The organism is Paenibacillus sp. 2KB_22 (assembly GCF_052115745.1).
Taxonomy (GTDB): domain Bacteria; phylum Bacillota; class Bacilli; order Paenibacillales; family Paenibacillaceae; genus Paenibacillus.
In genome coordinates, this window is the sequence record NZ_JBFRHG010000001.1 from 1 (window position 1) to 57,671 (window position 57,671).

Annotated in this window: 46 protein-coding genes and 3 pseudogenes (1 of these 49 running past the window's edge); 16 read left to right on the forward strand and 33 right to left on the reverse strand. The window is 42.4% G+C overall.

Annotated elements, in window-relative coordinates:
* Window positions 1-5: 5 nt before the first annotated feature.
* A complete protein-coding gene (locus AB4111_RS00005; RefSeq protein WP_442031539.1) occupies window positions 6-113 on the forward strand; it encodes an IS3 family transposase in 108 nt (35 codons plus the stop codon).
* Window positions 114-452: 339 nt separating this feature from the next.
* On the opposite strand, the gene AB4111_RS00010 is transcribed toward AB4111_RS00005, so the two are convergent.
* The gene (locus AB4111_RS00010) at window positions 453-1,448 is read right to left on the reverse strand and encodes a glycoside hydrolase family 43 protein (RefSeq protein ID WP_442029350.1); all 996 of its coding nucleotides are present in this window, start codon (window positions 1,446-1,448) and stop codon (window positions 453-455) included.
* A gap of 329 nt (window positions 1,449-1,777) precedes the next feature.
* Window positions 1,778-2,008 carry a GNAT family N-acetyltransferase gene (locus AB4111_RS00015; protein ID WP_442029352.1) on the reverse strand — a complete coding sequence of 77 codons (231 nt, stop codon included), beginning with the start codon at window positions 2,006-2,008 and terminating at the stop codon, window positions 1,778-1,780.
* Window positions 2,009-3,012: 1,004 nt separating this feature from the next.
* On the opposite strand from AB4111_RS00015, the pseudogene AB4111_RS00020 reads away from it, so the two are divergent.
* Window positions 3,013-3,141 (forward strand): annotated as a pseudogene (locus AB4111_RS00020) (MBL fold metallo-hydrolase); the annotation flags it as partial.
* A 128-nt stretch (window positions 3,142-3,269) separates the two neighbouring features.
* Here AB4111_RS00020 and ilvD read toward each other — a convergent pair.
* The 5 genes from ilvD to AB4111_RS00045 all read right to left on the reverse strand — a co-directional run bounded on the left by ilvD (window position 3,270) and on the right by AB4111_RS00045 (window position 8,116).
* On the reverse strand, window positions 3,270-4,961 hold the full coding sequence (gene ilvD, locus AB4111_RS00025; protein WP_091020096.1) for a dihydroxy-acid dehydratase: 1,692 nt from the start codon (window positions 4,959-4,961) through the stop codon (window positions 3,270-3,272).
* A gap of 17 nt (window positions 4,962-4,978) precedes the next feature.
* Window positions 4,979-5,644: a GntR family transcriptional regulator gene (locus AB4111_RS00030; protein WP_442029355.1), complete on the reverse strand. Its 666-nt coding sequence runs from the start codon at window positions 5,642-5,644 to the stop codon at window positions 4,979-4,981.
* Between the two features lie 439 nt (window positions 5,645-6,083).
* Window positions 6,084-6,716 (reverse strand): DsbA family oxidoreductase, encoded by a 633-nt coding sequence (locus AB4111_RS00035; protein WP_442029357.1) that lies wholly within the window; start codon window positions 6,714-6,716, stop codon window positions 6,084-6,086.
* A gap of 56 nt (window positions 6,717-6,772) precedes the next feature.
* Entirely contained in the window at window positions 6,773-7,417 is a 645-nt protein-coding gene (locus AB4111_RS00040; protein ID WP_442029359.1) for an NAD(P)H-binding protein, read from the reverse strand.
* Between the two features lie 39 nt (window positions 7,418-7,456).
* Complete coding sequence (locus AB4111_RS00045) at window positions 7,457-8,116, reverse strand: SDR family NAD(P)-dependent oxidoreductase (RefSeq protein WP_442029361.1); 660 nt, start codon at window positions 8,114-8,116, stop codon at window positions 7,457-7,459.
* A 198-nt stretch (window positions 8,117-8,314) separates the two neighbouring features.
* On the opposite strand from AB4111_RS00045, the gene AB4111_RS00050 reads away from it, so the two are divergent.
* Complete coding sequence (locus AB4111_RS00050) at window positions 8,315-8,908, forward strand: TetR/AcrR family transcriptional regulator (protein WP_442029363.1); 594 nt, start codon at window positions 8,315-8,317, stop codon at window positions 8,906-8,908.
* Between the two features lie 263 nt (window positions 8,909-9,171).
* Here AB4111_RS00050 and AB4111_RS00055 read toward each other — a convergent pair whose 3' ends face one another.
* The gene (locus AB4111_RS00055) at window positions 9,172-10,131 is read right to left on the reverse strand and encodes an L-threonine 3-dehydrogenase (RefSeq protein WP_442029365.1); all 960 of its coding nucleotides are present in this window, start codon (window positions 10,129-10,131) and stop codon (window positions 9,172-9,174) included.
* A gap of 37 nt (window positions 10,132-10,168) precedes the next feature.
* Entirely contained in the window at window positions 10,169-11,359 is a 1,191-nt protein-coding gene (locus AB4111_RS00060; RefSeq protein WP_442029367.1) for a glycine C-acetyltransferase, read from the reverse strand.
* A gap of 796 nt (window positions 11,360-12,155) precedes the next feature.
* Between AB4111_RS00060 and AB4111_RS00065 the strand changes: the two genes are divergently transcribed.
* Window positions 12,156-12,371: an MFS transporter gene (locus AB4111_RS00065; protein ID WP_442031540.1), complete on the forward strand. Its 216-nt coding sequence runs from the start codon at window positions 12,156-12,158 to the stop codon at window positions 12,369-12,371.
* 363 nt (window positions 12,372-12,734) lie between these two features.
* On the opposite strand, the gene AB4111_RS00070 is transcribed toward AB4111_RS00065, so the two are convergent.
* The 4 genes from AB4111_RS00070 to AB4111_RS00085 all read right to left on the reverse strand — a co-directional run bounded on the left by AB4111_RS00070 (window position 12,735) and on the right by AB4111_RS00085 (window position 18,616).
* Window positions 12,735-14,315: an extracellular solute-binding protein gene (locus AB4111_RS00070; protein ID WP_442029369.1), complete on the reverse strand. Its 1,581-nt coding sequence runs from the start codon at window positions 14,313-14,315 to the stop codon at window positions 12,735-12,737.
* Window positions 14,316-14,348: 33 nt separating this feature from the next.
* Window positions 14,349-15,227 (reverse strand): carbohydrate ABC transporter permease, encoded by an 879-nt coding sequence (locus tag AB4111_RS00075; protein ID WP_442029371.1) that lies wholly within the window; start codon window positions 15,225-15,227, stop codon window positions 14,349-14,351.
* A gap of 15 nt (window positions 15,228-15,242) precedes the next feature.
* On the reverse strand, window positions 15,243-16,190 hold the full coding sequence (locus AB4111_RS00080; protein WP_442031541.1) for an ABC transporter permease: 948 nt from the start codon (window positions 16,188-16,190) through the stop codon (window positions 15,243-15,245).
* Window positions 16,191-16,297: 107 nt separating this feature from the next.
* Window positions 16,298-18,616 (reverse strand): glycoside hydrolase family 95 protein, encoded by a 2,319-nt coding sequence (locus AB4111_RS00085; protein WP_442029373.1) that lies wholly within the window; start codon window positions 18,614-18,616, stop codon window positions 16,298-16,300.
* Between the two features lie 434 nt (window positions 18,617-19,050).
* Between AB4111_RS00085 and AB4111_RS00090 the strand changes: the two genes are divergently transcribed.
* Window positions 19,051-21,354, forward strand: coding sequence for a helix-turn-helix domain-containing protein (locus AB4111_RS00090; RefSeq protein WP_442029375.1), 2,304 nt, complete (start codon window positions 19,051-19,053; stop codon window positions 21,352-21,354).
* A 150-nt stretch (window positions 21,355-21,504) separates the two neighbouring features.
* Here AB4111_RS00090 and AB4111_RS00095 read toward each other — a convergent pair whose 3' ends face one another.
* Together AB4111_RS00095 and AB4111_RS00100 are read right to left on the reverse strand one after the other, a co-directional pair.
* Window positions 21,505-22,635 (reverse strand): glycoside hydrolase family 88/105 protein, encoded by a 1,131-nt coding sequence (locus tag AB4111_RS00095; protein WP_442029377.1) that lies wholly within the window; start codon window positions 22,633-22,635, stop codon window positions 21,505-21,507.
* Between the two features lie 39 nt (window positions 22,636-22,674).
* A complete protein-coding gene (locus tag AB4111_RS00100) occupies window positions 22,675-23,565 on the reverse strand; it encodes a pectinesterase family protein (protein WP_442029379.1) in 891 nt (296 codons plus the stop codon).
* A gap of 71 nt (window positions 23,566-23,636) precedes the next feature.
* Here AB4111_RS00100 and AB4111_RS00105 point away from each other — a divergent pair, with 71 nt between their 5' ends.
* Window positions 23,637-24,491: an AraC family transcriptional regulator gene (locus AB4111_RS00105; protein WP_442029381.1), complete on the forward strand. Its 855-nt coding sequence runs from the start codon at window positions 23,637-23,639 to the stop codon at window positions 24,489-24,491.
* A 26-nt stretch (window positions 24,492-24,517) separates the two neighbouring features.
* On the opposite strand, the gene AB4111_RS00110 is transcribed toward AB4111_RS00105, so the two are convergent.
* Window positions 24,518-26,080 (reverse strand): glycoside hydrolase family 43 protein, encoded by a 1,563-nt coding sequence (locus AB4111_RS00110; RefSeq protein ID WP_442029383.1) that lies wholly within the window; start codon window positions 26,078-26,080, stop codon window positions 24,518-24,520.
* 1,178 nt (window positions 26,081-27,258) lie between these two features.
* Between AB4111_RS00110 and AB4111_RS00115 the strand changes: the two genes are divergently transcribed.
* The gene (locus AB4111_RS00115) at window positions 27,259-28,905 is read left to right on the forward strand and encodes an S-layer homology domain-containing protein (protein WP_442029385.1); all 1,647 of its coding nucleotides are present in this window, start codon (window positions 27,259-27,261) and stop codon (window positions 28,903-28,905) included.
* A 447-nt stretch (window positions 28,906-29,352) separates the two neighbouring features.
* Here AB4111_RS00115 and AB4111_RS00120 read toward each other — a convergent pair.
* From AB4111_RS00120 to AB4111_RS00140, 5 genes and pseudogenes are all read right to left on the reverse strand, one after another.
* Window positions 29,353-29,481, reverse strand: a pseudogene (locus AB4111_RS00120) (aldo/keto reductase); the annotation flags it as partial.
* Window positions 29,482-29,728: 247 nt separating this feature from the next.
* Window positions 29,729-31,141 carry a 6-phospho-beta-glucosidase gene (gene ascB, locus AB4111_RS00125; protein ID WP_442029387.1) on the reverse strand — a complete coding sequence of 471 codons (1,413 nt, stop codon included), beginning with the start codon at window positions 31,139-31,141 and terminating at the stop codon, window positions 29,729-29,731.
* Window positions 31,142-31,170: 29 nt separating this feature from the next.
* Complete coding sequence (locus tag AB4111_RS00130) at window positions 31,171-33,063, reverse strand: beta-glucoside-specific PTS transporter subunit IIABC (RefSeq protein ID WP_442029389.1); 1,893 nt, start codon at window positions 33,061-33,063, stop codon at window positions 31,171-31,173.
* Window positions 33,064-33,210: 147 nt separating this feature from the next.
* Complete coding sequence (gene licT, locus AB4111_RS00135; RefSeq protein WP_442029391.1) at window positions 33,211-34,047, reverse strand: BglG family transcription antiterminator LicT; 837 nt, start codon at window positions 34,045-34,047, stop codon at window positions 33,211-33,213.
* Between the two features lie 3,045 nt (window positions 34,048-37,092).
* Entirely contained in the window at window positions 37,093-37,854 is a 762-nt protein-coding gene (locus AB4111_RS00140) for a YheC/YheD family protein (RefSeq protein WP_442029393.1), read from the reverse strand.
* A 197-nt stretch (window positions 37,855-38,051) separates the two neighbouring features.
* On the opposite strand from AB4111_RS00140, the gene AB4111_RS00145 reads away from it, so the two are divergent.
* From AB4111_RS00145 to AB4111_RS00155, 3 genes and pseudogenes are all read left to right on the forward strand, one after another.
* Window positions 38,052-38,867, forward strand: coding sequence for a DUF6492 family protein (locus AB4111_RS00145; RefSeq protein ID WP_442029395.1), 816 nt, complete (start codon window positions 38,052-38,054; stop codon window positions 38,865-38,867).
* 11 nt (window positions 38,868-38,878) lie between these two features.
* Window positions 38,879-40,258 carry a sugar phosphate nucleotidyltransferase gene (locus tag AB4111_RS00150; protein WP_442029397.1) on the forward strand — a complete coding sequence of 460 codons (1,380 nt, stop codon included), beginning with the start codon at window positions 38,879-38,881 and terminating at the stop codon, window positions 40,256-40,258.
* A gap of 61 nt (window positions 40,259-40,319) precedes the next feature.
* Window positions 40,320-40,976 (forward strand): annotated as a pseudogene (locus AB4111_RS00155) (transposase); the annotation flags it as partial.
* Window positions 40,977-41,059: 83 nt separating this feature from the next.
* Here AB4111_RS00155 and AB4111_RS00160 read toward each other — a convergent pair.
* Window positions 41,060-41,503 (reverse strand): 2-oxoglutarate dehydrogenase E1, encoded by a 444-nt coding sequence (locus AB4111_RS00160; RefSeq protein WP_442029399.1) that lies wholly within the window; start codon window positions 41,501-41,503, stop codon window positions 41,060-41,062.
* 234 nt (window positions 41,504-41,737) lie between these two features.
* Between AB4111_RS00160 and AB4111_RS00165 the strand changes: the two genes are divergently transcribed.
* From AB4111_RS00165 to AB4111_RS00180, 4 genes are all read left to right on the forward strand, one after another.
* A complete protein-coding gene (locus AB4111_RS00165; protein ID WP_442029401.1) occupies window positions 41,738-42,574 on the forward strand; it encodes an alpha/beta fold hydrolase in 837 nt (278 codons plus the stop codon).
* Window positions 42,575-42,872: 298 nt separating this feature from the next.
* Window positions 42,873-43,334, forward strand: a complete 462-nt coding sequence (locus tag AB4111_RS00170) for a nuclear transport factor 2 family protein (protein WP_442029403.1) — start codon at window positions 42,873-42,875, stop codon at window positions 43,332-43,334.
* Window positions 43,331-43,912, forward strand: coding sequence for a TetR/AcrR family transcriptional regulator (locus AB4111_RS00175; protein WP_442029405.1), 582 nt, complete (start codon window positions 43,331-43,333; stop codon window positions 43,910-43,912). Before AB4111_RS00170 ends, AB4111_RS00175 begins: the two co-directional genes overlap by 4 nt.
* A 47-nt stretch (window positions 43,913-43,959) precedes the next feature.
* Entirely contained in the window at window positions 43,960-44,430 is a 471-nt protein-coding gene (locus AB4111_RS00180) for a DinB family protein (RefSeq protein WP_442029407.1), read from the forward strand.
* Window positions 44,431-44,677: 247 nt separating this feature from the next.
* Here the strand turns inward: AB4111_RS00180 and AB4111_RS00185 are convergent, their stop codons facing one another.
* The 5 genes from AB4111_RS00185 to AB4111_RS00205 form a co-directional block, all read right to left on the reverse strand.
* Window positions 44,678-45,214, reverse strand: coding sequence for a GNAT family N-acetyltransferase (locus AB4111_RS00185; protein WP_442029409.1), 537 nt, complete (start codon window positions 45,212-45,214; stop codon window positions 44,678-44,680).
* A 208-nt stretch (window positions 45,215-45,422) separates the two neighbouring features.
* Window positions 45,423-45,848 carry a MarR family winged helix-turn-helix transcriptional regulator gene (locus tag AB4111_RS00190; RefSeq protein ID WP_253436519.1) on the reverse strand — a complete coding sequence of 142 codons (426 nt, stop codon included), beginning with the start codon at window positions 45,846-45,848 and terminating at the stop codon, window positions 45,423-45,425.
* 236 nt (window positions 45,849-46,084) lie between these two features.
* Entirely contained in the window at window positions 46,085-46,816 is a 732-nt protein-coding gene (locus AB4111_RS00195) for an NADPH-dependent F420 reductase (protein WP_442029411.1), read from the reverse strand.
* Window positions 46,817-46,906: 90 nt separating this feature from the next.
* Window positions 46,907-47,647: an oxygen-insensitive NADPH nitroreductase gene (nfsA, locus tag AB4111_RS00200; protein ID WP_442029413.1), complete on the reverse strand. Its 741-nt coding sequence runs from the start codon at window positions 47,645-47,647 to the stop codon at window positions 46,907-46,909.
* 20 nt (window positions 47,648-47,667) lie between these two features.
* Window positions 47,668-49,005 carry an NtaA/DmoA family FMN-dependent monooxygenase gene (locus AB4111_RS00205; protein ID WP_442029415.1) on the reverse strand — a complete coding sequence of 446 codons (1,338 nt, stop codon included), beginning with the start codon at window positions 49,003-49,005 and terminating at the stop codon, window positions 47,668-47,670.
* Between the two features lie 270 nt (window positions 49,006-49,275).
* Between AB4111_RS00205 and AB4111_RS00210 the strand changes: the two genes are divergently transcribed.
* Window positions 49,276-49,620, forward strand: a complete 345-nt coding sequence (locus AB4111_RS00210) for a winged helix-turn-helix transcriptional regulator (RefSeq protein ID WP_339233920.1) — start codon at window positions 49,276-49,278, stop codon at window positions 49,618-49,620.
* Window positions 49,621-49,964: 344 nt separating this feature from the next.
* On the opposite strand, the gene AB4111_RS00215 is transcribed toward AB4111_RS00210, so the two are convergent.
* From AB4111_RS00215 to AB4111_RS00235, 5 genes are all read right to left on the reverse strand, one after another.
* Window positions 49,965-50,429, reverse strand: a complete 465-nt coding sequence (locus AB4111_RS00215) for an isochorismatase family protein (RefSeq protein WP_442029418.1) — start codon at window positions 50,427-50,429, stop codon at window positions 49,965-49,967.
* Between the two features lie 10 nt (window positions 50,430-50,439).
* Window positions 50,440-51,156, reverse strand: coding sequence for a class I SAM-dependent methyltransferase (locus AB4111_RS00220; RefSeq protein ID WP_442029420.1), 717 nt, complete (start codon window positions 51,154-51,156; stop codon window positions 50,440-50,442).
* Between the two features lie 200 nt (window positions 51,157-51,356).
* Window positions 51,357-52,961, reverse strand: coding sequence for an extracellular solute-binding protein (locus tag AB4111_RS00225; RefSeq protein ID WP_442029422.1), 1,605 nt, complete (start codon window positions 52,959-52,961; stop codon window positions 51,357-51,359).
* Window positions 52,962-53,094: 133 nt separating this feature from the next.
* Window positions 53,095-53,985, reverse strand: a complete 891-nt coding sequence (locus AB4111_RS00230; protein ID WP_442029424.1) for a carbohydrate ABC transporter permease — start codon at window positions 53,983-53,985, stop codon at window positions 53,095-53,097.
* A gap of 28 nt (window positions 53,986-54,013) precedes the next feature.
* Window positions 54,014-54,970: an ABC transporter permease gene (locus AB4111_RS00235; RefSeq protein WP_076289390.1), complete on the reverse strand. Its 957-nt coding sequence runs from the start codon at window positions 54,968-54,970 to the stop codon at window positions 54,014-54,016.
* Between the two features lie 222 nt (window positions 54,971-55,192).
* Between AB4111_RS00235 and AB4111_RS00240 the strand changes: the two genes are divergently transcribed.
* Complete coding sequence (locus AB4111_RS00240) at window positions 55,193-56,950, forward strand: cache domain-containing sensor histidine kinase (protein WP_442029426.1); 1,758 nt, start codon at window positions 55,193-55,195, stop codon at window positions 56,948-56,950.
* 65 nt (window positions 56,951-57,015) lie between these two features.
* Here AB4111_RS00240 and AB4111_RS00245 read toward each other — a convergent pair whose 3' ends face one another.
* Window positions 57,016-57,671: the final stretch of an alpha-galactosidase gene (locus AB4111_RS00245; protein ID WP_442029428.1), read on the reverse strand. Its footprint extends 1,465 nt past the window's final position; only the last 656 of its 2,121 coding nucleotides appear in the window; its start codon lies off the right edge, out of view; its stop codon occupies window positions 57,016-57,018.

Genomic DNA, 57,671 nt, shown 5'->3' on the forward strand with positions numbered 1-57,671 from the left:
TAGAGATTCGACAAGCTGTGGAAGATTATATGTACAATTACAATTACCGACGTTTTCAAGCCAAACTCAAACAGCGCGCACCGATTGAATATCGATGCGCACTGGCAGCATAGCTTTTTTCATCTGTCTGCTTGACAGGGGTAAGACCACTTCAATGGGAATATGTTCTTGTCCCTCGACAGGTACTTTACATCTAACACGTTACTTAGAATCTCATCGTTCTTGTAGTCCCATTACGTATATGAACTGAATGTACTAGTTGCCGAATCATATCCCCTAATAACACCATACGAATCAGTTTTAAATGGATAGCTACTTCTATTATTATAAAAATGGTCCTTCTATAGAAAGAATCATTTTTTACTGTTCTACTCAAAAAAGCAGCCCCGTCAGGAGCTGCCTCATGTTATGCCTTATTTTGTAATCTTATCTGTTTCCGCTAACCTTCCAGCTTACTCGGCATCCGGATAAGGATTGATCTTCTGGATCGTTCCGTCCTCGTTGTATTTCAGCTCGGAATATTTAACGCAGCGCTTGTGGTTGACGCCTTCCGACAGGGAGCTGTCGTGATAGAACAGATACCACTTGTCTTCAACTTGCACAATGGAGTGGTGGGTTGTCCATCCGATAACCGGAGATAGAATCTCGCCCTTGAACGTGAATGGTCCCATCGGATTCTTGCCGATCGCATATACGAGCTTATGCGTGGTGCCTGTAGAGTAGGACAGGTAGTAATACCCGTTATATTTATGCATCCATGGGCCTTCAAAATATCTCCGGTCTTCATCCCCGGCCAGAATCGGATTCCCGTCTTCGTCGACAATCGATATCTCGGCAGGCTTGCCCTGGAAGGACAGCATGTCGTCGCTAAGCCGTGCAACTTGCGGTCCAAGCGCCGGTTGGTCAGGAGCCGGTCCTTCTGCATCTGGCACGAAGCTGCCCGTCTGCCATTTCTCCAGCTGGCCACCCCAGAGTCCGCCGAAATAGATGTATGACTGATTGTCGTCATCCACCAGTACGGCCGGATCGATACTGAAGCTGCCTTCCATATAATTCTGCTGCGGCGTGAACGGGCCTGCCGGAGACTCTGATGTTGCCACACCCAGACGGAAGATGCCGTCATGGTCCCGTGCCGGGAAGAACAGGTAATAAGTATTGTTCTTATAAGCGGCATCCGGTGCCCAGAGCTGCTTTGAGGCCCACGGAATATCTCTCAGATGCAACGCTTCTCCGTGATCGACCACCGGGGAATCGAAGTTGTTCATCGAGAGGACATGATAGTCTTCCATTTTATACTGGTCGCCGTTATCGTTGCTCGGCTCGTCATGATCGAGGTCATGGGAAGGATAGATGTAGATTTTGCCCTCGTAGACATGGGCGGACGGGTCAGCAGTGAAGATGTGGGTTACGAGCGGCTGGTGGGGCTTAGGTGGTTGTTGTTGATTCATAAGGCATCTCCTTTGGTATTGGAATAATAGATGTAGGCATTTCCGTGTTCGATCCAGGAATAGCGCTCCAATATCCGTCGATTACGGGATTAAGGTAATTCAGTGATTGCAGCGTACCCTCCCTTTGAATTGAAAGTAAGCGTTTACAATCTCTATTGTATAAACCCCTCTTGTTTTTTCCTATACACATACTAAAGATCTTTCCCCGGAAAAATGTACAATTTCCGCCCATTTCATTATACTGGAAATATAAACCGATTGCTCACATTTAGTTTACCCTGCTTCCTTGGTTTATTGAACTAACGTTTCCCGTTAGTTCAATGACCTCTTCAAATCAACCCTTGTATAAGTTTTATCATTTTCGGATTCCCAATTGGGTCAACACTAACGAATATTTCAGAATAGTCGAGTTTCTTTGCAAGTTTTTCACGATGTCTAATTAAACTCGAACCAATACCATTGCCACGATAATTTTCATTTACATATAAGTCACTCAATTTGGGAGATAAGTAACTACTAAGTTTTAGAAGACCGAACCCCAAGCGTATGCTGTATTCCATACCCCATCTCCCTCCCCAATACTTCAGACTCTCACCGATAGTATAACTTCTACATAATACCATAATTGAACTAACCTGCCTGTTGGCTTAATGATATACGGTAAATACCGATTAGATATGCGTCTAATAAGTAATGGGACCGTGTTCTTGTCCCTCGACACTATTATTTGTGCTTCTTCGACTAAGAACAACGGCCCCCACAGTTGCGATATGCACAAAACTTTGTGTGAATGATTAAACCAAGCAATTTTTGAAAATTATCAAAGTACATCTAAATTAAAAAGGAGCTTTTTCTAACAAAAGCTCCTTTACTTTAGGTTGAAAAACTACATATTTGCCAGCATTAATAAATCCTCAAGGTTCAGCCTTCCAATAACCTCTACCGGATGGAAAAGAGTGAGCTATTATAACTCTATTCGAATTATTAGGTGGTACCTGTTCAACCTCATTTGTAAAGTCCTTAACTATTTGTTCTGAATCTTCAGCACCTATATTTTTGCTAAGTTCATATATTCTCAACCAAAATTCTTTAACAGTTACATTTTGTGTACCAAATGCCGCTTCGGCAGTTTGCACAGTTCTACATAATGGACCTGATTCGACCGGAAGAGTAACTGGTATGTTAAGTTTTCGTAAGGCTTCACCATATTTTTTTTGCTTGCTCTTTACCTATAACGCTCAGGTTCCTTTGGGTGGAGCAATCCATCAGACTAAATCCTGGTTGATCCTCTCCTACATTCGCCTCCCCATGACGAACATAAAGAATATACCCTCCTTGACGGAGTTCATTTATAAGAGAACCTGCATCTTCAGAGGAAGGGGAAGCATACGATGGTGAAATCAACATCAATAGACAGAGTAACAATATATACAAACGATACATTTCTTAACCACCTTTTTCTTCATACCGTCTCCATTCCTAGATGACTGTATACAATGTCTAAAGTGGATAAGAGTCATCTTTGTTAACTACACCTAAGTCGACCCAACTGTCGTCTCCGTGGGTAGGAAGCGAGGAATGTTACCTGCATAATCGTCCGGAGCAGCTTAGGGTTAGACCTGAGGATATCAATTATGTCGTTGCCTCCCACTTGCATCTGGACCATGCAGGATGGCAGCATATCGTCGCTAAGCAGTGCAACTTGCGGCCCAAGCGCCTCAATATCTATATCGTTCATGTGATAGATAGCAACAAAAAGACGCCCCGCATAGCGGAGCGACTTGAAGAAGTACTCATTAAAATCTATCGATTGTATTTGGTTTATTCCATCAAATCAGTTACTGCCCCTTTGGAAGCGGAGGAAACTAATTTAGCATATTTGGCAAGTACACCGGATTTCACTTTCAGTGGCGGTTGTACCCAAGCTTGTGCTCTAGCAGCTAACTCTTCTTCTGATAACTCAACCTTCATCTCCTGAATGTCGCTATCAATGGTAATAATATCCCCATTTCTAAGCAACGAGATCGGTCCACCTACTTGTGCTTCAGGTGATACATGGCCGACTACAAATCCATGCGATCCCCCAGAGAATCTACCATCTGTGATGAGAGCTACTTTCCCGCCGAGTCCCTTTCCTACGATGAGTGCTGTAACGGAAAGCATCTCAGGCATACCCGGTCCACCCTTCGGACCACAATAGCGTATGACCACGACGTCTCCTTCTTTAATTTCATCATTCATAATCGCTACTGTCGCCTCATCTTCGCTATCATACACCTTAGTCGGGCCAGAGAACTGTTGGATCTTCATGCCTGACATTTTCGCAACAGCGCCTTCAGGGGCGAGATTTCCTCGAAGTACAACCAGTGGTCCATTTGGCTTAAGTGGATTATTGAGCGGTCGTATAATCTCTTGATCATTTTCAAGTGGAGCAGATTCCGCTAAATTCTCCGCTAACGTTTTACCTGTTACGGTGAGGCAATCCCCGTGAAGTAAACCCTCAGCAAGCAATAGCTTCATTACCCCGGAAACACCACCAATATCATTCAAGTCCTGCATGACATATTGACCACTTGGCTTCAGATCCGCCAAATGAGGAACACGCAAACGAATACGCTCGAAATCATCCAGGGTTAGATCTACTTCAACCGAGTGCGCAATAGCTAGCAGATGAAGAAACGCATTGGTTGACCCGCCTAGAGCCATAACAACCGTGATCGCATTCTCAAAAGCTTTCTTGGTCATAATGTCTCTTGGGTAGATTTCCTGTTCAAGAAGTGAGATGACCTGCTTACCGGCTGCTTCGCATTCCAATGCTTTATCGGCTGAAATGGCTGATGTAGAAGAAGAACCAGGTAAACACATGCCCATTGCTTCTGCAGCTGCCGCCATCGTATTAGCGGTATACATGCCGCCACAAGCCCCTGGACCTGGACATACGCTACATTCGACCTTATGCAACTGTTCATCTGTTATTTTCCCATCTTGATATTGACCCACGGCTTCAAAAGCCGAAACGATATCTACATTTTTACCATCGAGATTACCCGGTTGAATGGTTCCTCCATATACATAAACGGAAGGAATGTTCATCCGTCCAATAGCCATCAGACATGCAGGCGTATTCTTGTCACACCCACCGATCGCAACCACGCCGTCAAAACGCTCCGCTCCGGTTACAATTTCAATCGAATCAGCTATAGCTTCTCGACTTGGCAGTGAGAACAACATCCCGCCGTGCCCCATGGAGATCCCATCCGAAACGGTAATCGTATTGAAAATTAGTGGAGCACCGCCGTTATTACGTGCACCCTGCTTAGCTTGCACCGCTAAATCATTGATGTGCATATTACACGGTGTTACTTCACTCCACGTACTCGCTATTCCTATCATTGGCTTTTTAAAATCCTCATCTTGAAAACCAACTGCACGCAGCATCGCTCTGTTCGGTACCCGGTTAGCTCCTTCACTGATTACCTTGCTTCGAATACGAAGATCTTTTTTGTTTTCCATGTCCCTTACCCCTCATTTCAAAGTATTTCGTTCAGTTCCTGCATTGGTCGAATAAAATTTTGTTTCATTATTACGTGAGCATCCTCACTATTTTTGCCTTCAAAAGCTTTAATAAGCAAATCATGCTCTTCGACTGAAGCAAGTGTAGCTGTAATAGGTTGTTTTAAAAACACATATTTAAATCGCCTAATGTGAATCTGGAGAGAGGTATTAAATGTGGCCACATAAGGATTGTCTGAGAGCTCCACAATATAATTATGAAATTGCTCATCCACCTCCATAGCCTGATAAACTTGTCCATTTTTAATGGAACTCGCGAATTCCAAATTTATGGATCTTAATTTCTCAATCTGTTCTGGAACAATAATTTGGGCGGTGATTTCAGCAGCTAAAGCCTGAAGAGCGGCCATTGTTGAATACATCTTAAAAATATCGTTTTTCTCAATATTCGTTACTTTTGTTTCTTTTCCTGGATGCATAGATACGAGGCCTTGAACTTCGAGTAACTGAAATGCCTCCCGAATCGGTGTCCGGCTGACTCCAAGCGATTCAGCCATTTCCGCATCAATAAGCTTTTCACCTGGTTGCAGTGTTCCATCAATGATCCATCGCTGAATCTGAGAAAACGCTCTTTCTTTTGCGGACATACGGACGGGTAAGGAAAAATCTTTAGGAATGGGCATGGTTTTCATCCTCATTACAATTATTCTTATATGCAATATATCGCATACACGATTGAGAAGCAATTAATATTTCATTTTATTACTCACTCCATTAAGTTGTCCGGATAGCAAATTTTTAGCATGATGAATGATCTGATAATGGATCTGTTCTTGTGTGTTTTTTCCTAAGTTCGTCGAGTATATATCTATATTCTGGTTGAACTCCTCTATGAGGATATGCACTATTTTGGTTACGATATCCTTCTCTTCATTCAATTACTTCAACTCACATTGACTCAATTATTCTCTTAAGAGTAGGATACTATTGATCAACAGCTTGGTACATATACGCATCCACTGTGGATTTATCTGAAACTCTCATCAAAGGGCTTATACAATAAAAAAAGGGTCCCGACAAAAAGCAGTCGACCCCTTTTTTTACAATGCTTATTGGTATTATTTATTGAGATGCTTGGTTAAGAGCTTTTAAAAATACCTCTGTTGGTTGTGCACCGGATATCGCGTATTTTCTATCAATGACAAAGAAAGGTGCTCCTGTAATCCCTAATTGTTTTGCTGTAGCTTCATCCGAACGCACTTCGCTAGCATATTTGGAGGGATCATATAGAACTGCCATTGACTCGTCCCTATTCATTCCAACTGATTCTGCAATATCTGCTAAAGTATCATGATCGCTGATTAGCTTGGCGTCCGTATAATAAGAATAGAACAGCTTCTCTGCTAATTCCTGATCTTTACCAACAGATTTGGCATATTGGGTTAAACGATGCGCATCAAACGTATTGGTGGGCTTCATTTGGTCGAAATTATACACGAGACCCATCATAGCCGCTTGTTGTCCAAGTTCAGCATTTGCCTTTTTCGCTTGCTCGATACTCATACCATGTTTTTCAGAAAGTATTTGATGCATATTTTTGCCTGAGTACATGGATACTTGGGGATTAAGTTCAAAGCTTCTATACTCAATGACCACTTCATTCGGATGAGCGAATTGCTCCAGTGCAGACTCTAATCGTCGTTTCCCAATATAACAAAATGGACAAACATAATCCGACCATATCTCGATTTTCATTTTGAATTCTCCCTCACTAACCACCTTAATCGGTGAATACTACATTTTTATTGAGCTTATTTGTTATAAATAATAGGCATTTTTCTAATCAATTGGTTGTCACGAGCAGCAGAGTACATGAATTTGGCAACATTTTCTCTGGAAACAGACATTTTAGCCGATTGATCTCCGAATGAATAGTCATAAGACTGCCCTGTGTATTTAACATTGGGGTTAATAATTCGAACGACTGTCCAATCCAGATTCGATTCCTTAATCATGCCTTCCATTTTCTTCATTTCTGCATAACCGTTTGGAAGGAGAACTTTGGCTAATACACCTGGAAGTATCGTGGACATGTTTTTCTTATCGTCATCTGATTGCAAAGCTGGCGTCGCAAGTGTAATGAACCTTTTTTTGTTAAGTTTGTTCATAACCCTAATCATCAGTTCGTGCCCGTCAGCAATCGGCGTGCCTTTAAGCTTTCGTGACATATCGGATGCTGGCCCCAATGTGCTGATTACGACATCGGATTCGGCAATGGCCTTCTCGATGGTTGAAGTATTCGAAAGCTCCCCTTGTACAAGGCTCAAATTTGGATGTTTGAGGCTGATTTTTTGGGGGTTTCTAACGTATGCCGTAACGAAATCTCCGTGATCTAAAGCTAATTGTGTTACAAGCTGTCCAATTGCTCCACTTGCACCAAAAACAGTGATATTCATATTCTTTACTTGTATCTCCTTCAAAATAAATTATTCAACTCACACTTTATCTTCAGTTATAAACTCTTCTACTCTGTCTCTTTTGGTGTACATGTCGTACCAAATATCAGCGATTTTATCTTGAACTCCTGAATTCGGCTGCATCCAAATTCCGATCGAAAGGTGACCTGCATAAACTCCTTTGTCAGCTAGTTCGCTGTTCAAATTAAAGATATAATTACGAAGTCCTGAAATTGCAATTCCGACATTGCCCATCATCGGCACCGGGTGAACTGCAGCGCCTCCAGTCGTAAATAACAGGGCACCGTTTTGCTTATCCAACATATCCGGTAACACTTGTCGAACGCTTGATAAAGCACCTAAAACATTATATTGAAATTGGTATAACGCATTTTCTTCAGTTACATCTAGTGTTGGCGCTACTGTATCAAAGCTCGGCGTTGGACTGTATTCAAGAACATCAATAAATCCGTATTTCTCTTTAATAGCGGCAAATGCCTTCTCAATTTGTTCTTTATTCAATATGTCTGCTTGAAAAGAAGCAGCTTCGATTCCCAATTGTTCTAATTCAATAACCAGTTGGTTCAACTTTTCTTCATTTCGTGCAATAAGCGCTACGCGAAAGCCATTTTGTCCAAATTTCTTTGCAATGGACATTCCTAAACCTGCTCCTGCTCCAACAATCACTATCGTTTTCATTTAAAAATCTCCCCTTTAATTAGAGTTAATTATCAACAAGATAAATAATGGTCAACGTGTTGTATATTTATCTTTTGTTTATTATGATTAATAAAAGGTCAGCATTCAATGTTTAATAATTTTGATTTTGAGAGATAAAATGCAGTTTCAACTTAAATGTCGTATATCTAACAAAAAAAGTTAAGGGAATGAGCCATAATGAACAAAAAAACCGATTTGCGTATCCTTCGCTCCAAACATTCGATAAAAAAGGCGTTTATAGAACTTCTTAATGAAAAGGGGTACGAAGGAATTACGATCCAAGATATAGCCGATAAAGCGATGATTAACCGAAATACCTTTTACCTTCATTATCAGAACAAACCCGATTTGTTGAACGTATCTATGGACGAATTAATAGAAGAACTAAAGAGTACACTCAAGCAATGCTCAAGCAGCAAAACTCCTGTAAGCCGCTCTATGCTTGAACAACTAATGCAAACTATACTGGAGAAAATTAAGGACAATATTCCCTTTTACAGAGCATTGTTACTTGATGAGAATAGAATCTATGGTTTTCAATCAAAGATGGAGGAAATTATAAAAAATACAGTGGAAGATGGCTTGGATGATATTCCCCTGAAGATTTCAAAGGAATTATTACTTCAATATATCGCATCTACTTTTATGGGCATTGTAATATGGTGGGTTAAAAATGATTTTTCTTATACTCCAAATGAACTCGCTTCTCAATTCGGAAAAATTTTAACTCATGGATACTTAAAAGCCGCGGGTATTTCGATCGATGATTAAAGTTGACGAACAGTAGCTGGGTAGATAGAAAAAAGGAGCCCCTCAAATGACTCGAATGAGGGCTCCTTTTCTGTTATTACACTTTCAAAAAATATTATTGTACGCTTGAAGATAAACTACTACCTCCGCTCTTCTCCGCTCTTCGCTTTACGACTATTCTGCCCGTTAGCTTAATGGAAATGATAAATTTCGTAATCAACATGTCCTGTTCCTTCAACCCAGCCTTATTTCTTCTCGCTTGGCACAGTGAATTTATAACAACTTTAAGCTTTGCGAAGCATTTGTCTCTCGCCTAGCTGTGATAGCATATCCTTCGTCATGGCCTTCAAGTCGTAGCGAGCTTGAAATCCCCATTCTGTTTTTGCTGCCGTCGCATCAATGGAATGCGGCCAGCTATCGGCTATCGCCTGTCTCTTCGGATCAACGTCATAATCTAGGATAAAGCCGGGAAACTCCTCCCGAATTGCTGCAGCGATCGCCTCTGGATCCACGCTCATTGCAGTGACATTAAATGAGTTTCGGTGCTTCAACCGGGATGAATCCGCTTCCATTAAATCGATGATTGCGTTTAGGGCATCCGGCATATACATCATGTCCATGTTTGAGTCTTTGGCGATATAAGATGTATACCGGCCAGCCGTCACGGCTGCGTAATAAATTTCCACCGCATAATCCGTCGTTCCTCCGCCAGGAGGCGTCATATAAGATATCAATCCTGGGAATCGCAGCCCCCTTGTATCCAGGCCGTACTTGTGAAAATAATAATCACAAAGCAGTTCGCCGGACACTTTGTTCACGCCGTACATCGTATTGGGCCGCTGGATTGTATCCTGCGGGGTATTGTATTTCGGAGTCGTAGGGCCAAAAGATCCAATGGAGCTTGGAGTGAACAGTTGGCAGCCGAGCTCTCTGGATACTTCAAGTGCATTCATCAATCCGCCCATATTCAAATTCCAGGCAAGCAGGGGTTTCTCCTCTGCAGTAGCCGACAGCAGCGCAGCCAAATGCATGATGGTATCCACTTCGTACCGCTTGGCGATTTCGAACATTGCCTTATCATTCGTCACGTCCAGGAGCTCGAATGGTCCTGATCGGGTAATTTCGTGGGCTGATGACCTGAGATCCGTAGCAACGACATGATCCGCACCATAAATCTCACGTAATTTAACAACTAACTCAGAACCGATTTGGCCCAGTGCTCCGGTCACCAAAATCTTGTTCATAAGACATTCCTCCCGAAATATACTCCCGCGAATGCAGCTAAATCAGCTTCATTTCCTTGCCAACTTTCTCATAAACAGAGATCACCTGGCCCAGCATCTCATTGGTATGAGCAGCTGTCGGCATGTTGCGTATTCTTCCAGTTCCTTTTGGGACCGTAGGAAATACGATTGCCTTAGCATAAACGCCTTCTTCATAGAGCCGTTTGCTGAACTGTTGGGTGGTTACTTCATCGCCAATGATACAAGGTGTGATTGGAGTTTCACTTTGGCCTACATCATATCCAAGCCGGCTCAAGCGTTCTTTCAAATGATTGCTATTCTCCCACAGCTTATCGATCAACTCTTTGTCATTCATCAAAATGTCGATAGAAGCGCTACAAGAAGCGATTGCAGCCGGAGGTAGCGATGTCGAGAACAGAAACGGACGGCTTCTCAGCTTCAGCCATTCGATCAATTGTTTTTTACCCGCCACATAACCGCCGACAACGCCGATCGCCTTGGAAAGAGTACCAATTTGAAAGTCAATGCGGTCGGACAATTCAAAATGTTTCACGGTTCCTGCACCTGCTCCGAGAACGCCCGAACCGTGAGCATCATCCACATAAGTAATCAGATCGAATTCTTCTGCTATTTTCACGATTTCGGGTAGCTTTGCTATATCACCATCCATGGAGAAAACCCCGTCGGTGATGACCATAATTTTATGGTACTGACCGGATTCCTTGGCCTCTTTCGCTAGCCGTCTTAAATCATTCATATCCGAATGCTTAAAGCGAATCACCTTGGCTCTCGACAGGCGGCAGCCATCAATAATTGAAGCGTGGTTCAGCTCATCGGATAAAATCGCATCATGCTGGTCCATTACCGCGGATATAGCAGCCATATTGCAGTTAAATCCCGATTGATACACAATAACGGCTTCCGTTTTTTTGAAACGGGCCAGTTTTTCTTCAAGCTCAATATGAAGATCCATCGTACCATTAATTGTTCTCACAGCCCCTGCGCCTGCCCCGTATGTCTGCGACGCCTTAACTGAAGCATCAATCAGGCGGTAATCTGTTGCCAGTCCCAAATAGTTATTGGAAGACAAATTGATTAGGGACTTTCCGTCAATACGAATAACAGGACCATTTGCACCTTGCAGTGTATCGATGAAGTTATATAGACCTTTATTCTTTAGATCTTCGATGTTCGAACTTAAAAATTGGTCCAATACTTGACTTGACATTCGATTCCCTCCTTGATATACGTTTGTCCTCATAGGGGAGACATGTTATTCTGCGAAAAACCTTGTTATACAGGGGGTTATACTGATTTCAATGTAGCATCTTTTTTATTCTTTGTACACATGTGGAGGACAAAAAGTAAAAATATCCGCAAAAAAACATAGCGATTGCTTCCCTCATTCCCGGAAGCAATCGCTACTAAATCTTTGCTTATATCTTTTGCTGCTCGGTAACTTCTTGTGCAGCCATTATTTCTTTTGCTTATTCCTTTAAATCAATCGATTTACCCCGGTTCAAACGGGATTCTTCCGCGGCAAACGCAATGAGATGACTCCGTACGGAAGCGCTTGCCGAGGTTAGGCTCTCCTGACCACTATAGTTCCATAGCTACAAACTCCTTAAGGTGATAGCATTACCCATGCCAACAGCACTGTTCGGATCATCATGTTCGCCTGTAGCAAAAGCTGCCACTTCAATATAATAGACACTCGTTTCTTCCGAAAAATGTAAACTCCATCATGCGAGAAACGGGTGGCCGCGGAGTCGATGTCGTGTTCAACACCATCGGCGGCAACACATTGTCGCGCAGCCCCGACACGCAAGCACTCCTTGAACGAAGCTATTTTTCAAGCCCTTGCGCAAAGGGATACTGCCTTAGCAAAAAAATCATGCAGCAGTCCCATATGGAATATCAATGAAGATGTCGTCAGCATCGCGAAGGGCTGACAACGAAGAAGCACTTCTATACTACCTTACAACAAGAAAGGATGTCTTGCATTGAATGTGAACCGTTCTTCCATGCTCCATAACGGCTCATTCCTACGATTCCTACGATTATGGATCGCGCGCATTTTCTCGGCTCGCGCTTTTCAAGTACTGTCCGTCGTCATCGGCTGGCAGATGTACGCACTGACCGATAGCGCCTTCCAACTCGGCCTCGTCGGCCTGGCCCAGTTCTTACCCATGCTAGTGCTAACGCTGCCGGCCGGACAGACTGCTGACTGCTTCGATTGACGCACCATTGTCTATCTTTGCCAACTGATGGAAAGCACTATAGTCGTCCTACTCGTCATCAGCAGTACACAGGGCGATCGGCTCTTTCCATCTGTTGATCGCCGCCACCATTCTCGGTGCTTGCCGCACTCGCTCAAAAAAACCATATGATGGATCACAATTTTATCTGCTGGAGCATATCCCCAGTGTTGTTGCTTGGTCTTTTATTGTCGCAGTAATTTTGTTTATTATATGTTACCGATAGTTGTCTGTTGATCTCCCAGTCGTATTATTTCATTTACAGCTACTCTGATTGAAATTTCACTTCATAATCCCTGGACACACCGGGAATCCGTACTCTGTTTCCGGCACTGCTTTCTGATTTTATCTTTCCTGATAACGATCATAGGCTATTTGATAGATTTCGATCGCTTTTTCGATATTCATTTTCTGTAGCGTATCCCTGTATGTGCCGAAGTTCTCTAGCGGTTCGTTACCCATAACAAACTTCAGGAGCATCTCTTTCATATAAGTATCCACTTCACTCATAATTCGGCTGATCTCCTGACTTTCACTTCCACTGAATAAGAGCGGTGGCAGCAACAGTGTGCGATCCGCATTGAACCATCTTTCATTGGCTTCCTTAGCTTCGGGATGCTCCAACTCAAAGGAAGCCCAGGCGTCATAACTCATCACCTTTACCATCCCTGAAGTCGGATAGGCATAACGCGAAACTGCCACTCGTGCTTCATAATTTGGGTCATTCCATATGGCATCCGTGAATTTCTTCTTTCCATTCTCTATAACATAGCTTTCTCCTTCCAGGCCCCAGTTCTGTAGGTCGCTTCCTTCCTCGCCAATCATGAAATCGAGCAACTTCATTACCTTCTCTGGATCTTTGGCCTGAGAGCTGACAACAGCTCCCTCAAGAGGTACATATTGCGCCAGTTGTTCTGCTGCACTGAACGATTGGCCTGCTGGTCCAACCGGAGGCGAGACGCCTACCAGTTTAAAGTCGGGAACTGCCGCCTGCATTTGGTTTTTGTACGTATTTATGCCAGAAATGGTGCCGCCGTAAGCGCCTACAATATTATTTGAAAACTTTGCTTCAAAGCCTTTTTTGTCCGTTGCCGCGAACTCGCTATCAATCAGACCCTCTTTGTACCATTTGTTCATCATTTCAAGATAATCTTTGAATGCTGATTCATAAGGACCGTAGGTGATCTTTCCAGTCTGCGGATTCATCTGAAAGGTGACAAGTAAACCATACGCGGTGCTGAACGATGTAATGCTGCCCATTCCGTTTTGATCGCCGAGCGGAATTTCGTCATTCTTATCACCGTTCCCGTTCATGTCATTTTCTTTAAAAGCTTTCAATGCTTTATACCATTCATCGATGGTCTTTGGCATCGGAAGACCCACCTGATCCAGCCAATCCTGACGAATCATCGTTCCAGCCCATGCATTGCGTCTAAGATCGAGATTGACCTGCGGAAACTTCGCAATTGTACCGTCATCCAGCATGACCTGCTTTTTGATTTCCGGATGCTCATCAAGCAGTTTCTTGTAGTTAGGCGCATATTGATCAATAAGATCATTCAGCGGAATCGCTACACCGTCTTCAATAAGCTTGGCTACACCCCCAGGGTAGTTGCTCGGTACATAAATAATGTCGGGATAGGTTCCTGAAGCCAGCATAATATTGAATTGAGAGAGATTGCTCGTGTCATTTTCCTGAAAATTTATCGTAATACCGGTCCGTTTCTGAATCTCTTTGTACGCTTCCACGTCCCCGTAGCCCTTAAGCTCTGGAATCTTGCTGCTGAATTTACCGTTCCAGAGAAAGCTGACCGCTTGGTTGTTTTCGTCAGATGCACCTGCCTGACCAGCCGGTTTGTCATCACTGCACCCTGCTATTAACGATGCCGCCATCAGGATGCTTAAGGACATTTTTCTAATCTTCATACTCATCCCCCATTTTCTGCTAATGTAAATCATTCAGCCTTTCAATGCCCCGATCATGACACCCTTTGTGAAATATTTTTGGATAAACGGATACAACATCAAAATAGGTAAAGTGGCTACGATTATAGTAGCGTACTTGACCACTTCGCCCAGAAATGGATCTCCCGTCGCAGTGGACAGGTTGGTTGTGTCCGTTGTGCTGTTCTCAATGAGTATTTCCCGCAGTACCAGCTGCAGCGGAAACAGCTCCCTGTCCCGTAAATAAATCAGGGCCCCTGTCCATGAGTTCCAATGACCTACTCCGTAGAACAATGCCATAACGGCAAGAACTGGAACCGATAGAGGTAAGATGATCTGGGCAAAAATTCGAAAATCCGATGCACCATCAATCTTAGCCGCCTCTTCAAGCTCAACCGGGATAGCCTGAAACGAGGTTCTCATAATAATCAGATTCCAGGTGGCAATCAATCCGGGAATGATGAGAGCCCAGCGTGTATCCAGCATTCCCAGGTTTTTTACCAAAATATAGCCGGGGATGAGACCGCCGCTAAAGAACATGGTGAAGACAACCATCATCATCATATACTTTTTCCAATACATCTCTCTTCGCGATAGAACAAAAGCAAACAACGCTGTAAAAAATACGTTCAGGGTGGTACCTACCACTACGTAAAACAGGGTGTTCTTATAGCCAGAGATAATCATCGGATTTTTGAGCACTAATTTATAGGCTTCCGGATAGAAACCCTTCGGCCACAGGAGAAGGCCGCTGTGTTTAACCAATTCTGACGGCACACTAAACGATGCGAAAAGCACGTAGAGAAAAGGATAAAGCGTGATGATCATTAGCCCCGTCAAAAACACAATGTTTAAAGTGTCAAATATTTTATCTCCCAAGCTGCGTTTTATCATGCCGGGTATCCTCCTCTACCATAGACTCGTATCATTAATTTTCCGGCTAATCCGGTTTGCCAGAATCAGAAGAATGAAGTTAATGACGGAATTAAACAAGCTGACAGCTGTGCTGTAGCTGTAATTCGCCTCAAGCAGTCCACGCCGGTATACAAAACTGGATATGACATCTGCCGTTTCATAGGTTTGAGGATTATACAACAAGATTACCTTCTCAAAACCTACATCCATAATTCCACCAATGCGTAGAATCAGCAGTATAACAATTGTTGGCATAATGCCGGGTAACGTCACGTGCAACATTTGCTTCCAGCGGTTCGCGCCGTCCACTGTGGCTGCATCGTACAGCTGTGTATCAATGGCCGATAATGCGGCCAGATAAATAATGGATCCCCAACCGATCCCTTGCCAGATTCCCGAACCCACAAATATGGTTCTAAAAAGAGAGGGATCCAGCAATAAATTCTGTGCTTCTACACCAAACCAGCTCAATATGATGTTAAACAGTCCCGCTTTTCTTGAGAAGTCGACAATCATGCCACTAATGACAACAATAGACACAAAGTGTGGCAGATATGTGATCGTCTGTGTCAACCGTTTGAAAAAAGTGTGCCTTACCTCATTTAACAGCAGAGCTAAAATAATGGGCGCAGGAAAAGCAATAAGCAGTTCGTAAATGCTGATGATCAATGTATTCCGCAGTAACCTCCAAAAGTAAAAGCTTTGAAAGAAATCTACAAAGTTCTGAAAGCCGATCCAATCGCTTCCCAAAATGCCTTTGACCGGTGAATAATTTTTAAAGGCGATGGTAACGCCATACATAGGTATATAGCTGAAGATAATGTAATAGCTAATCCCGAACAATCCGAGAAAATAAACAACCTTATGCTTCTGGAAGTCTCTGCCCAGCATACTAAAGTAATCGCTCAAGCCCGATTTCCCGACCTTTCTATTCTGTCGCATAGCCAGTTTCAAAAGTTTCACCTCCTTATAGGTGGGTGTCTATGTTGCACGCCGAATATATCACCAACGGGAAAGCGTTTACAATATTCAATAATTATATGCAATTTTTATACTGCTCCTGTAGAGGCCATTGAATATACAGTGCCTGCTGTTGTTGCAAATTCGGTAATATTCCCCTTACGAACTGTAGATACCGGCAGACCATCAACGGTAGTCACATGGATAAGTTGCTGTGAAAATAAACGGATTTCCCCTCCAATTTCAGAGCGTATTGACGCTGTCTTCATTTGTTGGTCAGCCCATGTCATGTCAATGACGAACCCTCCTCTGGCCCGCAGGCCGGTCACACTACCCGCCGGCCATACAGCTGGAAGGGCCGGAAGAAACTGAATGTAATTTAAATGGCTTTGCAGCAGCATTTCCGCAATGCCCGCAATACCACCAAAATTACCATCGATCTGAAACGGAGGATGGTTATCGAACAAATTGGGCAGTGTTGATTGACGAAGAAGTTGTTGTGTATGCTCATAGGCCTGCTCTCCATTCAGCAGTCTTGCCCAGAAATTAATGATCCAGGCTCTGCTCCAGCCCGTATGTCCTCCTCCATTTTCCAACCGTCGAATCAGTGTATTTTTCGCACCTTCTGCCAGCTCCGGCGTCAAATCAGGACTAATTGTGGAACCGGGATGAAGCCCAAACAAGTGGGAGATATGACGGTGACCCGCGTCCGTTTCGTCATAATCCACAAGCCATTCTTGCAGCTGTCCATGCTTGCCGACTTTCATAGGCGGCAATTGTTTGATTATTTTACCCCATTGCTCCCGGAGATCTTGATCAACGTTCAACACCCGGCTCGCTTCCATGCAGGCCCTGAATAATTCCTCTATAATTTGCGTGTCCATCGAGGGGCCATAACATAATGTTCCTACTTCACCATTGGGTAACCTATATCGGTTCTCAGGCGAAACAGAAGGATTGGTAACCAGGTACCCTTCAGGACTTGGAACGAGAAAGTCAACAAAAAACAGGGCTGCTTCTCTCATTGTGTCATATGCTCGTTCCAGGAAGACCCTATCCGGAAAAAATCTGTAATGCTCCCATAGATGGAGCGTTAGCCAGGCCCCGCCCATGACCCACTGTGTAGCAGCAGCATAAATATCCTGCGGAGCCGTGTCTGCCCAGAGATCCGTATTGTGGTGGGCGACGAAACCTCTACAACCATACATCAATTGTGCCGTCACTTTCCCATTGACCTTCATCCGTTCGACTAGTTCGATCAACGGCTCATGACATTCTGCCAGGTTACATGTTTCCGCGGGCCAGTAATTCATCTGAGTATTAATGTTTATCGTGTATTTGCTATCCCAAGGCGGAGCCATGGAGTCATTCCAAATTCCTTGCAAATTAGCCGGAAGAGTACCGGGCCTGCTGGATGAAATGAGCAGATACCTTCCAAAATGGAAGTAAAGCGTATTTAGTCCGGTATCCTCAGCTCCATCTTGTACAAGTTCCAGCCGCTTAGAAACAGGCAAATGATGAAGATGATTTTCTGTAAGGTCCGCAAGCTCCAGCTTTACCCGTTTAAACAACTGCTGGTAATCAAGCACATGTTCATTCTTTAACTCTTCATAAGATTGGACTACGGCTCGATCTATCCATTCGCTGGCTTGCTGCTCCGGTTTATCGTAGCGGAAGCTGGAGGCAACGGACAGATATAATGTCACTTGATTTGCTCCCTGCACATTCAAATGCTCACCGATTGCCTGAACAGTCCCCCCGGAAACAACGGCCTTTACCATTGCCGTATAAGACCCTTCGTTAACGCCTCCGCATGGATTGGACATCACGACGGTATCTTCACCTTTCCGATAGGACAGCTCCATATGCCGGCCTTTCTTTCGTTCAAACCTTGCCTTGAAGCTCAAAGTTCCGGGACGATTCGTTTCCAGCCGAATCACCATGACCTGCGCAGGGTAGCTGCAAAATACTTCTCTGCGGAACCTGACACCTTCATGCACATATTCCGTTAAAACGATCCCCTGCTCCAGATTTAGTTCTCGTCTGTAATCGGCGGACACCACTTGGTCTACAGGATGATTCATGCGTATCATCAAGTCACCAGCTGTCATATAGTGCCTCTGGCTGCAAGGTGTACCGGATAGAGCCGCCTCCACGAGTTCATGAGCTTCATTTAATTTGCCGTCGAACAAAAGCTGCCGAATATGGGACAGATGTTCCTTGGCATCCGGGTTATTCCGGTTTCTTGGTCCACCAGACCATATTGAATCTTCATTAAATTGGATTTGCTCCTGTTTGATGTTTCCAAAGACCATTCCACCTAGCCGTCCGTTCCCGATGGGTAGTGCTTCCTCCCAATTGCGAGCAGGAGCATCGTACCACATCATGGATTCAGATTTCATTTTCATTCGCTTCTCCTCTTTCTTCCGTATTTAAAAAAGGGAAAACTTGCGGATTGAAATGAGGCAGGTCCCGCCTGTTCAATCCGCTCATCCTGTTAATGCAAAACGACCTTATCACAGTCTGGAAAAGGCTTACAATGCACAAAATTTATATGCTTTTTTTATAAGCAACTTATTTGTTTTGGCTTAAAAGGGTCTTTTTAGCCCCCATTCTTAAGCTACCAGCTTTAATTGCTCTGAAATATCTGTGTGATAACCACTATTGCATTACCAGTCTGAAAAGAAAAAAAAGGTAGCTGTATGGAATATAATCATCTAAAATAATGCTAATCACCATGCACGTCACTAGCATCCTCACCAGCTATACGAGTGCCGCCACGGTACTTTGCAAAGAAATCAACAAGCGAACTAATATACTTTCAAGGAGGGGCTTGAACGAGATGACTGACAACCATTCCTATAAAATTTTCATAAAATACCTGTTGTCCTACATCATCCTTCTTCTGCTTCCTATCACACTGATTGCAATGCTTGTTTATAGTTTCTTTGTGAGCCAACTGGAGGAGGAAGTAATTGCCGGCAATCTGAATACGCTGGATAACATGCGCGAATCCATGGATGAACAGTTAAGCAGAATTGAAGATACCACGAGGCAAATGCTGATTGAAGATAACAATCTGTATCCGTTCCGGATTTCAGACCAATGGGGTTATAAAGCTTGGGGAATTACACGTGAGTTAAAACGTTATCAACGGATGAGCCCGTTTATTCATGAGATCTGGATCTATTTCAAGTCGGATCCTGCTGTTTTTACAAGCAGTGGTGTGTATTCATTGCCGATGATCTCCAATCAAATTTATCAATTTGAAGATTGGTCTGCATCCTCCATAATTGCAGATTTGCAGGAATCCAGGACAGCTTCCCTGCTCTCACCAGGTTATGATGAAAAGTCACATGAACGTTATTTGAGAATGATTCAACCCATGTTTCCGAATCAAGCTAATCCCTATGGGACCATAGTGTATTTGATAAATGAAAAATCCATCCATCAGTTAATGTCCACATATGAAAAAGCAGAAGGATCAATGTGGATCTTTGACCAAAATAATCAACTCGTTACGTCTGTTGCAAAAGAAGGCAGCCCCTCCCGTTCAGCCTTTTCAAAGCTCATTACGGAAAATGATCAATCTCCTTATCAGGAAATCACACTGGAGGGGACAGATTACTATCTTTTCCTCATGCAATCCGAGCAATCTGGATGGAAGTATGCGACTTTACTTCCGATCGATGTCGTGATGGATAAAGTGAATCATGCTCAAAACTGGCTGACCTACGGTATTATAGCAATTCTGATTGTCGGAGGCGGCATCATTTATGTAAGCATGCGCTCCAATTATAGACCGATTCATTTGTTGCGCAAGGAAAGTCAGAGACTTTTTCCCCAAAAGATAAAATTACTAAATGAACTAGAGACTGTACGTTATACGCTAACCAGCCTTGCCAATCAAAACAAAGATCTCGATAATCGTGTGAAGAATCATTCCTCCGCTGTCAAAACACAGATGATTTTCGCGCTCCTAAAGGGAGAAATTGAATCTTGTACGGAAATTGCTGAATATGATGCCAACTTTGTAGATCTGACCGATGAGGCACTAACCCAGGTTATCATCATTGAAACTTCTGAGCATGTTTATTCCAAGAAGGATCATACCATTCAGAAAATGGAACAAAGTTATCCTGGGCCCCATCCTATTCTCGGAATTGAGCATTTTGAAACCGGGCGTTATGTATTTCTCCTGCTCATTCAAGATTCTCTTACTGAAGACACACATGCCTATTTGGATCAATATCATGAACGATTGTATGAATTATTAGGGGGTACAGTTACCCTTGGAGTTGGTACCTCGACTTTGATTTCGGAAAGTCCTCGTTCCTACCTTGAGGCGCAGACAGCCATGGATTATCGATTTATTCAAGGCGTTAACCGGGTCATTAGGTATCACGATATTCCAATGAACTTCAATCATCAGGAGTCTTATCCTCACTCAGAGATGGATAGCTTCCAGCGGGCTGTGCGTAAAGCCAAGATGGATAAAATCCAGAGTGCTCTATCGAATATCACTGATTTTATCCGGCAAAAACAGGTGCCTTTAATTATCGCCCGTAGTCTCTGTTACGACATTATACGCTCCGTTAATAATATGTGGACTGATCTTGGGATGAGTAAGCAATACTCTGCCCAGTATCCCGACATTTTTGTACTGGAACGTCTGGAAACAATCGATGAATTCGAGAAATTGATTCGCTCTATCAGTCAGGATCTAACCCTCTCGTTTGAGAAGCAGAATAAGGAAACGTCCTTGAAAGAGCCAGCATCCCGGTCCCTCAACTTGATCACCCAACACATAGAAGACCATTATGATCAATGTGATTTTTCTCTTCAGGGAATGTCAGAGGCATTTGGTATGGCATTGCCCAACCTGAGTCAATTGTTTAAGGAACAGACGGGTCAGACCCCACTTGAATACGTGACCGAATTACGTATGAAAAAAGCTCAACATTTGCTGACGACAACTATGAAACCGTTATCATCCATAGCGGAAGAGGTCGGGTATTACAACGTGTCAAGTTTCATCCGCCGCTTCAAACAGCTAAACGGTAGGACTCCCGGTGAATATCGAAATTACGCCGGGGCATCCAATTACGAGAATAACGAAACTTCAACTGCCAAAAGCAAATCTTAAAGTAACTGATAACAGAAAAAGAGGCTTCTCCATATGGAAAAGGCCTCTTTTTTATGGATATATCAGTCATCATGATAGAGAGTCTTTAAACGGGAAATATTGCTTGCACTGTTTATAGAATATGCCAAAATCCTTAATGATAGGGGAGAACTACCTTTTCCCGTATACATAACGTTCCATTTCAAGGGAAGCAAGCAAATAGGGAGCCAACCCCATTGGAACATCTTCAACCACTGCTTCCGAAATATAATAGTCATAGGACCCATTTCGATCCTTGCTTAGTCCCGCTCCATGGCATATTTGCTTCAGATGTATACCCTGCTCATCTTCTTCTGTGAGATGTTCTTCGATGCCCTGATACCCCCTAAGCGCTGCATCTTCAAGGCCTTTTTCAAGATAACCACGCCCAAGCCCTTTCGCCAAAGCATAAACAAACATGCATGAACCGGACGCCTCTAAGTAATTGCCCTTCCGGCCAGCTTTATCCAGTACCTGATACCACAGCCCCGTCTCGTTATCCTGAACCTGAAGCAGAGCAAGGCACAACCGATGGAAAATACCAATTATGGTTCCACGCTTGGGATGAGTTACCGGAAAATGATCAAGACAGTCTACAAGTGACATCATGTACCAGCCCACTGCCCGACTCCAGAATTGCGATGATAAGCCAGTTCGGCTATCTGCCCATTCCTGCTCGCGTGATTCGTCCCAACCGTGATAGAGCAGACCGGTCAGTGGATCACGTGTTTTACGCTCAATCAGCAATAACTGATGAGCCACCTCGTCCAGTAGCTCGGGACGTCCAAATACCTTGGCATATTCCGCCAAAAAGGGTGACGCCATATACAGACCATCCAGCCACATCTGAAACGGATATACCTTTTTGTGCCAGAATCCACCTTCAGACGTTCGAGGTTGACTAAGTAGCTGTGCGGCAAGTAAGTGAGACGCTTCAGCATACCGATCATCTCCTGTTTCTTGGAGCAACCAGAATAGATTCTTCCCCTGATTGATCTGATCTAAATTGTATTCCTCGAGCGAGTAGGTCCGAATGGAGCCGTCTTCCCGAATAAAGGTGTCCATGTGACGCCGTACAAACGTGGTGTATGTGGGCTCGTTAAGCTGTATTCCGGCACGCATCATCGCCATCAGCAGCATTCCGGGTACATAAGCCCAGCGTTTCAACAAGTCCTCATGCTCCCCCCTTTCATTGCATTGTACTATAATTGTCTCAACAATTTTTCTCGAATTGCTTGCAATTTCGGCCTGCATCTTGCTCATCTACATGTTTCTCCTTTCATTCATTTAATGGTAACCTGCTCAGTAACCTTCGGGATGCCAGCCGCCCAAAATACTTGAAATCTGATACGTTAACGCCTCCGCTGATGTCAGTTGCCGCGCCCAAGAAACTCTTTCCGAAAGATTGGCACCTGCACCACTACTCTCATATTCTTCATAGCGACAAGTTTTCTCCCTATCAGGCGCACCCCAATTATGCCAGCCCTCCCCTGTAATAGAACCATCCATTGCGGTTCTCAGAAAGGCAACATGCCCATATGGACGCCAGGGACGTCCAAGATACACATCCCGAACTCCTTCACTACTTGTAATGCGGCAATCCAGAAAAACATACCCAAATGGAGAACCTTCCGGCGTGGAAGCTGCCGTAATGTATCCTCTTGATCTTTTGTTATGAAGATGACATCGGTCAAAAAGGGCTGTTGCCGGGCCAAAGATATAATCTACATCCCCCTCAATATAACAATCGTTATAATATTGCTTTCCTTGTCCCGTGTATAATGTATCCTGATCACCGAGAAAGCGCACTCTGCGGAAGACCGCATGGTCTCCATCAACAAAAGCTGCTACAGCCTGCCCTGTTCCCGGTCCAGAAGCATTTTGAATGGTTATGTTCTCAGCTGTAAACTGCTTCGCAAATATATTCATCGTCCCCGTGCGGAACGTACCCAGTGGTTTCCCATTTGCATCCAGTGTGTGGGCATTATCCGACCAGCTTATAATGGTGGCGTCTGGATCTTCGCCGAGCAATAAAATGGGCGGAGCATCAGCTGGTATGGTTATCTTCTCTTGATAGACCCCTGGTTTGATTCGAATCGTTACCTCCGAGAAGTGCTCCTGAGAGATCGAATCCAAAGCATTCTGGAGACTGACAAAATCGCCGTCTTTTTCTGCAGATACAGTAATCAACATACGTTTCTCCTTTCAACCTACTTAGGAAATAAACTATAATAGTGATAACTATGGTGTGACAAGGAGTGGCCATGAAAAGTGTTAGCGTTTCCCAACCGAAATACCAAGTGGCTAACGAGCAATTCAGCATCCAGCACATGAAACGTGCAGGCATTACAGCTATGCCACGGGCTCACAGTCATTCTTTAATTGAAATGTATTACCTTAGAGAAGGTGAACGTATTTATTTCGTAGATAGTCAAGTGGTCACGCTTAAAAAAGGAGAGCTCATTCTTATCCAGTCTGATGAGATGCACGCTACCGCGAGCTCCGAGATTGCTGAATTTGAGCGAATCCTAATTAATTATCATCCTGCACTGCTGCCCACACCGCTTCAGGATGACTGTAAATGGTTTAACAAGCGGGGTTTTCATCTTTTTCGGTTGATGTTACGTGAGCAGACCGAAGCTGAAAACCTCCTATTGCGTATCCTTGAAGAGTGCCGGGAATGTCGCCCATTTTACGAAACAAGCGTCCTTACCTTATTTGCTGAATTAATGATTCTGCTTAAACGTTCAGAACCTCTCACACAGAACGATAGCTCTAAACACCCACTGCACAATCTGGTTACCGATGTAGCTACTTATATCCGCGAGCATTATCAGAAGCCACTGACTTTGGAAGAAACGGCTAGACAATTTTTCATCAGCCCATCCTATTTGAGCCGCATATTCTACAGACTGACAGGCTTTCATTTTCGGGAATATGTCGTGCATATTCGAATTCTGCAGGCCAAAAGACTCATTACCCAATCAAACATCAAAATCCAGGAAATTGCCTCGAATGTCGGGTTCGAGCACCTGTCCCACTTCAACAAAACCTTCAAGAGAGTAACGGGATACAACCCTTCACATTATCGAAAAGAAATCAAATTTCGTCAGGGGTGAAGTCTGTTCTAAACCAATCAAGAATCCTAAATTAAGCCCTCATAATCAAACCAAACAAAATCGGCAACCGCTGTACTATGAGCTCCCTGAGAGCTTGCATACAGTCCAATGTAAGTTCCCGTAAAACCACCGGCCAGATCGGTGCTTAACAGCCTTCCATCGACATTCATGCAGAGCGCCTTCCACTCATCTGCCTCTTCTGTTCTGAAGAAAAAGCTGTGATTCTGATGGCGGGCTTCCACCTTCAATTGAATTCTGCCTCCATCACATATTTCGGAACCAAGCTCTTTTTCTTCCCCCCTAAAACGCTCGATCAGTCGAAGAATATACTTATCTCCTTCACGTGATAACACAAAGCGGAAGTGAAATTTCGCGTTATGCAGTAGCACCAAGCCAGCCACTTCACCGTCAGCTTGGGGCTCAAATTCAAGACTTAACGCTGCACTAAAACTTAAATGCTGTTGGCGGCGTCCAACAAAGGCGGGGTTAGCCTGCTCAGACAGCTGTTCCGACTTCAACTTCAAACGCAAATACCCTGGCCGATCCGTAAGACTCCAAAATTCTCCCCGGGGTGTACGAAGAAAATTCCAAACAGGAGATAATTGTGTAACATTAAACTCCTCTCTTACAGAAGGGAGATCCCACCTATGTTCTGGTAGGTTCGGGGCAACCATCTCAAACTCCAACATTCCTTTACCAGGACTAACTACGGGCCACTCATTTTCCCATTTTACAGGTGCAAGAAATGTCTCACGTCCAAGATTGCGGTAATACCCTCCGGCAGTTCGGGAAGCAAGGCAAAACATCCACCACTCTCCATACTGAGTCTCCACCAGTTCCCCATGTCCCACGTTTACAATTGGAAAGTCTCTTCCAAGATGTCTATGTGTCAAAATGGGATTAGCTTTGTGCCCTTCGTAAGGCCCCTTAACGTTCTGGCTCCTTGCTATAGTAACCGCATGTGTATGCCCGGTTCCTCCTTCTGCAACAATTACGTAGTACCATTCGCCAATTTTGTATATATGGGCACCCTCTTGCGCATGTGCGACCTTCAGCGCTCCCTGCCAAATGCTATGCTTCTCTCCAATCAGCTTTCCTTGACTCAGATCGATTTCCTGCAACCAGATGTCCATGTGTTTCGGATATTCCTGCCCTTCTGGAGGAACTCGGTTGCCAGAATAATACACACGATCATCATCGAAGAACAGGGATGGATCAATACCCGGAGCATCTTTCAACCAAACTGGGTCTGACCAGTCTCCGGCAGGATCAGTAGCTGTAACATAAAAATTATGCGGTTTTTTATCATTATCGACGTAAGTTGTGATCATATAAAAGATCCCATTATGATATCGGATCGTAGGTGCCCAAATTCCCATAGATGGAGCAATATGATCCAGATTCAGTTGAGAAGGCCGATCTAGAATGTGGCCAAGTTGACGCCAGTTGACCAAATCCTTACTGTGAAACAGGGGCACGCCAGGGAAATATTCAAAGCTTGAAGTTACCAGATAATAATCCTCTCCCACGCGTATGGCTGAGGGGTCAGGGTAAAATCCAGGCAGTACAGGGTTTTGAAATGTTCTCAATGTCAGTTCTCCTTCAGCGAATGTATTGTAAACACGCCCATTATAGTTCAATCAGATGTGAATTTCTTGCTTCTTCTGTGTTCAGTTCCCATCTTTTTATACTTTCTTGTTCTAAACGAAAAGGACCAGAAATTTCAATTGCAAGTAAAGAGCACGACTTGATATATTTAGGGAAAGTCAGTATTGTCGGTGAAGTAACAACAGAGGCACCATGTATAGAGTGACCTGGAAATGATACCCAACGGATCATAGAAACTAATAAATCCAGAACAGCCTTTAGGTTTCCTTTTGACACTGACAACTGGACTGGAGTTAGAATCCGGTCTGAGTAAAACTTCCCAGTATGATACGTAACAAAACAAGTTGGGATTGGAAAGGATATTTACGGAATCTACAAACATGACAACAAATGGCTGCTAAAATCAGCAAAGACTTCATTCTATTCAATCGGGAGTTAACGTTTAAAGTAAACGAGTACTAATTCTTAAGAAAGAGGCTACCGCAAATCGCGGAGCCTTTTTAACAGTCATTTGTAAAAAGGGCCAAGCAGTACGGCTTTCGAATTATTATTTATGCCTCCCATGCGAGGAATTTGGAATTTTTGGGTTCGATAATAATTACATTTCAAAGGTCGCTAGTATTACAACAATAGTTAATCCCTTTGATAACCAAGTGGAGAATGAATTTTTACATTATTTTTAATAGATTATAAAATATAGACGTACCAATACATGACACGGACCTCATAGTACCAAGTGCTTACTTCCTTCAACCGCAATGCTGTTCCAACGCACAAGTTCATCTCCTTCTGTGCATAAACAATCAGTTGAGCGTCTCCTGCATAATATTGAACAGTGAGAACCGATCAGCTTCATCTCCTGGATGGACTGCTGGGCAACCCACTCCCGGAATTGGTCAATTTCAATATCATTGCGCTTACAATTAAAACTGAAATGATTGCAACGGGTGACTTATCATTGTTGTCTTAGCTATTACCACACTTTTGTATTGACAAAAGATAACCCATAAAATAAAATATTAATAATATATTATATGGATTGTAACCGTATACACGGGCAAGACCTATTAAGCTACTTCAAAGAATTCTTTGAAGTATGTTTTAATGGTCTGCCCGTTTTTTTATGCGTTTAATCCATACACCTTAAGGAGGCGTTTATATGAGAAAATTGTTTGGCAAGAAAATGGCACTGTTAGTTGTAGCAACACTACTTACTAACACTTTATTTTCTTCAATAGCTGACGCTAATGATAATAAGGCTATTAAGAGAATAACCGCAAATACTTATATTGGTGATTTAGGAACAATGGTGGATTCTTTTGATATTGTAGTGGATGATATCGATAAATTTAAAGAAGTTCAATCCACTGATTTTGATGTTACTGGTAATTATGATGGTTACTCAATAAATGAGAAAGAAGAAACTGTACAAAGTAATTACGAAAATGATGGTATTGAACTCCATACTAGCGGACAAACTTTACATCTCAAAGTGAAAGCGTTTCGATATCCCGGGGGACCCAAATCAGATTTCGTTATTTATAATAGTAAATACTCGGAGCTTTCCTTCACCAAAGAAGACGTTTCTCAAATTAAAACACGGACTGTAGATGATTTTAAAGCAGGGACTTTCACAGGAAGTAATGGTCACACTCTCTCCTATCAATTAAAACAAAGCGAATCAAATGAGGCTCGTCCTTTAGTGGTCTGGTTACATGGGGGAGGAGAAGTTGGAAATGACAATCTAAAGCAGTTGACGGAGAATCGTGGTGCTACAGTTTGGACTGAATCAGGTAAAGATACATCTGTTTTAGCAGTTCAATACCCTAAAAACTATGGCTGGGCTATTTATAATAATCCCGAACAATTAAAACTAATGCAGGATTATTTCTTAGTACAATATGAACTCATTCTAGACCTAATTAAAGAAGATAAAGTTGATGCTAATCGTATTTACCTTGTAGGCGCTTCTAGCGGCGGTGGCGGGGCTTTCCGTTTTATGATGCAATATCCTGATTTATTCGCAGGCAGTCTTGTCATAGCTGCAAAGGATGCGATAGCAGACTACAAAGGAAGTGTTGATGTATTCAAAGAGGAATTAAAGGATCTTGTAAAAACTCCAATTTGGATCATACACGCCGAAAATGACCCAATAACAGATAGTAGAACAAGTACGTTGGCCTTTAAAGCATTAAGCGAACTGGGATCATCTGTTGTTAAGGAAACAATCTACGATGATGCTTTTATGAATAAGCACAGACTATTTGGTGACCTCAAGCACTTATCATGGGTTCCTACATTTAATGATTCAACGTTGGTCAATTGGCTATTTAATCAGAGGAAATCTGATCTGAGTGAAATTCTATCAGAGACAAAGGAAGTTACACGTGCACAATTAGCCAATGCCCTGGTACATGCATTACATTTGCCTACAGTAACAGATACAAAAATTTACTCAGATATCAACTCTTCGAAAGAAAAACAGCAAATATTACAAGTTACTCATTCCGGATTAATGAATGGAGTAGCAAATAGTATATTTTCTCCAGAAGGTAAGGTTACTCGAGCACAATTAGCAACAGTAGCAACTAATTGGATTGGAAATAGTGATTATACTGATTCCACATTTACTCTTAGTGATATACCCGTGGATCACTGGGCATATTCTTCAATAATTCGGGTCATTGATCTTAATCTTATGAATATGAATGACAGGAAACAATTCGAACCCAATAAACCTGTTTCTGGAGAAGAAGTGCAAGATTTGTTACTTAAACTTGCAACATATAACATCAATAATAATTAATATAATTATAGAAAGGCTGAACTCTACCTAAGCTTATTCTCACGGCTCAGCGTTTACCGATAGAACAAAAAAGTCGCTAAAATAGCGACTTTTTTTGTTCTTCAACATCTTATGAAGACCTTCTGTACACTTGGCGTTCGACTGAACTCTTAAATTTGTTTTAACTGAGAGAGCATTAAATTCTACTTATGTAGGCCTTCAGCTCCGTTTTTTCTCGTGGACGCGAAAATCCTCATATAAATAGAGATAACCCCACAAGGCAAAAACCTGATGTACTAACAGCCTTCCATTCTCCCACACTCCACATATAGCTGCTAATAGAAGATCCAATGGCCTCACCAAGAAAAGTGCTGACCAAGAACACCGTATTCAGCCGGCTTTTGGCACCTCCATCCAAGGCATAGATCTTTGTCTGATTTGAAATTTGCGCACCCTGAACACCCAGATTTGAAGCACCGCAATCAGCCCTTCTGTATCGGTTTCTTTTAGTTGATTCAAAGTTATATTGGAGATTTCAATTTCTCTAATTTCCCCCTCTTGCTTCAAGCGTGTCAGTTCACCAATCGAATCGGCAAATGGTATCACTCACTGTCAGTGAGTGCTTCTTTCGCAATAAATCTAAAATCATGAGTCCTTTTTGGAGCGTTGTCACTTCATAAGCGTCTACTTCGATTACCTCCTGTCGCACCTTAGAGCTATTAGCCCACATTATCGTTACTGCTCCATTATTTAAAAACGTAGAAAATACACATGATATAACATAATGATTCTTAACATAAAAGCCGTCCCCAATTAAAGGACGGCCTTTATATCCGTTTAAATATTAATCTAAATCAGATCCATTTGATGCAATTACCTTTTTATACCAAGAAAAGCTTTTCTTTTTTATCCTTCTTAAGCTTCCTTCACCGACATTATCTTTATCGACATAAATATATCCGTAACGTTTTTTCATTTCTCCAGTAGATGCACTGATTAAGTCAATCGGGCCCCAACTTGTGTATCCGATTAAATCCACTCCATCCTGGATAGCCTTTGCGACCTCAGATAGGTGCTCCCGCAAATAATTGATGCGGTAATCATCATTAATCATGTCGTCTACTTCCAGAATGTCTGCTGCACCCAGACCATTCTCCACAATAAACAACGGTTTCTGATAACGGTCATATAACAGATTTAGAGCAATTCTTAGACCAATCGGATCAATCTGCCAGCCCCATTCCGATGAAGGTAGATAAGGATTTTTGACACCACCAAACAGATTACCAGCCGTTGTTTCTTTTCCCTCCGGGTTTGCACTTACTGCACGGCTCATATAGTAGCTAAAGCCAATAAAATCAACAGGGTGGCTTTTCAAAATAAGATCATCCCCTGGTTCCATCTCAAGAACTACATTATTCTCTTTAAAAAATTGTGCTGCATATGAAGGATACCCTCCCCTTGCCTGCACATCACCGAACATTAGGATTTCCCGCTCTCCTTGCAGAGCCGCAAAAACATCCTCAGGAGCACTGGTCAAAGGATAAGCAGGAATATAAGCCAACATACACCCGATTTTGGCATCAGGAATAGCTTCATGACAGGCTTTAACGGCGAGAGCACTTGCGACGAATTGATGATGTGCGGCTTGATATTGGATCTGCTTCTTATTTTCCCCTTCCTGCACAATAATTCCACCACCTGTAAAGGGGTAATGAGCCAGAATATTAATTTCGTTAAAAGTCATCCAATACTTTACTTTCCCTCTAAATCTATCAAATAGAACCTTTGCAAATCGTTCATAACATTCAATGGTTTTGCGGCTTCTCCAGCCTCCATATTTCTTAGCCAATCCTAATGGCATTTCATAATGGGAGATCGTAATGACAGGTTCAATGTTGTATTTTAGTAACTCATCGATTAAGCGCTCATAGAAATGGAGGCCCTCTTCATTAGGAAGCTCTTCATCTCCTTCAGGAAAAATACGTGTCCAGGCTATCGATGTCCGAAAACAGCGGAACCCCATTTCTGCAAACAGTGCTATGTCTTCTTTGTACCGATGGTAAAAGTCTATAGCTTCGTGAGATGGGTATTTACCTTCGGGAAATTCCATAATTGGACCTGTAATTCCATGAGGCAATACATCTGCTGTAGACAATCCTTTTCCATCCTCTAAAAATGCCCCCTCTACCTGATTGGCTGCTACAGCGCCGCCCCACAGGAAGTTTTTTGGAAAAGTGTATGTGTTGGATTGCATAGGCTAGTCTCCTTCCTAAGTAGTTTTGCTTAGACAACCAGCGTCAGCAACTTATCTTCTTTCAAAACCGATGAGTTTGTTGTTTCAATAACATCCAAATAATCGCTGGTATTCGAGATTATAACGGGAGTGATCGGATTGTATCCGGCTTCCTTAATCTTCTCAAGATCAAAATCAATCAATAGATCCCCTTTGAGAACCTGATCTCCTGCCTTCACTCGAGGCGTGAAATATTGCCCTTTTAATTGAACGGTGTTGATTCCAATGTGAATCAAGATTTCCGCGCCATTTTCGGACTGTATAATTACAGCATGACCTGACTTAAGTACAGTACCAATCGTACCGTTCACTGGCGAGAATGCTTGCCCAATACTCGGGATTATTGCAATACCTTTCCCCATTGCTTCTTCTGCAAAGGCAGGATCGGGAACTTCAGTCAAGGATTTCACATCCCCTGTTAATGGGCTGAATAGTACCTCTTTTTTTAAGCTCGGCGAACCATCAGTAATATTAACACTTGCTTCTGCTTGAACACCCTTTGTTTCTATAGTAGAAGTTACATCATTGGACTCAGTTACTGTAACAGCTTTTTTATCCATGTATCCGAAAAGAATCGTCAGAATAAAACCAATCCCCATGGCTGCTGCAATTCCTATTAAATAATACCCAATAGGTTCAAATGCTCCGATTGAAAAAATATTCTGAAAGACAAATGCTGTAGCATACGTATTGAAACCACCATTAATGGCTCCTCCGATAGCTCCGGCAATAATAACAAATGGGATCGTGCGCTTGTAACGCAGCAAAATTCCATAGACCGTTGGCTCAGAGACACCCGCCAACAACAAACTTAAGGTAGATGAACCAGCAATTGATTTTAAAGGCTTTTCTTTCGATTTAAGGAAAACAGCCAGTGCCACCCCAGCCATTGCAAAGTTAGAGGCCGCCCACATTGCAAGGATTGGGTCTGTTCCATTTGCAAGATTTGCTAGAACGATGGGAATAATGCCCCAATGAAGTCCAAAAACAACAAGGAAAAAGATTAACCCGCCAATTACAGCTCCTGTCAATAACCCGCTTACTCCCATGAGATAATTAATGGAATCTGCTATCGCGTTTCCAATATAAACTCCAAATGGGCCAAAGATCATAGCAGTGAGCGGTACAATAATGACTAAGCACAGTAATGGTACCAAAAATGTCTGTAGCTCTTTATGGATGATCTTCTTAAGATATTTCTCCACATAAGAGAATATCCAAGTCGCTACGAACACAGGAAAGACGGTGGACGAATAATCCATCAAGACTACAGGAATACCTAGAAATGAAGAAGTATCTCCACTGGCCAATAATCCCGTAAAATTCGGCTCCATTAATGCAGCACCAATAACTCCACCTACATATGGATTTGCGCCGAATTTGATCGATGCAGAGATTCCCAGGAATATAGGAAGGAAATAGAAAACAGCATTTGCTGCTGCAGCCAGGATTAGGTAAGTTCCACTTTCTGCAGAGATCCACCCGAAAGTTGTGAACAAGGTTAAGACAGCTTTAAGTATCCCCGCCCCAGCCATAGCAGGCAACAGGGGAGAAAAACTTCCAGAAATCACTGCAAAAATTCTGGACATGATCTTCTCCTTAGGTTTATCTCCATCCTCAGAGGCAGTATTTGTCCCTAGTTTGCTGGTTTTCATAATCTCTTGATATACGTGTGCAACGTCATTTCCGATAACCACTTGAAATTGACCACCACTTTCTACGACCGTCAGTACCCCTTCTAAGCTTTTCAGCTTCTCTTTGTCAGGTACATGATTATCTTTTAAGTTAAATCTCAACCGAGTTGCACAATGAACAAGATTCGTGACATTCTCCTCTCCTCCAATATTCTGAACGATATCTTTGGCTAATCTTTCGTACTTCATTTGTTCTCGCTCCTTTAGACCTCATTCTTATTTATATGAAACAAAAAACCTGAACAAGTGATAAAGCACACTGAAAACCAGCACACTTATCACTTATCCAGGCTTTGCCCAACTAATGGTAACAACCCTGCTATTTATTGTCATCGGCTAATTTCTGCTTGTCACTCGCCTAATATGAAGCATGAAATAGACCATTTCACCTTTGGTTGTCTCAACTTGATACTTATCCTGTAAATACGCACTTACCTTCTCACTGCAGGCAAAAGCTTCAGGATACTTAGTAATAACTTGTTCGTACAGCTCATCATCCTCAGAAGGAATTGATTCATGACGCATCGTGCGATAAGAAAAATACTTCAAGTGTGTCACAAAGCGGCTGTAATTAAGTGATTCTTCATCCAGCTCAATCCCATAATGGAGTGTCACTATATTAAGAATTTCTTGAACCATCTGGGTCACCATTAAGGTCTGTTCCATTTCCTGACCATCCTGCTGCCCATTCACAAAATGCATTGCGATAAAACCAGCTTCATCTACAGGTAATTTAATTCCTGTTTCCTTTTCAATTAGGTGTAATGCGTGCATTGCCGTATGATACTCTTTCGGATAAAACTTCTGTATCTCCCAGAGCAGCGCATTCTTGAGACTCAATCCCTGAGTGGCGCGCGTAATTGCATAACTAATATGATCTGTAAGAGCCAGGTAGATATTATTGCTAAAGGAAGTGTTTAGATCCTTAATAGCATAACGGATAATTTGATCTGTCAATTCTAGATGCTTTGTAGGAATTTCACTCAGTAATGTAGATAGCCGCTCAGATAATTCTTTAGTCTCCATCACGAAAGTCTTCTCAATTCTGGACGGATCTATATTTTCACCTGGAATTTTCTGATAGGCTAGGCCCTTTCCAATAACAATTATCTCGGATCGATTTGGTCCTTCAACCAATGCAACATTATTGTTGAATACTTTTTTAATCTTCATGAGTTCGCCCACTTTATATTTTTTACTAACAAAAAAGCCTAAACTAATCCTAAACTAAATATAATTTAGTACGGATTGGTTTAGGCTTTGCCTGCATTGCAGTAACAACCCTAATATTAATTGTATAGCTATTATATAGGATGGGGATAACGTTTTCAATAGAAAAATAATCTCACATCTGGATTTTGACGCCTGTCGTTTAATTAAGGAATTGCATAGCTTAAATATTGCCTGAACGAGGTTAGCTTTACAATGTGTGAAACAGTTATCCCCCGAATTCGTCTGGCTACGCCTGTGTAGTCGGAACATGGGCTGTGATTAAGTCAATAGACAGCTCTTTAATCGAATGCTCTCTTGGCTTTATCAAAATATTATTTTATTCTACATATTGCAGAAGTATCGTACTTGAAAAACGAATACGCTTACATGTTCTGTTGTTTGCGTTCAGCAAGCTCTTTAGTAATATCGATACTGTAGTGCGTTTTCATCTGAAAAACAACTTGGTTTCTTAAATACAAAAAAACGCTATATAGCGACTTTGAATGGAACAATATTCTTGTCCTCGACAACCGATCCTCATCTTTAAGGATCGGCTTACTCATATAAATGAGAGAGGGAAAAATGGTCATAGCTTTAGTTTTTGATACCTGCAGATTCGGTAAACCGAATTTTTGTATACGACATCCGTCATCGGTTCTTCCAATAATGATTTCGCATCAAATACGTCATCTCCGGTATAGCCGAAGCATTGATCCACACAGCGTAAGAAGTATTGACGAGATCAAATCCATCTCCAGGGATCCGTTTCACGTTATTTATAATATTTACATTGGTATTGACGTTAGTAGCGTCTTGAATAAAAAGATGAATAAAAAAAACATAAAAAAACAGCTAACTAAGGACATAGTCATAGTTAGCTGTTTTTTATAAACACACTTAAAACTCCGTATCATCCTGTTCGAAAAATCCTATATGCTTAAGTGTGTTACAATGATTTTTCACATATCCTTCAACTGAGTATCGTTTTTGCCTCATCAGGTTCACTGCCTCTGAGCATCAGCGCAACTGCTAGTGGGTGAATTAACGGTAAAATAACGATTAGACATACGCCTAATCGGCAATCGGACTATGTTCTCGTCCATTCCGGCCGATAAAACAAAGAAGCCGCTATAATAGCGACTTTGTATGGAACAATGTTTTTGTCCTTGGATAGCGACACTCCCCTGTATATTTCGCTCTGTTCATAGACTGCTGACATATCTCTGATATTCGTATTTCACCTTAACTAACTGGGCTCCTATGTTTACTTTCCTCGAGGAATCCTACCATAAAGATGCAAGCGAAATACAAATGAACACTGACAAAACCTTTACCTATTTTTCTCTAGGGTAGTTGGTAACTTTATGTAAATTATAACAAGTGATTTTTCCTCAACCTTAGTTAATTCATGATTAATTTGGAGTAGGCTAATTAAATACAGATTTAGTATATTGCCAAATGCAACGTGAGGTGGAATCTTCCCCTGGCTAAAGATTTGGCTTCCTCTCTAACATCCGTTTCGGTCAATGTAGGTATTGCACTTGGCTCAGCTCTCGGCGGATTTGTGACAACGCATATGAAGCTGATTGCTCTACCATGGTTTGGAGCCATCTTGGCGATTGCAGCCGCACTAGTTGCATTTCTTAATTGGAAAATGAAACGTAAGACTAGAACAACCTTGTAAAAATATTTAGGTTCCTATATCAAAGCTAAAAATTCTTACTGTCGTCTTCACCATGAGGGGATTTTAGACGTGAAGGTTGTTTAGTACATCACGCACTAAGAAGAATTCTTGATTCACTAGCCCAGTTCAAAATAGCTGCTTTAAGGAATCTATTCTGGACAATATTTGCGATTCGTTTACTTAACAGATTCCTAACCATAATCGTCTTCTGAATATTGCTTCCAGTAGTTAAGATCAGCTTGAGCATATTTTCATGTAACTGTTGGAGATCTTCAGCCGCTTCAGGAGTCATGGTCTCATTTGAACCCAGAAACAATTATCGACCGCTAGTTGAAAACAGCAGCTTATCACGTTTTGCCTTTATAGATTAATGAACTAACGTTTCCCGTTAGCTTAGTCCACAATAGCTAAAGGTGTTTGGTGCAGTTATATAATTGGCATGCCCACTTGTTGTTAGTGTGTGTAAGAATGGTTATAGAAGTATTATCTATATACGTTTTTTGGAAATGTTGCGGCAAAAGATGTTGTAACCCCATGTCTAATAAGACCGATTGTGGTCGCCATACCTGCCCCCTTAATGACTACAATTTCCCCATCATTGTCCAATCAAATAGTACCACATATTGCCCGTTAGTTGAACAAAAGCAGCTAATCACAATGATCAGCTGCTTTCTTAGTTTTATTGAGCTATCGTTTCCCGTTAGCGTAACGACAAGTCCACTATTGATATGAATCCAAAAGCGTTTTACAACATTCACTTTATCCTCAATATATTCTGATACACAAGCTGATTTCGTGGATGTATTAAGCGAAGTAACAGGGAAAGCTATTCAAATGATACACGTATGTGATGCAGCATTTGGTGAAACTGAGTTTGATGAAGAGAATTGAACTCAATACTAGAGATCACATCATTGAACTCACCAATTATTTTTCCATTTGTATCCTCTTTCAAGCTTATCTTTAACCTGTTAATTATATCTTCTAAAATTTGTTCATCTTAAGTAGCACTCCATATGTACATCTCATTAACAGACGATGAATTTTTCTGAATTATATCACAAGGGAAAGGATAATTGTTGTATTACTTAAAGGCAACTTACACATTTCAAGACGGATCTTCTATTTTCAAACTAACCTGCCTGTTAGCCATCCATGCCCCTCTCGGGGCACCACAGCGTGCAGTCACTGCTTTGAGCAGCGACAGCAAGAAGCGATCGTAAGACAAGCCGTACGAAGGCTGGAGAATCATGATTTTCAGGTTGCGTTCTCTGCCTCCGAGGCCTCTTTGGGGTGATATTGTTATAAATAAAAGAGAAACGTTATTTTGTTTTTTTAGCAGCATGGCGGTAATATTTTATCACCCTGTGATACATTGTCTTGTCCTTTAATTGATTGAAAATATAAGGGTCTGGTTTGACGTTCACCTCAATAATCCAGGGTTTCAAACTCCGGTCTAGCCCAATATCCACGCCGATTTGCTTAAGGTACGGGTATTTTTTCTTCATGTGGCGTGCAATACGTAATCCAAGCTCATTCATCTCCTGGATGAGTTCATTTCTGCGTTTCAGGGATGCATGAGATTCCAGCAGTCTGTGAACATCCATTGGTTTACCACCGCTGTGATAATTGGTCACGATTTTTTTCGGATGACCGAGTCGGCCGATGATTCCCGTAGCCTCCCACTGATTGTCAGGACTTAACTGTATCATGACTCTGATATCAAAACGCCTCTTGTTGTGCTTAAGCAGATTGATTCCTCTCTGAATGAGATAGCTTCTTTTATTAACCAGACGTACAAGACTTTCATGGAACGAGTCAAAATTGTCAAACGACAGTCGTTTTTGTTCAATCTGATAGGCAAAATTCTGATGACTCACCATCTCCGCCTTTATGACACCCATTCCATAAGTGCCAATCTCGGGTTTAATATAAACCATACCGTATCTGCTGATCATGGACCACAGGTTGGCTTTGTTATACCTCTGCGTATCAGGTATAAATGGTTTGATAGAACCATTATTGAGGATCACTTTTGTTTTCAACCATTTGCTTCTTAACGGCTTCAATTTATCAACCCCCATATAACACTTCTCCCTTCAACAAAAGAATCCAACCCTGATGTTTCATCAAGATCATGCATTATATGTAATACCGATAAAACAACCCTAAACAAATGCCCTTCTTCATGAAAATGGTATATTCGCACATGCCCTGACCAAACCAATTTTGCACACATATCATGAACAAGATGTAACCATTTGTCCAAGGAGTTGAGAAGATGCCAGTTCAGCATGAAATACAGTTAAATCGTGCGCCTATGATCGATGTTCTTATACCTGCGATCGAAAAAGATTTGAGTACCCTTCCTAAAGTTATCGATAGTATTCGCCGTTATGTGCGGCACCCGATTGGACAGATTTATATTGTTTCCCCGACCAGCAACAAAATCAGAAACCTTTGTTCCCGCAAACACTGCATTTTTGTTAACGAGCGGTCAGTCCTGCCTATCACCAAAAACGATATAGACTATCAATCATCCCGCTGGGACCGCTCAGGGTGGTTATATCAACAACTGCTTAAGATGAACGGGGATCACATTGTGAGAGCGAAGCACTTTCTGGTGATGGATGCGGATACGGTGCTCATTAAACCTCATTCATTTATTGTTGAAAATAAGACGGTATTTTACTGTCGCGACTGGAGTCAGCCAGAATATTTCAACACCTACCGCAAGCTGTTAGGCATGAAAGCGCCGCGCCCACGCTCTTTTGTCACCCATTATATGTTGTTCGAAAAATCGAAACTCTCTGCTTTGAAAAAGAAAATTGAAACGATCCATCAGCTGCCATGGTACAAAGCGATTATCTCGAATATCAATAAGAAGAAGCAGTTTGGGTTCTCCGAGTATGAAACCTATGCCAATTTTATGTATTCGAAAAACCCGGCCAGCATAATCCTAAAGAGTTCCATGAATAAAAGTCTGAACATGAACGCTTCTTCGTTAAAAGAACAACAAATTCGCAATTTTGCGCTTAAATACCGATCTCTTTCCTTTCACAAACGTAAAATCTATAGCAAAACTCCCCGAGTTTAAGGAGGAAGCCCATGCATATCGTACTGCTATGTGGCGGCGCAGGGAAAAGGCTTTGGCCACTGTCCAATGAGCTTCGCTCCAAGCTGTTCGTGGATATACTTCCATCACCTGAAGGCGGAAGGGAATCCATGATCAGCAGAGTATGCCGCCAGCTTGACAGCTCAGGCCTACTGGACTCAACGCTCATCATTTCACATCAGGACCAGACCGACATTACCACCCGTCATACCAAAGGCAAGATACCCGTCATTGGCGAACCTTTTAAGCGGGGGACTTTTACTGCAGCTGCCTTGGCGAGCTTGTATCTGAAATCCTACGGAGCGGCTGAACCTGACGATATGATATGTATCGCGCCAGCGGATGTGTTCGCAGATGAGGACTTTTTCAGGAGCTTCAAATTACTTCCGGATATATTGAAACAGACTCATGCCGATATCATTTTAATTGGGACAAGGCCCACATACGCTTCAGAACAATATGGATACATCCTGCCAGGAAAAAAAGAACCTAATGGTTATGCACCGGTTACACAGTTCATAGAGAAACCTGGATTGCATGTCGCTGAAACTCTGCTACAGCATGGCGCATTGTGGAACTGCGGTGTGTATGCCTTCTCCCTTTCGTTTATGTTGTCCCATATTGAAAGAAATGGCCTTCCGGGTCATTACGAACAATTGTTAACCCTGTATGAACAGTTGCCTGAACGCAGTTTTGACAAACAAGTTGCTGAACAATCGCAACGGGCTGTTGTACTGCCATATGAGGGTGTATGGCAGGATATCGGGAGCTGGGATGCGCTGTGTGATCAGTTGGATTCCAATGTATTGGGACACGGCAGAATATCGGAATCCTCCTCAGATTCCTACATCGTTAACGAGCTCCCCTACCCGATCCACGTCATCGGAGTCCCAGGTGTTATCACTGTCGCAAGTCCGGACGGGATTCTCATAGCCAACAAAAAAGATTCAAATGAAATTAAAGAGCAATTGGGCAGTATTCCACTGCAACCGATGTACGTCGAGGCAACATGGGGAAGCTATCGCGTCATGGAGAGATCGGTAGAAGACGAAAATACAACCGTAACCACATTGAATATGACGCTTTTGCCTGGCAAACATATCGGATTACGCCAGCATCAATTAGGGTGCCGAGCATGGACTGTAATTTCAGGCAGTGGGCAGGTGCTTATTAACGGGCAGATCAGGCAGGTGAGCACAGGCAATCAGTTTGCGATTACCTTGAATAGCCTCTTTTCTATTCTGGCTGAGACAAGGATGGTCATTCTTGAGGTCCAGCTTGGCGTACCGGAAAATGAAGTAAGCATTCCATATGAAGCAGAGGATTGGAAGGTAATGATTGAGCGTGCAGGATCTTATAAATCACCGGACTAATGCAAGATGAAGAAAAAAGCCGCCCATATGGCGACTCCTTATGCTTTCTAGACAAAGGTATGCCTATGCCCTCTGTGAACTGTTTTACAAAGAGGACTCTGAGCAGCGCAAAACAAGAGGTGTTCAACTGCTTAATTTGCACAATTTAACAAGGCAACACAACGCTATCACCGGTATGTATGTTCAAATCAAACTTCAATTTCAAGCGGTGTTAGATCAGGTATTTCTGGAGTATACCAAACCTCTGACGCCGTTCTGAAAGCCGGAAAAAAAGGTTGCGGAGAAGAATGCGTGCATATGTATGCGCCAAGCCGAGAGTTGGGAAAAGTCAGAAGCAAAAGTGTTACTGGCTGCAGCGGAACGGAATCCATTTCGAAAGGCTCCGTTCCACACCCATCTTATCAGCCTTGGAATGTACGTGAGCATGTTACTTCATTATCGAGAGCACCTGAGTATTCTAGAAAAAGCAAATGGATGCCTTCGCTAATGAATTGGTGGAAGAATATCAGATTATCCAATCGATCCCCGGTATTGGTGAAAAAATCGCGCCAACGATTATTTCGGAAATCGGTGAAATCGATTGGATTAATCACCCCAAGAAGTTGGTCGCCTTTGCTGGCGTAGATCCTGGCTCCCACATATCGGGAAAGTTTACAGCAACGCTCAACCGATTATAAAACGTTGCTCCAGTAGGCTTCGACATTCCTTATTTTTGGCCGGCCTGGGATCATGTTCTTGTCCCTCGACATTTATTTTATGTTAATAATGTCAGAACCCACAATAATTAATTGTTTACATAAGTCATATCATCAACTCTTCGTCTATCGGATATTCCCATAGTCCCAGTTTTCCCTTCACTGGAATATAGGGCTTCAGCAGACGGAAACCCGCTATTTCCCACGCAAAATAACCTGGACTGTAATCCCCTAACAGCAAATCCTCACCGGTCACAACCTTCCCGCAATCCAGAATGGCTGACGTATGATTAGCGTCGATGACTTGATAACAATTTGAAAGCTCGCAAGTTGCAAGGATAACTCCCGTAGGGAGGTTTTGTTCCGTATAGCCATTCTTGGCGAGTAAAGAACGTATGGGTTCATTTTTGCAGGCCTGCTTATCGACTTTCTGACTTGCATGAATGGCAAATGGACCGCGATACCTGGTCTTCCAGGATCTTGTTTCATAGAGAGTCTCGCCTTGGACAAGCAGAGTCGCCCATGGTTGAATCATAGATAATACTTTCATTCCTCTACGCTCCATTTCTGTTCATAATGAATTATTATTCCCCAAACATTCTCGAGACTTTCCATACCCGCAAGTACCCACGCTAAGATATAAACTTGCAAGTATAAACCGATCGGTTTATACTAATACAAACGGTATATAAGGTAGGTGATCCATGAACAAGCCCCATTCATATTTCTGAGCTAAATAGTTTCTGTATAAACAAAAATATAACAACTAATGGAGGTATTTTCCATGGCTAAAGTAAATGTAGGCGCTGAGAATGAACAACCAATTGAACTGTATTATGAAGATCATGGTGCGGGAAAACCAATTATTCTGATTCATGGCTGGCCTTTGAGTGGACGATCCTGGGAGAAGCAAGTTCCTGCCCTAATTGAAGCAGGCTACCGTGTTATCACATATGACCGTCGTGGATTCGGTCAGTCTTCTCAACCTTGGGATGGTTATGACTATGATTCATTTGCATCGGATTTGCATAAATTGATACTGCACCTTGATCTGCGTGATGCCACATTAGTCGGATTCTCCATGGGTGGCGGAGAAGTTGCACGATATGTGGGAACCTACGGGACAGAACGCGTTTCTAAAGCCGTATTTGCGGGAGCGGTTCCTCCCTATCTCTATATAACCGAAGATAATCCTCAAGGCGGATTGGATGATGCAACGATTGCAGAATTCCAAAACGGGGTTAAAGCGGATCGGCTAGCATTTTTGGATGGTTTTACAAGCAACTTTTTCGCTGCTGGAGACCGCACAGACCTTGTGAGCGAACCATTCCGTATTTATAACCGTGATATTGCAGCTCTGGCTTCACCTAAAGGCACATTGGATTGTATTGCTGCCTTTGCCCTTACGGATTTCCGTCAGGATCTGGAGAAGTTCAACATTCCAACACTGGTTATCCATGGTGATTCAGATGCCATCGTGCCTTTGGAGGTGAGCGGACAACGTACTCATGAATCCATCCCTGGCAGCCGTCTGGTCGTTGTCGAAGGTGGACCACACGGATTCAATGCGACCCATTCTGAACAATTTAATGCAGCATTGATCGAATTTTTGCAAGGTTAATTTAATTCGACTAATCATTTAGCTAAAAGAACAAAATGAGAGAACAAGCAGAACGCCTCCTATAGAGGAGAACGTCCTGCTTGTTCAAAATTTCATAGGAATGTATCTGAGGAATGAACACCCTATTGATCATTGGGAGTAAACAAAATGAGCCACTAAAGCATAAGATTGATTGCTACTTGGTACATTATGAATCTGAACCGATTCGATAGTTGTATTGAATTTCGGTTGTAAACTTGCACTTATAAACCGATCGGTTTATATTAATACAAACGGTATAGAAAGTGAGGAAAATTTAATGAATAATTTAACTCCCCCATTCACTCGTGAGACAGCAATTCAAAAAACACGTATGGCAGAAGACAGCTGGAATAGCCGAGACCCTCAGCGCGTCTCACTTGTGTATACTGAGGATTGTTATTGGAGAAATCGGAGCGAATTTATAACAGGCCGCCAAGAAATTGTCTCTTTACTAACTCGAAAATGGGCCAAAGAATCGGACTACCGCCTGATCAAGGAGCTTTGGTCATTTACGGATAACCGTATTGCAGTTAGATTCGCATATGAATGGCGTGATGATAGTGGCAATTGGTTCAGATCGTATGGAAACGAGAATTGGGAATTTGCTGACGACGGCTTGATGCAGCGCAGATTTGCTTCGATTAATGACATGCCGATTAAGGAAGAGGAACGAAAATTTCATTGGCCTCTCGGCACGCGCCCCGCTGAACACCCAAGCCTAAGTGAGTTAAACCTATGACGCGCACTGTTTTTGAAAAATCTGATGTGATCCCTCTCGTTACTGAGGTATTTCGTGAATTAGGTTATGAGGGTGCATCTTTGAGTAAAATTACAGCCCGTACAGGTCTATCTAAAGGAAGCTTATATTATTTCTTTCCGGGTGGAAAAGATGAGATGGCTGCTGAAATTCTTGCACATATTGATCAATGGTTTATCAAGAACATTTTTGAACCGCTCGAAAAGAATGAACCCCGGGCAGCCATTGATCATATGTGGCAAGAGGTCAATACTTATTTTCAATCCGGTCAGCGTATATGCCTTATTGGTGCATTCGCTTTGGACGAAACAAGAGATCGATTCGCTGCTGTAATTCGGCAATATTTTATAAGATGGATTGAAGCCTTAAGCGCGGCACTAGTTCAAACAGGTATCTCTAAAGAGACTGCTGACCAGATTTCAGAGGAAACCATTGCTAGTATTCAAGGGGGATTAATTCTGAGTAGAGGACTTCATGATGAATCCTTTTTTGAACGTACGTTGGCAAATCTGTCACAACGAGTCTCAACTTATGTTTCTAAAAGCAACTCTGGTCATTGACACATTTCTTAACGATTTCATTAGCGACTTGATCGGAGGTCAATATCATGAGCAATTTTGTCGCAAAACAATTGGGATTTGTTCGCCGTCAGGCAATTGATTATGTGAGGAATATAAATGACTCTGCCTCGGAAATCATTCCAACAGGATTGAAAAACAATATAAAATGGAATCTAGGCCATATGTATGTTATACATGAAAAGTTCGCTTTCCAACTTACTGGGGAAGAAACCAAATATCCTGCTAATTTTAGTAAGTTGTTTGAATCAGGAACTAAACCGTCTGACTGGAATATAGAGCCTCCAACGTTGTCTCAAATAATCGAGTTGTTAACTGAACAAATTGAAAGGGTTGAATCGGTACTTTTAAGCAAATTGAAAGAAGAAATCAATCCTCATTACAAGTCTTCTACAGGACTTACCTTTACAAATGTAGAACAATTACTGGGTTTTCTGATTTACCATGAAGCAATGCACTTTGCAACAATTAAAAATATCAAGAGCTTAATTGACTTTTAGGATTAGTAAAGGATTTTTTGAAACCAATGTCTCGCCACGAAATATTGAGTTTTCTTATTAATCTTGTCCCTCGACACTTTTTTCGTTGATCTATTGCCTTTTAGTCATTGAACGATCCTGCTCGTTAGTTAAAACAAAAAGCAGCCAATCACATAGATTAGCTGCTTTCTTCGTATTATTGAGCAAACGTTAATATACTCTATAACGTAAAGCTACATGGACGCAGTACTACTCATATTCTAAAGAACTAACTGTATGGGTTAAGGATCGCGAGTATCTGATGATCCTCCCATTTTCCATTAATATGAACATTCTGTCGAGCAATGCCTTCTTTTTGAAAGCCAACCTTCTCAAGCACTCGAATTGAAGCGATATTATGCGTCATTGCCCCTGCTTCGATTCTATGTAATTTTAATTTATGGAAGCCATGGTCAACGACTAACCGAACAGCCTCAGTCGTGTAGCCTCTACCATTACTTTTCTGATCTAAGTCGTATCCGATATATGCACTTTGAAGAGGGCCCCGCATCACGTGGAAAAGGCTTACCGTCCCCACTAACATATTATCGGTGTTTGTGAAGATTCCAAAATTATAGGCTTGGTCATTTTTTCTAGCTTCGACCTGCTTTTGAATATACTTAAGTTGTCCTTCCAGCGTATAAAATTCGTCGGTGCGTATCGGTGCGTATCTTTCAAAAAAATCACGGTTTTCTTTCTGCAACTGGAGTAGTCCAGCAGCATCATCGACGGAAATATCCCTAATATGTATGTTGACGCTTTTCAAAGTAAGCACTCCTCTTAAAAATATTTGTGTAAATGATAGCTTATGTACTATTCAAACTCAAAAATGTAACTGGTACAGATAAAATAAAAAAGCCGCTAAATTAGCGACTTAAGTGGACACATGTTCAAGTCTCGCGACTTTCAGTCAGTGATGCCGCGTATCTTCGCTCTGTTGATTACATTTCAGCAAAACTGCAACCGATCCCCGGTCATATTATATTCCTCTCCATTTGTTGCATTAGCTTTCTTAAGATCAGACGTTCTTCCTCAGAAATAGAGTGAAGCAATTTTGCTTGTTGCTCCCTCCATTTTTTATCGACTGGTTGCTCTAATTCTTTTCCTTTTTCGGTCAGGTAAATACGCATGACTCGCGCATCTTGTACATCACGTTTGCGATATATAAATCCGTTATGCTCCAGTGATTTAACCATATTTGTTACTGTAGGAGGCTCACACTTTAAGTGTTCACATAGCTGCATCTGTGTTACGCCGTCACCCATCCACAGACGATAGAGCAAATTATCCTGCCCTACATAAAGATTAAGTTCCCGCAGTGATTCACTATAATTTCGACGCATTTGGGAGGAAATCCGATCTAAAGACTGTCGAATGTCACAGTCTACTGCATCTGTCATGTATGTTCCCTCCCTTTAAGCAATTAATATTAAGCAAACTAAATGTATCACGACGTTATTTTAGGAGTCAATTCACTATCAAGTTAAACTCATCCCAGTGCAGATCCATCATTTTTAGCAAATATCTCTCTGGAAATCGTACTGCATGTGAACCAAAATTTCAAAAAAGCGACAGATAGACATTATTGTGTGTCCTCATCTGCCGCTTCTTCAAAATTAGTATCAGAGTTATTACTTTAGGAATTATACATTTCTCTATTTAGATTGACGATTTCTTGATGCGAATATCCACCAGAAGCCGTGATCAGCTTCTCCATAACTTTGTCCCGTAGAAATGGGACTTGTTCTTTATTTGCCTTTTGAAGTGCTTCAGTTAATTCCTCTTTGGTTAGTTCTGTGCAATATGCTGGTGTTCCTGGCTGCTGTCTCCATGAATCATTTAAACTCCCACTATCCACTGTATCGAAACCTACTTCGCTGACTATGCTCATAATTGTTTGCTTTTGCTGAAGATCATCACCGGCAATAGCTGCCGCAATGCGACGACTGCTTCCTTCCGGTCTACCCTCATATTCTAAAGTATAGGCTAACAAATTATTAAAAGCTTTGATAATTGATCTGCCTAATTGTTTTGTGACCCAGACACTTTCAACCATCCCGTTCTCGATCTCATCAATTTTCACTCCCATTTGAGGATAGTAATTGGAAGTGTCGACTACAATAACTTCATCCGCCGCTTTTTCCACTACACTACGAATATTAGGCAGCGCATGAAGAGGAATAGATATGATGAGAACATCAATATTGGAAATCACATCTTCTACCTTCACAGGAGTTGCATTAAGTGGTTTCCCTTCGAGACGTTCTACACCACGAGCATCTGCAATTTTCACATCGTGATTATTATTTACCAACTTTTTCGAAATAGATAATGCAATGGGTCCTGCGCCAATGATTCCGAATCTCATTTTGTTCACTCCTATTTAATATTTAATAATGGTGTCATTGTACCTCATACATGTCATTTTGATACTCGGAAAGGTTTCCGTGAACATTGGTTATTTTTTAGCAAATCCTTGTTTGTTCAAATAGTCCATCATTTGAGGTAGGATACTTCTTTGAAGGTGATCCTGAATGTGATCACTCCATCCTGTTACTTTTTTCACTGTAAAAGGAGCTCTTATTGGACGATTCTCATAGTATTTCAACATGGTTTCGTCATAAATAGCCAATTTATCTTGATCGAGTGCCTGATACTGATTTTCAAGTAAAACCATAGATTGAGGCAGACGAGGTTTCCGTTCAGGTTTATTTCCCATGGGACTGCCTATGCATAATCCCACCAAGGGAATCACATACTTCGGTAAGCCCAACAAGTCTGATAATTCCTCAATATTAGCTCTGACCGCACCAATAAAAACACCGCCTAGTCCCATAGATTCAGCCGCAGTTAATGCATTTTGTGCCATGAGCCCGGCATCGAATGAACCAATCAAGAGGAATTCAATATATTCGATATCTACATCCGGAGCAATTTGATGGTTTCGGTTCAAATCCACACAAAAAATCCAAAACTCTGCCGCCTCTTCAATATAAGGTTGATCAACACAAAGTTTTCTCACCTTTTTTCGTAGAACCGGATCAGTGATACGAACAATGGACACGGCCTGCAAAAGACTGAACGATGAAGTTTGATTAGCGGCCTTAAAGATCGCATCGACTTGTTCCTCTGTTAAGGGTTGCGATGTGTACGTACGATACGATGTGTGATTATGAAGCAACTCAAGTGTGTGATTCATGTAATCTCTCCTTTATTTGTTTATTTCAATACCCGCATCCCATATTCGTATGGAACGCCCATGTTCTCTCGAAGGGTTTTTCCTTCGTATTCGGTGTGAAACAAACCACGTTCCTGCAAGATAGGGACAACCTGGTTTACAAAATCCGCAACGCCATCAAAAGCTATATCGGGGACGACCGAAAAGCCGTCACACGCTTCAGCCAAAAACCATTCTTCTAAAAAATCAGCAACTTGTGTGGGTGTGCCTGCAACGACAGGATGATAATTAATGACCCCATGGGCAAGAACATCGCGAATGGATAGCCCTTGCTGCAGTAATTTCAAGGCTTTTGGTGATCTTGGATCCATTGGATGAGCATATGCATTTTTCAACAAGTCAGCAGGTAATGCCTTATCAATATCTATCGAGTTTACCGACAAGGGTAAACCGATCATTGAACCGAGATAACTTACCCGACTAGGAATCTCCTGAGGATTAAAGCTCATAAGCTGTTTTCGACGTGTCAAGGCTTTCTCTTCGGTTGAAGCTAGCGAAAACATAAAACCCGCAAACATCTTGATATCATCAGGTTTTCGCCCAAAATGAACGGCACTTTGCCGAATCGCTTGTCTTTGTTCACGAGCAGATTCGATATCATAGGGATTTGCGTACACGCCCGAGGCATATCTCCCAGCTAATTCTAATCCCTCACCCCCTCCTCCCGCCTGAAAAATAACAGGTTGGCCTTGTTCAGAAGGAGGAATTGGCAAAGGACCACGAGATGCATAATATTGACCTTGAAGATGTATTGGCTTGATTTTGTCCATATCAGCGAATGTTCCTCCTGCTACATCAAGTGTCCAAGCATCGGACTCCCAACTCCCCCACAAAGCCTGAACAATTTGTATACTTTCATGTGCTTTGTCATACCGTTCTTTACGGTTGGCAACTTTTGCTCCAAAATTTGCAGCAGCTGAGGGCTCGGATGTAGTAACCGCATTCCAACCTACACGTCCTTGACTAATTACATCCAGTGCTTTGAACTGACGCGCAATGTTGTATGGATAGTTGAATGTAGTAGAGAGTGTAGCAACAAGTCCAATGTGTTTCGTTTCTCGGGCTACGGCCATTAGAGCCAATGTTGGATCCATTGGGAACGCAGGCGTCTGAGTGCCTAAGTTCACAGTTAATGAAGGAGTATCGGCAATAAAAATCATTTGAAACTTCCCCTGTTCGGCTATCTTCGCCCGTTCGACATAACTATCTATATTTGTATAAGCTGCTGGGTCAGTGCCAGGCACTCTCCAAGCGCTGAATTCACCGCCGTATCCCGAAACCATCTGTAGAGCCAATTGCATCGTCTTATTTTTTTGCATAGAATTCTTCTCCTTCATTCCATATAAGCAAGTAGTGGATTTGCAATACACAATAAATTTAATAGTCTAGCTTGCTAACGATGACATTGAAAAATATAATAATTACTTAGCATGCTAAATATATAACTAAAAAATAAGATTCTTTTTAAAACAAAATTAAATTGCTTTGGTTGTTGACCCAATCTTAAGTGTGTTCGTTTGTTTTGCAAAGAGGGCAATATAAATGAACATAGTACATCTTTCTGTACCTATAGAATAGGAGTGATATCAATGCGGGTTTGTAATGAAGGATTTGAGCAAGAGTTCATAGATGGAAATAGTGATATGTACGCGATAGCCTTTACGCAGAATGTTCTTTCGGGACGCTGGAAGTATTTTATATTATGGTATCTAAAAGATGAAACACGTCGTTATTCGGACATCAAAAAATTCCTTGGGGATCTCTCTCAGGGCTCACTTACCAAGCAACTTAAGGAATTAGAGAATGATGGCGTTATTCAACGTGATATTTATCCGGAAGTTCCTCCACGAGTCGAGTACTCTTTGACAGAAAAGGGAATGAAGTTACTTCCAATCCTTGAAAAGATGGAGGACTTCGGTAAAGAATTCGGTTGAAACCGATGATTTGAAGATAGTTTTCTTCACAGCCTTACACCCCGAAATTATGGCGCCCTAAGTCAGTTGTCCCATAACAATGTGAACATTTTCATGTATTACGGTATTTAATGAGGTTTTAAGTAATACGCCCGATGATTAGATATGCAACTAATCAGTAATCGGGCTATTTGAAGACAGAACCATAAATCAGGAATAGTGATGCTATTTTTGCATGGAACAATGTTCTTGTCTCGCGACAAACAAACGACATAAACATTGTTCCTCCCATATCATACATAGCCCTTTCTGAAAAAAAAACGGTAGCCTAATACGTTTGTAGAAAGTGACTGATACTCCTTTTTTTAACTTGAAACTGACATAATGATCTTCTGAGTATCGCTTAAAGAAACAAACCAATCTTGTAATAGAATATTATGGTGTGAAATGATTTGATCTGCTTTCAAGATAGAAGTATCGGCGGTACTATGACCATCTTTTACTAGTATAACTTCATATCCCATGCTAAATGCTCTACGACATGTCGCATCAACACATATCTCCGTTTGGATTCCTGCAACAATCAGTTGATTAACGCCTAAATGAACTAAATGGGATTCAAGGTCTGTATCCTGAAAGGAATCGGGGTGATTCTTTTGAATGATTACATTTTGAGCGAGCACAGGTAACTCAGGATGAATAGACCATCCTGATGAACCATTCGAGGTTGTTGTGCCCCATTTACCATTATGCTGAGTAAGTATGACTGGAATCTCACTTTGGTGTGCCCAAAAGAATTGAAAGTGAAAAAGAGCACTATTATAGTGCATTTCAATGACTCTATTTTACACAATGAAAAATAAAGGATCGATTTTTAGAATTTGCGTGTTCAAACTCCCAATCGCCATATGTTTCAATTCCCGAAAACCCTGTTTGTTTCAGCGACTCATCCAATTCTCCTTGATTTCGAAATCTGATCTGCATTTTTTCATGAACTAGGACTTCGTCTGTTTTTGTATTTTTTACAGTTTCATAAAAAGTATAGATATCTCCCTCAAACCCTTCATATTCTGTATAGATTTCAAGAGGGTCTCCACTTCGCATATCTTTAGCTAAGTCCGGAGTTCTGTCCTTCTCCCACTCTTCCCACACTTTTGCCAAAGGGTTTCTAATATCAAAAATAAAGTGACCGCCAACTTTTAGGGATCGAAATACGTCTGAGATTACTTTCTTCCAACTATCATCTGTAAGAAATACCTGTGCAACATTGGCAGTCATAATAACCGCGTCATAGGCATTGGTTTGTAAATTTGAGCTATCTCCTACAATCCAATTCACATTGCCAGAATTATCTTTAATTCTCGCCATTTCAATCGCTTCTTCATGGGGATCAATAGCTGTAATTTTATAACCGTACTGAACAAGATGAGTAGTCCATCTTCCTGTTCCGCAGCCTAAGTCAACGATAGACTCTACTTTTAATTTCTTTAGCAATGCAAGGAAAAATTCGTCGTCCCTTCCCCAATGGTTAATCTGGTCATATACTAATGGAATCATAAATTTTGTTTCCCACTTTCTATAGCATTTTTACTAGTTCAACATATAAGAAATGGTTTAGTCAACTAGAGTCCAAGCAATTGTTAATTGATTTATGAATTCCCTCTCACTTCGTTCGCATTTATGATTAAATGCGTCCATAAATAAAAAGCGCCCCGGGCAAGCACCCGGGACACTCTCATTTATAAGTTGATTTCCAATTATTTCGAAGACCACAGTTCCATACGCTGAGCATATTTCTCGTTAATGATATCTTCCACTTTCTCATCGCCAGCCTTCTTCATATCCTCCAGCATCTTGTCAAATACAGAGTTGGCTTCAGCTTCACTTGGAGCAATTATTGCTCTCGTAATGCTCTGATCCATAATATCCTTCACCTTCTGGGCGGTCAGTGCTTGAGGTGTTCCCCCATCCGGATTCAGGTTATCATACTGTGCTGTATCCCATACGGAATCGCCAAGACTCTTAATGGCCAGTTCATCCACTTCACTGCGCTGGAATTTGACCGCCATATCATACGGCTGTCCATTCGGGTCCAGACCATTTTTGATAAACCATAACCATTTGCGAACGCCGCTTTTCTTCACCGTGTCATCCCAATTATCCTTGAAACTCTGCAAGAATGCAGGGTCCGGTTGTCTCTTGCCATCCACCATGGTGTATTGCTCACCTTCCTTACCCCACAGCAGCAAGTGCTGTCCTTCATCACTAGCCAGATAATTAAAGAGCTTCATTGTCTCTTCCGGGTGTTTGTTATTTTTGGTAATAGCGATCGCATCCCATCCAAGCGAACTTCTTGGACCAAATGTTGTTTGAGCCGGATCTACACCTGGAGCAACAACTTTATATGCGAATAACTGATTCTTCTCTCCGCCGTCCTTCTTTAGCGCCGCATTACCGTTACCTGGGTCCCAATATGCACCTGGGGTAGCGAATACCGCGCCAGTCGTCAGCTTTTGAATCCAGGTCTGTGTTTTACTAATGGCAAATTCCTTCTCAATCAGACCTTCTCTATATAATCTATTCATATATAACAGCATTTCACGATATTTGGGGTCCTTGACGTCATACTGCAGACGTCCGTTGTTGTCATAGTATGCTTTTAAGCCCCACATGCCCTTGAATGTTCCCAGATTCGCGCCCATGTTCTCACCGTTCATCGTCATGGGAATGGACTCTTTGCCATCAATCGTGTTGTATTTTTCTTTGAAATTTTTCAGGAGAGCTTCAAACTCGTCCGTTGTAAGTGGCTGTGAACCATCTGCTTTGTCAGGAAGAAACTCTTCCAGCAGGTTTTGTCTCATCAGCATACCGAAGACCGGGTCACTGTCGAGCCCATACCAGTTTGCCAGATAGTAGTTCTTGCCGTCGGTATAACGTGTTTTGGTCAAGGTTTCACCATACATTTCTTTCAGATCCGAACCATACTTTTCGATTAACTCATCCAGCGGAATGAATGCTCCGCTTGAAATGTACTTATCAAGGGAAGCATCTCCCCGGCTCATGACCACCACATCGGGATAGTCACCACTCGCCAGCATTAGGCTCAGTTTTTCTGTTGGATTACCCGTTGGTTGCTGGATGGAAATCTCTATGCCCGTCTTTTTGGTAATTTCCTGGGCAACAGCATCAGTAAAAGGTTCTCCCTTGGTATTGCCATCAAACCAAGTCAGCGTAATCGGCCCTTGTTCCCCGTCTTTACCTGCTGTATTGTTCTCCCCATCATTGGAGGAGCAACCCGCCAGTAAACCAAACGCTAATGCAGCCGTAATCCCCATGATCATCCATTTTTTAGTCTTTGTCATTGACACCCTAATTCCTCCCAATGAATAAATTCCTGTTGTGCTAAATTGAGCATTTCCAAAACAATCTTTGCCCACCCCCTTTCAGGGAGAGACTACCGGACAAGCCTTCCCTGTAACCGGATTATGGAACAGATTAACTTTTCACCGCTCCCAAAGTCATGCCTTTAACAAAGTATTTTTGCAGGAACGGGTACACCATAACGATTGGTAAAGTGGCTACCATCGTAGCAGCCATTCGAATGGTATCGCTGGAAACGGCGTTTCGTTTGGCGGAGTTAGCTAGCATTTGCGTTTGGGAAATCATGCCACCAGTCTGAAATTGATTCAATATTTTGACGAGCACGGCCTGCAAAGTCTTCAGGTCTGAGCTGTAGGTGAACGCATAGGAATCAAACCAGGCATTCCAATGTCCAATGGCTTGAAAAAGGCCCACTGTTGCAAGCACAGGTGTTGTCAGCGGCATCACAATCCGGAAGAAAATCGTCAGATCGTTAGCCCCATCCACCCTCGCCGATTCTTCAATCTCATGGGGCAGCTGCTCCATAAAGGTACGGACAATGATCATATAGAACACATTCATCAAACTTGGCAAAATGAATACCGAGAATGTATCGATCATGTTGAGTGCCTTAAGCACCATGTAGAATGGAATGAGTCCACCACTGAAATACATGGTAAAGATAAAGTACAGGTTCCAGCCTTTGCGTCCAATCAGATTCCGCCGACTTAGCGGATACGCAAGCATCGTAATGACCAGAACCGACAGCGGTGCACCAATCAGCGTTCGCTTGACGGTTATCCACAGCCCGTTCAATATCTCGCTATCTTTCAGAATCTGCTGATAGCTATCCAAGGTCAGATCCCTTGGCCACAGGTAAACGCCGCCCCGTACCGTATCTTCCGCGCTATTCAATGAAAGAACGAGTATATTCCAAAACGGAAGAAATGTAACCAGTAATACGAGAATAAGAATGAAATACACAATTATTTTGAAAATACGATCCCCGAATCTGTTCAGAATCATTACAAGCGCTCCCCTCTGTCTTTTATAGTTAGAACAACGCCTGGTCGTTCACTTTTCTGGAAATCCGGTTCACGATGAGAACAAGAATAAAGGCAACAACGGATTTAAACATCCCTACAGCAGCCCCGTAGGAGAACATGCTATTCTGTAGTCCGTATTTGTAGGCATAAATGTCAATCACTTCGGAGTATTCAAGTACGGTGTTATTTTGCAGCAGGTATTGCTGTTCAAATCCTGCATTCAAAATGCCTCCGACCGCGAGAATAGCCAATATGACAATGGTAGGGCGCATGGATGGTAGCGTTATATGCCACATTTGCTTAAATCGGCTCGCTCCGTCCACTCTGGCGGCTTCATACAGCTCCGGATTTATGGAAGCGATTGCGGCGAGATACATAATGGCGCTGAAACCCATCTCTTTCCACATGTTCGACAGTGCGATAATCCACCAAAATAGAGGCCCGTTCTGCAAAAATGCGACAGGTTCTTTGACAATACCCAGCAGAACCAGAATGTTGTTTAGCATTCCATCCGAAGCCAGCAGCGTAATCACAATGTTGGCTGCAATAACCCATGAGATAAAATGCGGCAGATAAGAAACCGTCTGCACAAAACGTTTGAAAAATCCCTGTCTCGCTTCATTCAGCACAAGCGCGAGGATGATCGGGGCAGGAAATCCGAAGAACAGTGTCAGCAAGCTTGTCGCAAGCGTATTGCGCATAACCCGGTAGAAATCTCCTGTAGTAAAGAAATACTCAAACCATTGGAAACCTACAAATTCGGCATGGAAGAACTGGTAAAAGAACGATCCCCCACCCGGTTGATAATTCGTAAACGCCATATACAATCCAAACATCGGACCATAGGAAAATAACAATGTAGCAATGAAGGCAGGAAGCATAAGCACGAATAACCATTTTTGCTCTTTTAGTCTGCTTATCAGATTATTGCTCCTGACTGTTTTGATAGCGCTTACCTTATGCATTAAATACCCTCCCTTTTTCTATACCGCAGTATGGCCGGCCATATCTGATTCACTTCTCTCCTATTTATCATAAATTTGACGCAGATCGCTTGCCATAGTTGAATTCTCCGAAAGATACCGCTTTTTAAAGATGTTTTTGTGCAAAGGGAGGGATTGGATTTCCATATTTACTCTGCTATGATGAACTGTGCAACGAATATTCAGTCAAGAGAGGGCTTTCGAATGCGCCAATTCTATCGAAAATACATATACATGCCTTTTGTTAACCTGAGCTTTCGTTCCAAATTGTTCATGGTATTTGTTCTGGTCACCATCATTCCAATGATGCTATTGGTTTATTTTTCCTATGAACTTACCAAAACGAAACTTACCGAGCAGATCTACATCAATATGACGAACTCAACAGCTCAGATCACTAAAAATCTGGAGAACAAGCTGGACAGCTATGAACATATTTCCGCCTCTATTTATTTGGATAACCGCCTTGCCAATTACCTGACGAACGAGTATCAGGATGATCCATCGTATCTGGACGTCTATAATTATATTGGCAATCGTATCGACACCGTGATGGCTGCCTACCCTGATTTTGATAGCGCCTTCATTTATTCGGACAATCCATCGCTGCCCAAAGACAATTATTATATCCGGCCAATTACACCCGAAGTTCAAAACACGGAGCTGTTCCACAAGCTGCAACAATCCTATGGAAACATCATTCATCTCTCATCGCCGCCGACAGAGAACGGTCCTGCCATGTTTACGCTCGCACGACTGCTGAACAACAATAGTAATCAGTATCCTTACGGGATGCTGGTCTTTCAAATCTCCGAGTCTGTCATCTATTCCTTAATGGAAAAGGAAGCAGGCGGCAAAGATATTTTCATCATAAATGACAAAGGTATGATTCTGTCCTCCGCCGACAAACAGTTAATTAATACAAGCCTGCCCGAGCTTCTTCATCAAAATTTTGACGATGCGGCTTCAGGGAGATTTGATACAACGTATCAAGGCGTAAAGGCTCTAGCGGTTTATAACACGCTCAAAAACGGCTGGAAAACGGTATCCATCTTCCCGTATGACAGTATTATCAAGGATGCCAAATCGCTCTCTCAGCTTATTATCAAAATTTCACTGGGCTTCATCGGCGTGGCGCTGTTGCTCATCTATATTACCGCTTCGCTGTTCAGCAAACGCATCAGGACGTTAATACGAATGATTCGCCGTATTGAACGAGGAGATTTCAACCCTACCCATGAGGAACAAATGGGCAGTGATGAGATAGGACAGCTTCACTTTGCATTCGAACAGATGACAACCCGGTTGAAAAGTCTGGTAACGGAGGTCTACCAGAAGGAGCTACAGAGCAAGGAAGCCGAGCTTGATCTGCTTCAAGCTCAGATCAATCCTCATTTTCTGTATAATACACTCGGCTCGATCTCCTCTCTGGCCGTCAAGCATCAGGATCCCCAGATTCAGGATATGGTCCTTCATCTGGCCAAGTTTTATCGGATCTCTCTGAATAAAGGAAAGAGTATCCTGACCATCAATGAGGAGTTGAAGCTAACGCAGAGCTATAATGCTATTCAACTTATTCGATTTAAGGGCAAGCTGAACATCATCTACACGATAGATCAGTCGATCCTGCCCTACTCGACCGTGAAGCTTGCGTTACAGCCTTTTGTGGAGAATGCAGTGATTCACGCTCTTTGGAATCAGGATCGGCCTCTAAATATCAATATCAAGGGCGTCATCGAGAACAGTAGCATCATCTTATCTGTTATAGATGACGGAATGGGCATGCGGCGTGAGACGCTTCAGTCTTTGTTTGAAGAGAAAGAAGGACGAGGCTATGGCATTTCCAATGTGGATCGGCGAATTAAGCTGAAATTTGGTGAGTACTACGGTGTCAAAGTGTTTAGCAAACTGGGCATGGGAACCACGGTCCAGATCCGTCTGCCACAAAAAGAGATTCAATAAAAAAGGAGTGCGATGCAGCCACTATTGGCTTGCAAAGCACTCCTTTTAAACCATTCTACAGAACGTTACACCTGCTCACGAACACGATACACCAGGCTGTCAAAATCACCGCGTAGAGGCAATTCCACCCCAATGTTCATCAGAGCACGGCCACGGACCGATAACCCCAACTCTTCAATGAGATAGGTCTTATCAGCCTGAAGACCTGCCAAACGGAGTCTGGGCAACGGTTCACCCAGCTTCTGCGATTGAAGAAAAGCAAACAGCACAAGGTCACTTGCGGCAGCATCGCTGTACTGTACAGCGGTAACTCCCTTATGACGAAGCGCAGTCAAACGGAATTGTCTACCGAATTGTACCAGGTGGCGAATGGCTTTGTACTGACCGATGAATTCCTCGGACTGCTCAATCCATTCATTACTCCACTCGTTCAGGTTGGAGCCAATACCAAGCGTGCCCATCATTGCACTGTGGAAACGATACTTCAGGGAGACGTTTCGACCGTTCATTCCTGTAGGTGACTCGGTTACCCAACAGGTCATCATACGTGGCGCGTACGTATACGAGAAGCCTTCCTGAATACTCAGACGGTCGAACGCATCCGTATTGTCACTCGGCCAGGATTGGTCAGCATAACGGAAGATGCCCAGATCAATCCGCGAGCCACCCCCTGCGCAAGTCTCAAACTCGACATCCGGGAACTTGGCTCGTAGCTGTGCCC

Excerpts from the sequence above, each read along its gene's own strand:
- AB4111_RS00065 (WP_442031540.1), top strand. The coding sequence starts at position 12,156 with ATGCTCCATAACGGCTCATTCCTACGATTCCTACGATTATGGATCGCG.
- AB4111_RS00140 (WP_442029393.1), bottom strand. The coding sequence starts at position 37,854 with ATGGGGGTTGATAAATTGAAGCCGTTAAGAAGCAAATGGTTGAAAACA.
- AB4111_RS00070 (WP_442029369.1), bottom strand. The coding sequence starts at position 14,315 with ATGAAGATTAGAAAAATGTCCTTAAGCATCCTGATGGCGGCATCGTTA.
- AB4111_RS00075 (WP_442029371.1), bottom strand. The coding sequence starts at position 15,227 with ATGATAAAACGCAGCTTGGGAGATAAAATATTTGACACTTTAAACATT.
- AB4111_RS00240 (WP_442029426.1), top strand. The coding sequence starts at position 55,193 with ATGCGCCAATTCTATCGAAAATACATATACATGCCTTTTGTTAACCTG.
- AB4111_RS00195 (WP_442029411.1), bottom strand. The coding sequence starts at position 46,816 with ATGAGATTCGGAATCATTGGCGCAGGACCCATTGCATTATCTATTTCG.
- AB4111_RS00175 (WP_442029405.1), top strand. The coding sequence starts at position 43,331 with ATGACGCGCACTGTTTTTGAAAAATCTGATGTGATCCCTCTCGTTACT.
- AB4111_RS00230 (WP_442029424.1), bottom strand. The coding sequence starts at position 53,985 with ATGATTCTGAACAGATTCGGGGATCGTATTTTCAAAATAATTGTGTAT.
- AB4111_RS00030 (WP_442029355.1), bottom strand. The coding sequence starts at position 5,644 with ATGCCCATTCCTAAAGATTTTTCCTTACCCGTCCGTATGTCCGCAAAA.
- AB4111_RS00160 (WP_442029399.1), bottom strand. The coding sequence starts at position 41,503 with ATGAAAGTATTATCTATGATTCAACCATGGGCGACTCTGCTTGTCCAA.
- AB4111_RS00210 (WP_339233920.1), top strand. The coding sequence starts at position 49,276 with ATGCGGGTTTGTAATGAAGGATTTGAGCAAGAGTTCATAGATGGAAAT.
- AB4111_RS00035 (WP_442029357.1), bottom strand. The coding sequence starts at position 6,716 with ATGAAAATCGAGATATGGTCGGATTATGTTTGTCCATTTTGTTATATT.
- licT (WP_442029391.1), bottom strand. The coding sequence starts at position 34,047 with ATGAAGATTAAAAAAGTATTCAACAATAATGTTGCATTGGTTGAAGGA.
- AB4111_RS00050 (WP_442029363.1), top strand. The coding sequence starts at position 8,315 with ATGAACAAAAAAACCGATTTGCGTATCCTTCGCTCCAAACATTCGATA.
- nfsA (WP_442029413.1), bottom strand. The coding sequence starts at position 47,647 with ATGAATCACACACTTGAGTTGCTTCATAATCACACATCGTATCGTACG.
- AB4111_RS00180 (WP_442029407.1), top strand. The coding sequence starts at position 43,960 with ATGAGCAATTTTGTCGCAAAACAATTGGGATTTGTTCGCCGTCAGGCA.
- AB4111_RS00145 (WP_442029395.1), top strand. The coding sequence starts at position 38,052 with ATGCCAGTTCAGCATGAAATACAGTTAAATCGTGCGCCTATGATCGAT.
- AB4111_RS00080 (WP_442031541.1), bottom strand. The coding sequence starts at position 16,190 with ATGCGACAGAATAGAAAGGTCGGGAAATCGGGCTTGAGCGATTACTTT.
- AB4111_RS00220 (WP_442029420.1), bottom strand. The coding sequence starts at position 51,156 with ATGATTCCATTAGTATATGACCAGATTAACCATTGGGGAAGGGACGAC.
- AB4111_RS00130 (WP_442029389.1), bottom strand. The coding sequence starts at position 33,063 with ATGAAGTACGAAAGATTAGCCAAAGATATCGTTCAGAATATTGGAGGA.
- AB4111_RS00060 (WP_442029367.1), bottom strand. The coding sequence starts at position 11,359 with ATGTCAAGTCAAGTATTGGACCAATTTTTAAGTTCGAACATCGAAGAT.
- AB4111_RS00095 (WP_442029377.1), bottom strand. The coding sequence starts at position 22,635 with ATGAGCAAGATGCAGGCCGAAATTGCAAGCAATTCGAGAAAAATTGTT.
- ascB (WP_442029387.1), bottom strand. The coding sequence starts at position 31,141 with ATGCAATCCAACACATACACTTTTCCAAAAAACTTCCTGTGGGGCGGC.
- ilvD (WP_091020096.1), bottom strand. The coding sequence starts at position 4,961 with ATGGAAAACAAAAAAGATCTTCGTATTCGAAGCAAGGTAATCAGTGAA.
- AB4111_RS00100 (WP_442029379.1), bottom strand. The coding sequence starts at position 23,565 with ATGTTGATTACTGTATCTGCAGAAAAAGACGGCGATTTTGTCAGTCTC.
- AB4111_RS00215 (WP_442029418.1), bottom strand. The coding sequence starts at position 50,429 with ATGCACTATAATAGTGCTCTTTTTCACTTTCAATTCTTTTGGGCACAC.
- AB4111_RS00190 (WP_253436519.1), bottom strand. The coding sequence starts at position 45,848 with ATGACAGATGCAGTAGACTGTGACATTCGACAGTCTTTAGATCGGATT.
- AB4111_RS00105 (WP_442029381.1), top strand. The coding sequence starts at position 23,637 with ATGAAAAGTGTTAGCGTTTCCCAACCGAAATACCAAGTGGCTAACGAG.
- AB4111_RS00015 (WP_442029352.1), bottom strand. The coding sequence starts at position 2,008 with ATGGAATACAGCATACGCTTGGGGTTCGGTCTTCTAAAACTTAGTAGT.
- AB4111_RS00010 (WP_442029350.1), bottom strand. The coding sequence starts at position 1,448 with ATGAATCAACAACAACCACCTAAGCCCCACCAGCCGCTCGTAACCCAC.
- AB4111_RS00090 (WP_442029375.1), top strand. The coding sequence starts at position 19,051 with ATGACTGACAACCATTCCTATAAAATTTTCATAAAATACCTGTTGTCC.
- AB4111_RS00165 (WP_442029401.1), top strand. The coding sequence starts at position 41,738 with ATGGCTAAAGTAAATGTAGGCGCTGAGAATGAACAACCAATTGAACTG.
- AB4111_RS00205 (WP_442029415.1), bottom strand. The coding sequence starts at position 49,005 with ATGCAAAAAAATAAGACGATGCAATTGGCTCTACAGATGGTTTCGGGA.
- AB4111_RS00045 (WP_442029361.1), bottom strand. The coding sequence starts at position 8,116 with ATGAAAACGATAGTGATTGTTGGAGCAGGAGCAGGTTTAGGAATGTCC.
- AB4111_RS00150 (WP_442029397.1), top strand. The coding sequence starts at position 38,879 with ATGCATATCGTACTGCTATGTGGCGGCGCAGGGAAAAGGCTTTGGCCA.
- AB4111_RS00170 (WP_442029403.1), top strand. The coding sequence starts at position 42,873 with ATGAATAATTTAACTCCCCCATTCACTCGTGAGACAGCAATTCAAAAA.
- AB4111_RS00055 (WP_442029365.1), bottom strand. The coding sequence starts at position 10,131 with ATGAACAAGATTTTGGTGACCGGAGCACTGGGCCAAATCGGTTCTGAG.
- AB4111_RS00235 (WP_076289390.1), bottom strand. The coding sequence starts at position 54,970 with ATGCATAAGGTAAGCGCTATCAAAACAGTCAGGAGCAATAATCTGATA.
- AB4111_RS00085 (WP_442029373.1), bottom strand. The coding sequence starts at position 18,616 with ATGAAAATGAAATCTGAATCCATGATGTGGTACGATGCTCCTGCTCGC.
- AB4111_RS00225 (WP_442029422.1), bottom strand. The coding sequence starts at position 52,961 with ATGACAAAGACTAAAAAATGGATGATCATGGGGATTACGGCTGCATTA.
- AB4111_RS00040 (WP_442029359.1), bottom strand. The coding sequence starts at position 7,417 with ATGAATATCACTGTTTTTGGTGCAAGTGGAGCAATTGGACAGCTTGTA.
- AB4111_RS00115 (WP_442029385.1), top strand. The coding sequence starts at position 27,259 with ATGAGAAAATTGTTTGGCAAGAAAATGGCACTGTTAGTTGTAGCAACA.